Annotated in this window: 41 protein-coding genes (1 of these 41 cut by a window edge); 10 read left to right on the forward strand and 31 right to left on the reverse strand. The window is 46.6% G+C overall.

Annotated features, from left to right (window positions below; genetic code table 11):
• The 5 genes from OM416_RS27100 to OM416_RS27120 all read right to left on the reverse strand — a co-directional run.
• Positions 1-221 carry the start of a DEAD/DEAH box helicase family protein gene (locus OM416_RS27100; protein WP_264934675.1) on the reverse strand. It extends 2,206 nt beyond the left edge of the window, so the window shows 221 of its 2,427 coding nt (coding positions 1-221); its start codon is at positions 219-221; its stop codon lies beyond the left edge, outside the window.
• A 408-nt stretch (positions 222-629) separates the two neighbouring features.
• Positions 630-959: a hypothetical protein gene (locus OM416_RS27105; RefSeq protein WP_264934677.1), complete on the reverse strand. Its 330-nt coding sequence runs from the start codon at positions 957-959 to the stop codon at positions 630-632.
• Positions 960-962: 3 nt separating this feature from the next.
• Positions 963-2,087: a WXG100 family type VII secretion target gene (locus OM416_RS27110; RefSeq protein ID WP_264934679.1), complete on the reverse strand. Its 1,125-nt coding sequence runs from the start codon at positions 2,085-2,087 to the stop codon at positions 963-965.
• A gap of 167 nt (positions 2,088-2,254) precedes the next feature.
• Complete coding sequence (locus OM416_RS27115) at positions 2,255-2,635, reverse strand: hypothetical protein (protein WP_264934681.1); 381 nt, start codon at positions 2,633-2,635, stop codon at positions 2,255-2,257.
• A gap of 239 nt (positions 2,636-2,874) precedes the next feature.
• Positions 2,875-3,780 carry an ATP-grasp domain-containing protein gene (locus OM416_RS27120; protein WP_264934683.1) on the reverse strand — a complete coding sequence of 302 codons (906 nt, stop codon included), beginning with the start codon at positions 3,778-3,780 and terminating at the stop codon, positions 2,875-2,877.
• A gap of 144 nt (positions 3,781-3,924) precedes the next feature.
• Here OM416_RS27120 and OM416_RS27125 point away from each other — a divergent pair, with 144 nt between their 5' ends.
• Positions 3,925-4,311, forward strand: coding sequence for a VOC family protein (locus OM416_RS27125; protein WP_264934686.1), 387 nt, complete (start codon positions 3,925-3,927; stop codon positions 4,309-4,311).
• A 113-nt stretch (positions 4,312-4,424) separates the two neighbouring features.
• Here the strand turns inward: OM416_RS27125 and OM416_RS27130 are convergent, their stop codons facing one another.
• A complete protein-coding gene (locus OM416_RS27130) occupies positions 4,425-4,907 on the reverse strand; it encodes a DUF4362 domain-containing protein (protein WP_264934688.1) in 483 nt (160 codons plus the stop codon).
• Between the two features lie 194 nt (positions 4,908-5,101).
• Here OM416_RS27130 and OM416_RS27135 point away from each other — a divergent pair, with 194 nt between their 5' ends.
• On the forward strand, positions 5,102-6,655 hold the full coding sequence (locus tag OM416_RS27135) for a stalk domain-containing protein (RefSeq protein WP_264934702.1): 1,554 nt from the start codon (positions 5,102-5,104) through the stop codon (positions 6,653-6,655).
• A gap of 177 nt (positions 6,656-6,832) precedes the next feature.
• Here OM416_RS27135 and OM416_RS27140 read toward each other — a convergent pair whose 3' ends face one another.
• From OM416_RS27140 to OM416_RS27205, 14 genes are all read right to left on the reverse strand, one after another.
• Positions 6,833-10,315 carry a glycoside hydrolase family 2 TIM barrel-domain containing protein gene (locus OM416_RS27140; protein ID WP_264934705.1) on the reverse strand — a complete coding sequence of 1,161 codons (3,483 nt, stop codon included), beginning with the start codon at positions 10,313-10,315 and terminating at the stop codon, positions 6,833-6,835.
• Between the two features lie 312 nt (positions 10,316-10,627).
• Positions 10,628-12,475 carry an IucA/IucC family protein gene (locus OM416_RS27145; RefSeq protein ID WP_264934707.1) on the reverse strand — a complete coding sequence of 616 codons (1,848 nt, stop codon included), beginning with the start codon at positions 12,473-12,475 and terminating at the stop codon, positions 10,628-10,630.
• Positions 12,435-13,748: a type III PLP-dependent enzyme gene (locus tag OM416_RS27150; protein ID WP_264934709.1), complete on the reverse strand. Its 1,314-nt coding sequence runs from the start codon at positions 13,746-13,748 to the stop codon at positions 12,435-12,437. Before OM416_RS27150 ends, OM416_RS27145 begins: the two co-directional genes overlap by 41 nt.
• The gene (locus OM416_RS27155) at positions 13,745-14,521 is read right to left on the reverse strand and encodes an HpcH/HpaI aldolase family protein (protein WP_264934711.1); all 777 of its coding nucleotides are present in this window, start codon (positions 14,519-14,521) and stop codon (positions 13,745-13,747) included. Before OM416_RS27155 ends, OM416_RS27150 begins: the two co-directional genes overlap by 4 nt.
• Positions 14,518-16,353, reverse strand: a complete 1,836-nt coding sequence (locus tag OM416_RS27160; RefSeq protein WP_264934713.1) for an IucA/IucC family protein — start codon at positions 16,351-16,353, stop codon at positions 14,518-14,520. Before OM416_RS27160 ends, OM416_RS27155 begins: the two co-directional genes overlap by 4 nt.
• The gene (locus OM416_RS27165; RefSeq protein ID WP_264934787.1) at positions 16,328-18,115 is read right to left on the reverse strand and encodes an IucA/IucC family protein; all 1,788 of its coding nucleotides are present in this window, start codon (positions 18,113-18,115) and stop codon (positions 16,328-16,330) included. Before OM416_RS27165 ends, OM416_RS27160 begins: the two co-directional genes overlap by 26 nt.
• A complete protein-coding gene (locus OM416_RS27170; RefSeq protein WP_264934715.1) occupies positions 18,093-19,508 on the reverse strand; it encodes an MFS transporter in 1,416 nt (471 codons plus the stop codon). The genes OM416_RS27165 and OM416_RS27170 overlap by 23 nt, the downstream gene beginning before the upstream one ends.
• Positions 19,509-19,519: 11 nt before the next feature.
• Complete coding sequence (locus tag OM416_RS27175; protein ID WP_264934719.1) at positions 19,520-20,875, reverse strand: diaminobutyrate--2-oxoglutarate transaminase; 1,356 nt, start codon at positions 20,873-20,875, stop codon at positions 19,520-19,522.
• 68 nt (positions 20,876-20,943) lie between these two features.
• Positions 20,944-21,969, reverse strand: a complete 1,026-nt coding sequence (locus OM416_RS27180) for a hypothetical protein (RefSeq protein WP_264934722.1) — start codon at positions 21,967-21,969, stop codon at positions 20,944-20,946.
• Positions 21,970-22,542: 573 nt separating this feature from the next.
• Positions 22,543-23,364 (reverse strand): ABC transporter ATP-binding protein, encoded by an 822-nt coding sequence (locus tag OM416_RS27185; protein WP_264934724.1) that lies wholly within the window; start codon positions 23,362-23,364, stop codon positions 22,543-22,545.
• Positions 23,365-23,377: 13 nt separating this feature from the next.
• Positions 23,378-24,421 (reverse strand): FecCD family ABC transporter permease, encoded by a 1,044-nt coding sequence (locus OM416_RS27190; RefSeq protein ID WP_264934726.1) that lies wholly within the window; start codon positions 24,419-24,421, stop codon positions 23,378-23,380.
• Positions 24,418-25,431 (reverse strand): FecCD family ABC transporter permease, encoded by a 1,014-nt coding sequence (locus OM416_RS27195; RefSeq protein ID WP_264934728.1) that lies wholly within the window; start codon positions 25,429-25,431, stop codon positions 24,418-24,420. The genes OM416_RS27190 and OM416_RS27195 overlap by 4 nt, the downstream gene beginning before the upstream one ends.
• Positions 25,432-25,528: 97 nt before the next feature.
• A complete protein-coding gene (locus OM416_RS27200) occupies positions 25,529-26,542 on the reverse strand; it encodes an ABC transporter substrate-binding protein (protein WP_264934730.1) in 1,014 nt (337 codons plus the stop codon).
• 341 nt (positions 26,543-26,883) lie between these two features.
• Positions 26,884-28,983: a family 16 glycoside hydrolase gene (locus tag OM416_RS27205; RefSeq protein ID WP_264934732.1), complete on the reverse strand. Its 2,100-nt coding sequence runs from the start codon at positions 28,981-28,983 to the stop codon at positions 26,884-26,886.
• A 389-nt stretch (positions 28,984-29,372) separates the two neighbouring features.
• Between OM416_RS27205 and OM416_RS27210 the strand changes: the two genes are divergently transcribed.
• Entirely contained in the window at positions 29,373-29,954 is a 582-nt protein-coding gene (locus tag OM416_RS27210; protein ID WP_264934734.1) for a hypothetical protein, read from the forward strand.
• Positions 29,955-30,308: 354 nt separating this feature from the next.
• On the opposite strand, the gene OM416_RS27215 is transcribed toward OM416_RS27210, so the two are convergent.
• Entirely contained in the window at positions 30,309-31,067 is a 759-nt protein-coding gene (locus tag OM416_RS27215; protein ID WP_264934736.1) for an SDR family oxidoreductase, read from the reverse strand.
• Between the two features lie 192 nt (positions 31,068-31,259).
• Between OM416_RS27215 and OM416_RS27220 the strand changes: the two genes are divergently transcribed.
• Together OM416_RS27220 and OM416_RS27225 are read left to right on the forward strand one after the other, a co-directional pair.
• On the forward strand, positions 31,260-31,853 hold the full coding sequence (locus OM416_RS27220) for a TetR/AcrR family transcriptional regulator (protein WP_264934738.1): 594 nt from the start codon (positions 31,260-31,262) through the stop codon (positions 31,851-31,853).
• A gap of 144 nt (positions 31,854-31,997) precedes the next feature.
• Positions 31,998-32,618, forward strand: a complete 621-nt coding sequence (locus OM416_RS27225) for a hypothetical protein (RefSeq protein WP_264934740.1) — start codon at positions 31,998-32,000, stop codon at positions 32,616-32,618.
• 126 nt (positions 32,619-32,744) lie between these two features.
• Here OM416_RS27225 and OM416_RS27230 read toward each other — a convergent pair whose 3' ends face one another.
• The 5 genes from OM416_RS27230 to OM416_RS27250 form a co-directional block, all read right to left on the reverse strand.
• Complete coding sequence (locus OM416_RS27230) at positions 32,745-33,884, reverse strand: toxic anion resistance protein (protein ID WP_264934743.1); 1,140 nt, start codon at positions 33,882-33,884, stop codon at positions 32,745-32,747.
• 19 nt (positions 33,885-33,903) lie between these two features.
• Positions 33,904-35,592, reverse strand: a complete 1,689-nt coding sequence (locus tag OM416_RS27235) for a vWA domain-containing protein (protein WP_264934745.1) — start codon at positions 35,590-35,592, stop codon at positions 33,904-33,906.
• 12 nt (positions 35,593-35,604) lie between these two features.
• Complete coding sequence (locus tag OM416_RS27240) at positions 35,605-36,336, reverse strand: hypothetical protein (protein WP_319951937.1); 732 nt, start codon at positions 36,334-36,336, stop codon at positions 35,605-35,607.
• Between the two features lie 754 nt (positions 36,337-37,090).
• Complete coding sequence (locus OM416_RS27245; protein ID WP_264934750.1) at positions 37,091-37,657, reverse strand: Uma2 family endonuclease; 567 nt, start codon at positions 37,655-37,657, stop codon at positions 37,091-37,093.
• 130 nt (positions 37,658-37,787) lie between these two features.
• Positions 37,788-40,109, reverse strand: coding sequence for a glycoside hydrolase family 127 protein (locus tag OM416_RS27250; protein WP_264934752.1), 2,322 nt, complete (start codon positions 40,107-40,109; stop codon positions 37,788-37,790).
• 371 nt (positions 40,110-40,480) lie between these two features.
• On the opposite strand from OM416_RS27250, the gene OM416_RS27255 reads away from it, so the two are divergent.
• Positions 40,481-41,245, forward strand: a complete 765-nt coding sequence (locus OM416_RS27255) for a helix-turn-helix transcriptional regulator (protein ID WP_264934754.1) — start codon at positions 40,481-40,483, stop codon at positions 41,243-41,245.
• Between the two features lie 129 nt (positions 41,246-41,374).
• Positions 41,375-41,887: a GNAT family N-acetyltransferase gene (locus tag OM416_RS27260; RefSeq protein ID WP_264934756.1), complete on the forward strand. Its 513-nt coding sequence runs from the start codon at positions 41,375-41,377 to the stop codon at positions 41,885-41,887.
• 134 nt (positions 41,888-42,021) lie between these two features.
• Here the strand turns inward: OM416_RS27260 and OM416_RS27265 are convergent, their stop codons facing one another.
• On the reverse strand, positions 42,022-43,065 hold the full coding sequence (locus tag OM416_RS27265; protein WP_264934758.1) for a 2,3-butanediol dehydrogenase: 1,044 nt from the start codon (positions 43,063-43,065) through the stop codon (positions 42,022-42,024).
• Positions 43,066-43,181: 116 nt separating this feature from the next.
• Between OM416_RS27265 and OM416_RS27270 the strand changes: the two genes are divergently transcribed.
• Entirely contained in the window at positions 43,182-44,093 is a 912-nt protein-coding gene (locus OM416_RS27270) for a LysR family transcriptional regulator (RefSeq protein ID WP_264934761.1), read from the forward strand.
• 164 nt (positions 44,094-44,257) lie between these two features.
• Here OM416_RS27270 and OM416_RS27275 read toward each other — a convergent pair whose 3' ends face one another.
• The 4 genes from OM416_RS27275 to OM416_RS27290 form a co-directional block, all read right to left on the reverse strand.
• Positions 44,258-46,012 carry a methyl-accepting chemotaxis protein gene (locus OM416_RS27275; RefSeq protein ID WP_264934763.1) on the reverse strand — a complete coding sequence of 585 codons (1,755 nt, stop codon included), beginning with the start codon at positions 46,010-46,012 and terminating at the stop codon, positions 44,258-44,260.
• Between the two features lie 297 nt (positions 46,013-46,309).
• Positions 46,310-47,662 (reverse strand): amino acid permease, encoded by a 1,353-nt coding sequence (locus OM416_RS27280; RefSeq protein WP_264934765.1) that lies wholly within the window; start codon positions 47,660-47,662, stop codon positions 46,310-46,312.
• Between the two features lie 137 nt (positions 47,663-47,799).
• Complete coding sequence (locus OM416_RS27285) at positions 47,800-48,081, reverse strand: hypothetical protein (protein ID WP_264934768.1); 282 nt, start codon at positions 48,079-48,081, stop codon at positions 47,800-47,802.
• A gap of 157 nt (positions 48,082-48,238) precedes the next feature.
• Positions 48,239-48,694, reverse strand: a complete 456-nt coding sequence (locus tag OM416_RS27290) for a GNAT family N-acetyltransferase (protein WP_264934769.1) — start codon at positions 48,692-48,694, stop codon at positions 48,239-48,241.
• A gap of 255 nt (positions 48,695-48,949) precedes the next feature.
• Here OM416_RS27290 and OM416_RS27295 point away from each other — a divergent pair, with 255 nt between their 5' ends.
• Together OM416_RS27295 and OM416_RS27300 are read left to right on the forward strand one after the other, a co-directional pair.
• The gene (locus tag OM416_RS27295; RefSeq protein WP_264934771.1) at positions 48,950-49,525 is read left to right on the forward strand and encodes a GNAT family N-acetyltransferase; all 576 of its coding nucleotides are present in this window, start codon (positions 48,950-48,952) and stop codon (positions 49,523-49,525) included.
• Complete coding sequence (locus OM416_RS27300) at positions 49,522-49,869, forward strand: DUF1801 domain-containing protein (RefSeq protein ID WP_264934773.1); 348 nt, start codon at positions 49,522-49,524, stop codon at positions 49,867-49,869. Before OM416_RS27295 ends, OM416_RS27300 begins: the two co-directional genes overlap by 4 nt.
• Positions 49,870-49,986 lie beyond the last annotated feature (117 nt).

Below are 49,986 nucleotides of genomic sequence, written 5' to 3' on the forward strand. Positions count from 1 at the left end.
ACCTCACACAGTGCCCGTAAGCCCTCCGGCTGTGTGATATACAGATAGTCTCCCGCAAGCATCCGTACTTCTGCACCACGCTCCGCCGCCCGCTTTAAGTGCGGGGCCAGCAGTCTCACCCCGGACTGCATAATAAAGGACGTCATAATATAAATCCCGGATGCATGCTGCATCCGGGCAATCATTAAAGTTGTAATAGAGCTGGCTGGCTTGTTCTCCATCCTCAACCATCTCATTTGTTATTTTCTCATTCTCCAGTATACGGTTAAATAAAATATCATTATTAATGATTGCACTCTTCATATCAACCATATCTTGTCGTAAATCCATCGTTAGATACTGTTCATACATTCTTTTTTCTTTATAAAAGCTATAGGTTAGAACAAGCAATAATGCTAAGCCAATGCAGCATCCAATCATTACAAATCGTTTCTTTAAAATCATAGCATTCTGTTCTCCTAAGATTTTATAGTAAGAAGCACCTCTACGTTTGTCTGGTAGAAGTGCTTTTATGCATTATTTATCTGTAATTCAGTTGTGAGGTTTCGTTTAGAGGCTTTTGGGATCGATGTAGCACTACTCCTTTTCCCACTCTCATAATCCGTCGTAACTCCTAAAATATAAATGCTCTACCCTATAAAAACAATTGCGTCCTGTCTTTGAAATGCAAGTGGCAACTTTTCTCGAAGTCCATCTATTCTTTCGACTATTCTATCCCTTTGTTCATCTTCTAAATTCTTTACAGCCCATTCCTTTACCAGAAGTAGTTCCTCAATAATCATCGGCACATCTTCCCCTTCTATATCAACACCAGTTGAGAAGAGATCTATCCATCTTAAATCTAGTACTTCAACAGCGGGTTCCCAGCAATCCTTAAAAAAAGATTCTGTTGCAATTGGAACAAAAAAACTCTTTTCAAAATCATTTTGTGGTTCAAGTATTACAGCACTGATAGACATTCCTTAATCCCCTCCGAATTTTGCGCTAAATTTGTACTCCGGAAACTCATTTTTTAATTTCTTTATGCTGTTATTGACAGATTGTCTCAATTCAGTTGTATCACCGTCTAATCTAAAAATGAATTCTTTTATTCCCTTTATATCTTCTAGAGTGGGTATTTCTTGTGAACCATTAACAGTTGTCCTTGTTGAAGTAGCGTTCTCTAAAGCGAAAATACGATTACTTGTTTTAGTAAAGATCTGTTTGTCTGCGAATTCTTGTGGGGTCTGTGCTGGTAATCCAGTTTTAGGATTAACCTTATTAAGCCCTTGAGCAGACTTATCTTCGTAAAATATACCTTTATTCAGATCAATCTCATCGAATTCCCCTAGGGACTCACCTCTTTGATTAATAATTTCAACCTCTTTTGAACTATTAATTTTGCTGCCTTTACTTGGCTCTACATTAGCTTTCACTGGCTTCCCTCCACCAGATCCACCCGACCCAATGTCGTCCTTCGAACGAAACGCCTTGCCAAACAAAACATACGCCAAAGCCTGACCTGTCATCGCTCCACCGTAATACCCTGCACCACTCTCATCGATCTGTTTCTTCTGCTCTTCTACAAATTTCTCTATATCAGATCTCGCCGTTCCAGTACCCCAAGCAGTATCCCATGCAAACTGAACTCCACGCCCAACGTCTACAACTTTGCCCACTGTCATGGCATATGCCACACTGCTTAATGTACTGAACGGGTTATCAAAGAAAGCTTCTGTCGTCTGACCCAATCCCGTTATTGTTTCTCCTATGGATTTATCAAGCAACCCTACAGCGAAATTTCGCTTTAGCTCCTCTGGAATATACAGTGCAACCTCGCCTGAACCGTCCGTTGTTCTGAAGTTCCTCGCGATAAACGTAAACTCATTCTGGATCTTGTCCAACAGCCCGAGTGTAGTTGGGAACACTTCTTTCACTTGCATAAAATCCCAGAAGAAACGCTCTCCTGTCACACCCGACCATTCGGATTGCAACATATAGATGGATTTCTCCAGTTCTCTAACGATTCGATCGAGTTCCAATTTCTTCTGCTGAACCAATCGAGCTTTCTCGTCCAACACATCGGGTTGTAGCTGAATACGTTGCATACCATCTTCACCGCCAACCTGACCATAGTAGTTATACCTAAATTTTAACAAGTGAAGAGTTTGATTGGAATCAAACGGAGGATTCATTTTCTCGTTAAAGATTCAGTAGTCAGGAAACATTCATTAGCCAGATATTTTGCATATTCGTGCATGTTATTCATGAAGTCTTACTTCTGTTTAAAATACTGAACGATCTCTTCCGGTTCCTGGGTTTCCAATGTGATGTGGCCTTTCTCGAACAGGATCATGTACGGATATGATTTTAGACCGAAAATCTTCTCATAATTAAACTTATTATCATCACGCACATTATAAAAATTCACACTGGTAATTGGGCCTTCTGATCTCAAATTTTCGTTATTCACTTCATTTAATTGCGTCTGTAAATCAACAATAAATGGCCGCTCCGAAAGACGGTCGGTAAATACAATGAGTGATGCATCATTTCTCTGATTTTGCGTTAGATATTCAATGGCTTTCTCTCTATTGTTCTGACCACAACCTGTCAATACGAGTATCAACACACACAATATCAAGAACAGCTTCATTAAATCCTCCTCCAAAATATGATATAATTGGATATTAAGATGGTTTGAATTTCATCAGATAAGCTTTCTCTCTCTGAAAGGAGCACACAATGAACAAAAAGAGTATCATCTTCGCTATCATTATCGGTCTTTTTATTTTAGTGCTTCCGTTCATATTTTTTATTTTTCGGTAATTATGAATTAAGAATCCACACTACACGTATCGAATATCCCATTTGAACTTAACTCTTCTTAGTTGTTTACACTAATGCTCTCTTCAATTGCTCATAAAACGTCAACGGATCCGCATAATCCGGTAATCCCGCCACCTGGCCGTCACCGAGTTCAAGAACAATCCAAGAGCCGCCTTCCACCTTGGCAAAATCCATCGTGAAGAAACGGCTTCGAATCGTTTGTGCAATGTCCAGAAATAAAGTGAGTGCATCTCTAAACGCTTCGTCCTGACCTTCATCCCAATAGTTAGAGATGTATGCAGGCTTACCGTCAAACATAAACACCCGCATCTCTCGGGATAACGGCATACCACTCTGTTCATGGTAGGACTGAAACTCCAACTGAACATACTCCCTGAACACAAGCCCTACATTCAACTCTTCACCTTGTAGCCTCACAAAGTTATGCACAACCTGCTTCACATGCTCCTCATCCGCAGCATCTGGGATGTAACAGGCTTCCTTCCACTCATGTTTACGAGATTTCACATAATCCTTAACGATAATTGGCTGATTACCAAACTGGCGAGTGGCCTCCTTAACGGCATCTGGTGAAGCCTGAATCACTGACATGGGAACCCAGACCGAGTGCGGTGTATACCCTTTAATTACGTCATATGACTCGGGCAGGTAATGGCAATGCTTGTATTGCTCTGGTGTATTAATGAGATATAGATTTTTCGATGCCAGCGCCTTATATAGTAGCCCGTACGCTTCCGGTGTCAGCATCCAGCCCCGGTACAGTACATCCTCCCGTTCTGTTGCGTGCTTCAGTCGTCTCACAGCGTGTTCCGGACGCTTGTTAACTATTAGTTCTTCCAGATGAACCAGTCCCACCTCAAAGCCAAGTTCCTTGGCACATACATACTCCTGTTCATAACTTTCATCTACCTTCTTCTCATCCAGCGGCGAACTACTAAAAATAATTTTCATATGTACCTCCCTTATTCATCCTGCTTAATTGTGTTTCTCATACGTTGTCGATCTAACTGAGCTCTAAGGTATAATAAATGACATACTACTATATACACCCTCATTCTACAGGAACAATTGATCCAATTCGAAGGAGGCTTATCCATGCAAATAGAACGACTTGATCATCTCGTGTTAACCGTAGAGAATCTGGAAGCAACCCTTTCATTTTATACCAACATATTAGGTATGAAGGTAGTCGAATTCGGCCAAGGCCGAAAAGCATTACAGTTTGGACAGCAGAAGATCAATTTGCATGAACGGGGCAAAGAGTTCGAACCGAAAGCTCATACCCCTACGCCGGGTTCGGCAGATCTTTGTTTTCTGGTCAGCACACCCTTGGAAGAAATGATTCTCCATCTCTCACAACATCATACGAAGATCGAAGAAGGTCCAGTGGAACGTACCGGTGCGCTGGGTCCCATTCGTTCGGTGTATGTACGTGATCCTGACGGAAACCTGCTTGAGCTGTCCAATGCTTTGTACAGTTAATCACGTGATTTTTCACCTTTATATGGTCGCAAAAAAAACCTGCAAAGCCTCGGCTTCGCAGGTTTTTTGGATTTATGAAATTCATTAAGAGTTTGCATCTGGATGCATCTCATTTAACGCTTAGGGATAGAAAAGGGGTTCTCTTCCTTCTCACAACCAGTTAACACGTAAAAAATACGTCCTTGCTCACTCTTCATCATGCCGATCCCTTTGCAGGTGTCGTTCGCCCTTCCCTGTGTGGAGCCATAGAGATCTCTTGAGTCATCGTAAGTGAATTGAATGGCTGTACCATCATAGATCAGTTCATGGATAATGGGCCCACCTTCAATGGTATACTTCGTTACGCGAACCTGAGCCTGATGCTTTTCCTTCACATTTTTCATAAATGTGTTCCACTTATCCCCGTTCAGTATGCCTCCGTGAAGCACAACCACATCCCCGCTTTGCTCCGCTTGCTCTGGATTATGGGGATCAATAATTTCTGGGAATGATTTCGTCATTACTGGAAAATCCACTTTCTGATCATTTGCCTCACATGCTGTTAACGCTGTTAACACTATTAAAACTAACAAAACCGTAAGCAGCACTCTCTTCATCCAATCACCTCATCTTTATGACGCTAAAGACTACGTGCAGGTTACCTAATTTCTGTTAAGAAGACTGCAATTACACTCAGCCCTCTTCAATATAAAGGAAATTTTATCATTTGTATGTAACTTCATCCCTTCATAGAGCGTTTAGAAAGAAATGCAACATTCATACCCAACTCATCCGAAAAAGAGGCGATATCATGCAATCGGTAAACTCATCCGATCACATAGTAGAAGAAAAACGCTCCACTTCACGCTTGAATAATCGATCCAAAGGTAAGCGCAAAACGGCCCATCGATTCGCTATTGCAATGGCTACAACATTAGTTGCGTCAAGCCTGCTGATGGAGCTAACAGCTGTGCCAATGACTCACGCAGCTACTAATGCCCAACCTTCGGCCAGTAACATCTCTGTTCAACCGACTGCATCAAACAGTTTAGAGAAGAAAATTTACTATACCGCTGTACAGGGTGCTTATTATTACACAGTCGCTTTGAGAAGTGATGGTTCCGTATGGGCCTGGGGACGTAATCTCTGGGGAGAACTTGGTGTGAGCGAGGATGTTCGATATCGTCATACATTTAGTCCGATTCGTATCCCCAAACTATCTAATGTAACAGTTATTTCATCCTCCGGTGGTGGGAACAACGCAGCCATTCAAGCAGATGGAACCATTTGGGAGTGGGGTAACGGCAACATGCCACGTCGAGTGCCTGATATTACCTCTGCCACGAATGTTAGCATAGGGGCTTTTTCAACCATCGCCCTTCTCCAGGACGGAACTGTTCGGTCTTGGCAAAATCCGCCTCAAGCCGTAGACCTGGAACAGACACGTAAGCTACAGACGATCAGTGGACTAAAAGATATCATCCAAGTTGAATCCGCTGGCCTACACGGCTATGCTCTGAAGAAAGATGGCTCCGTATGGACATGGAACGAACCAGACGAACCTGGTAAAGCGCCTTCCAAACCAACCAAGTTAAAGGGGTTGAACAACATATCTTCGATCACCGGTGCAGATGCATCCCTACTTGCACTGGATAAGAAGGGAAAGGCTTGGCAGCTAGACCTAGAGGGCAAAGTCACCCCCTTTCATCACGAGCTCAAAGTGAAGAAGATGGATGCCAATTCAAGTTATACGTTGTTACTTACTACTACTGGTGAGGTGTATAGCTATGGAAGGACAGTGACCGGCAAAGAAGGAAAAGTACACCATTTGTCTGGCATTACCGATGTTTCAGCGGGATATCACCATAGTCTTGCATTATCCTCCGAGGGGACTGTATGGGGCTGGGGAAGTGATAAGTATCAGGAAGCGGGCGCACCTGCAACATCTTCTGGAGGCATGGTCTACAAACCGGTTCAGGCCAAGCTTGGAATGGATGTTTACCTAAACGGTGAGCTATTCCAGTCGATGTATCCCGCGGTGGAAACGCCCAAGACCGTACAGTTGCCAATCAAAGCAATCGCAGCAGCACTCGGAGCAAAATTTGAGGTTCATAAGGCGGAAGGTAGCCTGAGTTACTATACGTTAAAATATAACAATCGAACAATTACGATCAACCCTAACGAAGCACATTATCAAATAACTTCCATGGATGCGTCTGGAGAGCAACTCATAGAGCTATCTGAACCCATCAATAACTACTCAGGAGCAACCACTGTACCTTTTGAAGTATTGCGTGGTTTGGGTTTGAACGTGTCCTGGGATCCAGAGAAAGCCAGGCTATCCATTGACGATGTGGACAAGTAAAAGTCAGGGCTCTAAACGAATACTTTTACACCATCTAAATCCCCTAAAATATAAAAAATCCTCTTCAAGTAAACGTCCTGTTCTTTACGAACATCGTTATTTGAAGAGGATTAATCTGTTTAACCACACACCGCTCAACGGAGCGATGGAGGATAATATTTTATTCCAAGTATCTTCCTATTTTTCGAATCGGAACCAGCCGAAGTCAAACTGACTGCCTGGCAGGAAGATAAAGCTTACTTTCTGCTCACCTTTCACCTGCTCAAGCTCAAACACCCGCTCCTCATATCCACCCGACTGTGTGAACTCAACCAACTGGTTGCTCTGTCCGTCCGCACCTGCAAAACGAATATGAATGGTATTCTTATCAATCGGCGAATGACCGTAGATCACGAGCTTCGACGTGCCTTCTGCCGTAAAGTCCATATTTTCAAACTCCAGTGATACATTGTTTCCGATACCTTCAACACGATCACCTTCAATTTTAAACGTATCTCCATAGAGATGATCACAGGATGCAGCGGCATTCTGTTCAAAGGCACGACTTTGACGCTCAAAGGAGAAACCTTTAATATGAATCTTCTGCTTCAGTACAAAGCAGATCGATGTAATCCCGCTAAGGCGTTTGGACAGATGATATGTCTCTTCCTGGTACACATTCCAAATGGACTCTTTGTCATATACCACATCCGCGATCATCGTACTTCCCTCTTCATCCGGCATACCTTCCCAGATCTGAATGAAGTAATCCTCAGTGGATAACGTAAAGATTGGAATGGTAATCGTATCGGAGCCATATGGTCCGAAGTCAATATTACGGAAGCCTACATGTGTCTCTCCATCGCGACTTGTCGCTACCCCACGTTCGTTTCCGTTACCAACCTCACCTTTGGTGTAATCGTACAGTCCGCCCGTGATGAAGCCGTATGGATCTTTGTAGGCTGTACCGAGACCATCCGCCTTGAACTCCAGCTGGGAGATGAGTTTCGTTTTATCCGTACCATTGGTACTGGTTGCGCGAAGTCGGAACTCGCCGTCACCTATAGCCGATACCTTTACCGCATGTTGATGCTCAACACTATCGCCCGCTTCCGCTTGAACAGCTTCCACTTTGGCAATGTTGGACTCGATTCCAGCATCATTTACAACAGCCCACTCGATGTCGCGATAGGAAGTGTTCTCTGGATACAGTTTGGCGGTTACAATTAACTCCGGGTTGGACGGATCGAGCAACTGTCCTGCAGTACTGATGATCTCGATTTTCCGCAAAGGAATCTCCTGAGCATTCCCCGTAAACACCGGACGTTCTTTATTGTTCATGAAGACAGGTTGTACTTCTTTCTCATCATTAAGTTCAGCCGCCACAACTAGAGATTCGAACTCAGCCATAGCCCCTTCCAACCCTTCGGAAGAAACTTCAATCCGAATCCTTCCAGGTTCATTTGTCGCTCCGATGATCGCCATCAGTTTGCCGCTGAACAGTCTTCTGCTCAAACCTTTGTATGGATCATAGTCCGTGCTATCCCCGTTATCCAGACCCAGCAATCGTCCTGCACCAGTCACCTGAACTTGCACGCGGTTGTTCGCATTGTGTACCGTATTCCCCGCTTCATCTTCCACATCAATTTCTACAAAAATGAGGTCTGTACCACTGGCTTGCAACTGCTCCCGATCCGCTTGCAGACGAATCTTCTTCGCATCCGTATAGGATCTTTGCACATCGGTTGCAATGATCTGACCGTTCTCATCGTAAGCGATCGCTTTCAGCTCGCCCTCTTCATAAGGCACTTTCCACCAGCCAGACAGCTGTGTTCCATTGGCATGATCGATATCGTACGTGCCAATGGTTTTACCGTTAAGTTGCAGCTCAATCTTCGGCGCGTTGCTGCACACGCGTACATCAATGATCTGACCTGGGCTGAAATCCCAATAAGGGAACAGGTGAACCATCGGACTTTTCTTATAATCCGTCCAAGCCGCTTGGTAAATGAAATAAGAGTCTTTCGGGAACGTTGCTGTATCCAGCTGTCCAAAATACGAATTCTTCGTATGATACGGTGTCGGCTCTCCAATATAATCGAATCCAGTCCACAGGAATTGACCCAATGAGTAAGGACGATCCCGCTCTGCCAAAATGCAGTATTCTGCCGACTTCGCGCCCCAACTGGTCGTACTGTTACCCAAAGCCGAGCATTGCTCATCATCATCTGCCAGAATCGGCTGTTCGAACGGGAAGTGATAAATGCCACGACTCTGTACTACAGAAGACGTCTCACTACCATAGATGATCCAGTCCGGATGCTCTTCATGATGTTTGTCGTAATATTTTTCCGCGTAGTTGTAGCCTGCCAGCTTCACGATATCCGCGCATTTTTGTGCATTTTCCCAAGGCATGTAGTTGGAACCAATCGTCACGCCAGCATTGCCTTTCGGATCAAATTCCAGCACATAATCCATCAGCATTCGAGTTACTTCCTGTCCACGCTCATCCGCATGGGTGTCGTAAATTTCGTTCCCGATACTCCACATGATCAGGCTGGGATGGTTACGGTCGCGCTTCACCCAACTCTTCACATCCGTATGCACCCACTCCGGGAAAAATCTCGCATAGTCGTATGGCGTTTTGGCACGTTCCCACATATCAAAGGCTTCAGACACCACCAGCATACCCATCTCATCAGCAAGTTCCATGAACTCTTTGGCAGGCATATTATGCGCGGTACGGATGGCATTAACGCCCATTTCTTTGAGCAAAACAAATCTTCTACGCAATGCCGTCAGGTTAAACGCAGCTCCCAGTGCCCCGAGATCGTGGTGTTCGCACACACCATTCATCTTCGTGTGGACTCCATTCAGATAGAAACCTTCACTAGGATCCAGCTTAACGTCCTTAAATCCAATACGTTGGGTTACGGTTTCAATGATCTCCTCACTCTGATCATCCGTGATTAGTCTCAGTTCGGTGACCAGTTCATACAGATGCGGTGCATCCGGGCTCCACAGGTTTGGATTCTCCATACTGATCTGTTGGCTATCTGTCGATGCGGACGCATTCTCACCTGCTGAAGTCGTAACATTCGCTTGGGTGGATGCCACTACCTGACCTTCATACAAGATCGTATGCACCAGTTTTGCTTGCTGATTCTGTTCCAGGTTCAGCTCCGTATCCAATTCCACCTGCCAGCCATCCGTCTGTTGCTTGATGGATACATAAGTCCCATCCGTAACAATATGGTTGCGGTCTCTCGTCTTCAGCCACACATGGCGATAGATTCCGGCACCGGAATACCATCTGCTGTTCGGGCTCTGATGCACCACTTTGACCACAATCTCATTGTCGCCTTCCACCAGTGCATTCGTGATCTCATGTTCAAAAGCAGAATAGCCATACTTCCACTCTCCAACCAGCTGCCCGTTCACATACACCGAAGAGTCCATGTATACGCCATCAAAACAAAGCAAAAGCTGCTGCTCATCCTTCGTATAATGGAACGTCTTGCTGTACCATCCAATGCTGTCTTCATACAGTTCAAGCGTATTATATATCAGCCAATCATGGGGAAGCTCCACAGGTTCATACACCAGACCCGCAGGTTCCGTAACATCCAGCTTGCTTTTCGCAAATTGCCATCCATCATTAAAAAGCCTCTTCTGATTCATGGTAGATTCTCACTTTCTTCAAGTAAATTATGATTACGGTTTCAACAGTAGATGTCGCTTTTTCCGAAAACCTTTTCGGTAATACACAAGTATGACTATAACACATAACCCGATTATACCATCAGTCTCTTTCCTGTACCTTCATTTCATAAGATTTTTTAGCCAGATTAATGAACGTTTTATCCCTCCAAGCATTCAACTCTCAATGATAACAAGCCAAAAAGGCAACCCGTCAAACGGGTCACCTTCTATATCTATCCTTTAGCACGCCACTTCTTCTCTATACACTCCTACACCAATACTACTCAACCTCTATCTCTTGTAAAAAGGGTTCCACCCTTTGCCTTTGCCCGATGGCATCGCGCCAGGCACCCCATCCGCTTCAAGCAGCGGACGGACAACTAACTTCACGGGCCACTCCCTGCTCTCGAATATCGCATGAGCGAGCGCGACCCGGTCGGATTCGGGAAGCTGCACATGTTGCAGCGCTTCCTTCCAAGCCTGCTCCGTGATCTCCCATAACTTCGTTTCCGGGATGTGATACACTTCGCTCAAAGCCTCCATGATCGCAGCCAGATTCACCTGCGTCCCCAGCGACTGCACATAGAAGATCAGCTTCTGGATCGTCTCGTTATACAAGCTGTTCGAGTAGCCAGGGCGAATATGATAAGCAGGGTCGGCGATCCCATGCTCATCCAGATAAGGCTGATGCAGACGCACGGAATCATGATCGCGGAACAAAAGACCTTTTACCTTATTATCCTTTAACACCAGACAACAGTTCTGACCATGAATCTCAGGTACAACACCCACCTTGAACAGACGCATCACGATATCATAGAACATCGTAGCTATACTGGTATAAAAGTCGAGAACATCCGCGCTGCTCAAATCATCCCCCAGAATGTCCTTTAATAGATGGTTACCTTCCAGATTCACACCCAGTGCAGCCATTGGAATGACTTTGTAGGCTTCATTAAGCAATTCAGCGGGATACACACGAATCTGTGCAGCCAGATGCCGGGGATGATCATCGAACAGTCCCATGGATTCTGGCATGAAACCCCACCAGTTCTGCTCTTCGCACATGAACACCTTATCCTTCAAAGTCTCGTCACACGCAACGGCCTGTCGTAGCATCCGTTCCCCAGCAAGACCATTCAGCAGCTTGACTACCGGAAGATAGCGAGCAGCCCCCAGTGACAGCACACTAACGGGTAGCTTGAGCATCCGAGTGGACTCGGTTGATGGAGCCATCGAGCGCAGAGAGGATGTTGCCTGTACGTCGCCCACTTCTACGTCCAATACGACAATGCTGCCTTCTTCGATCTCCCCAGTGAAACGGGGCAGAATCACATGCTGCAATTGCCACGGATGTACAGGCATCGGCAGATATTCTTCCAGCGTGATCCCTTTTCGGGCAAACTCGGCTTCCACCACTCCGCGCTGAACATCGTCTAACACGTCCAAAATGGACAGTCCATCTTCACAACCTTGCTGCACCGCATTCAGCCGTATAGCCACCCAACGCAGCGAAATCGCCTTTCCGAATTCCGCTGCATACCTTGTTACATCTTCTGCGCTGAATCCTACTTTGGCTTTGGACGATGGGTGAAACGGACGATCCCGCAATGCAGCAACGCGCTCCCCCTTGATAAACCACTCATAAGCAGACGCCGGGACGTTGGCGGACAGATACTGGACTTGTTCCCAGCCCAGAGCATACTGCTCCACAGCAATGCCCAGACTAGCAAGAAACTCTGCCACCCCAGGTTGCGCATAAGCCTCATTCGACAAAGCCTTCTGTAACACGGCACGTCCAACCTCTGCCGGAGAATCGAGAAGAACCCAACTTCCATCTGCTTTCTCCTCGTAGATCGGTGAACCCTGAACCCATTGGGTCCCCTGTCTTACTCCTGCTTCAACCAGACACAGTACACCTTGAGTGTGCAATCTATAGCGAGAAGCTACATTCTGATTGGTCTCTTCGCTGTCATATTCCTTGAACAATCGACGGAAAGGTGCAGATGCCACGGCAAAATCAATGAACGAATATCCTTCCAGTGGAAGCAATTGCTCCGACAAGAATGAATTCATCAGATCCGCCATAATCCGGCGTTCAGCGGCTTGCAGACTGGAACGCTTCATCAGTGTTGACATGATCATTGTCCTCCGTTAGATAATGGAATGCCGGGTGCGGATGCCCCAGAAAATCATGATGCGAGATGGTCCAGCAATAAGCTCCAGACTTTTCAAATACAACAATGTCTCCTACCCGTAGCAGCGCTACCTCCGCATCAGAATGCATGCGATCCTTGGGTGTGCATAGCTCACCTACAATATGAACACGACGATCTCTTACCTCCGGACGGACAAACGAATGCTTCCAACGATCCGTCGTCATAATCTGAAACGGATGGTTATGTCCCCATGAAGCAGGCAGACGATTGTGGTGCGTACCTCCCCTTAACACGGCAAAATACTGATCATGAGAGGTTTTGATATCCGTAACCTCTGCGGCATAATACCCGTAGTCTGCTACCAGCAGTCGACCCGATTCAAAATACAGCTGACCTCCGCGTGAAACAAGGCGCTGTCTGGCTTCACTTTGCTCCAGCAGGAAAGTGAACAAGGGCCAGTCGAATCCGGGGCTGCCATCATACGTGACACCGAATCCACCTCCTGCATTCACCACTTCCACAGGTAGATCATACTTGTGCTGCCACTGCTCCACCTTTTGCAAATACAGCTCGATCATCTCAGCATGCAGCCTGGCGTCCATATTGTTAGATAAGGAGTGAAAGTGGAACCCGCTTAACCGAACCACATCGGCGCCTTCCACACGAATGAGTTCTACGGCTTCTTCCACCGCCTCTTCATCGATTCCAAAAGGACTCGGCCCACCGCCCATGACAATCTTCGTCCGAGGTAACGTACTGCTTCGCAGATTGATTCGGAGCAGAATGCGAACCTCCTGCGCTTGCTCCTGTTGTTGTTTGTGTTTCGGCTCATTTTCTTGCACCTGCTCATGCTCCATCTCTCGCTCTTTCGCAATCGCAATGATGCGCCGCAGCTCCAGCAGACTCTCCACATGGATGTAGCTCACGCCATTCTCGAGGGCTAGCCGCAGTTCGCTCTCTTTCTTACCCGGACCTCCGAACAGAATTGGAACCTCTCGGCTTACAGCTCTAACCTTGAGCAACTCTCCAATTGAAGCCACTTCAAAGCCCTTCACCAATGGAAGCAACGCCTCAATGATTTGCGGATCTGGATTCGCCTTGATGGCATAGAACAATTCTGTGTTTCCGGGCATGCTGCCCAGCATCTGACCTACCTGTTCCCGAATGCCGGCCAGATCGTAGACATACGCACATACCGGGTCTTCCAATCCGCGTTGTAGTTCATCAATCACCTGCCATACACTAGGTTTCATATCTGCCCACCCGCATTCCTGTAGTCATTCCGTTTTTGGGCATACGCCCGAAACGCCGTATTCCGATCATCACCCAGCACGTATATATGTACTCCCCGCTCAGCCCAGAGCGACATGTCTTCCACGCCTCTCGTGACCGTAGCATAAGGTACTTCGCACTGTAGCGCAGTAGCATGCAATTCATCCAGCGCGCGTCTCACATCCGGGTGTTCGGTCTGCCATGGCACGCCGAGAGATTGCGACAGATCCGCCGCCCCTTCCAATACAAAACTCACCTGAGGGTGAGACAGAATCTGTGCACTTTGCCGCACGCCCTCCGCACTTTCGATCATGGGGACAACCATCACCTGCTGGTTCGCTTCCCCAATATATCCCGTGAGCGGATATTTACCGAATACACCGGGACGACCGCTATTCAAGCTCCGCATGCCAACCGGATGATAGTAGGCGTGACGAACCGCTTCCTCCACCTGCTCTAGTTGCTCGACATGTGGAATGACGATGCCTTGGGCGCCACAGTCCAGCACCTTAAGAATCTCCGCTCGCTCCACCTTCGAGATACGAACCAGCGGGGTTAGACCCACCAGTTCCGCCGCACGAACCAACTCTTCCACCGATTCCATCGATGTTGCGGCATGTTCCAGATCAATAATGACAAAGTCATATTCGGCATGGCCGATCATCTCGATGATGACCGGGTGTGGTATGGATACAAAAAGGCCATAGACTGGCTGTTTGCGTGCAATCTTTTCCTTCAGCGTGTTAATCCTCATTCGACGATTTCCTTTAATTCGGGCGTTCCTTTGGATTCAAGTGCATCCTTCGATACCTTGAGTGGATTACTCGCCTTGCGGAAATATAACTCTCCATCCCCATACAGACGACGCTTGGTCATCTCTTCGATTAGTGCATCTTCGGCAAAAAGGTCAAATGCAACAAACCGCTCTGCGTATTGCGGGTGCTGCTTCTGATAATCTACAATCACACCTGCGCACAGTTGCCAGAATGCTTCCTCTGCCAAACCAAACTTCTCCAAAGCCAGCGCAATATCCGTCATGCAGATAAAAAAGAACGCATCATACGTATAGTCCCGGACTTCCGACACATCTCCGGCATAGATGAAGGAATACCGATTGAACTTGCGGTGGGTTTCCGGCTCGGGGTTCAGCTTCGGAGCCCGTTCCGGGTGTAATAATTGATCCGGTACGTAGCGAACACCATCATGCAGATCCTTGATAATGATTCGTTTCGGCAGATCATCTTCCAGTACCAAAATGATATTCTGAGCATGAGATTCCAGCGCAATCCCGTGTGCATAGAGCAAATGAATAATCGGCAGCGTAACCGTGCGAACAAGGGCCTCGCTCCACTTTTCCACACCATGTCGTTCTACAGCATCCTGGATAAATGGAACACCATCTGGCTGCACCAACATCAGCGCATTCAGCGGCCATGCGGTCTCGCCTTCCTTTAGATGAACCGATACATTCTCCCGCCAGATCGCACCGAGTGTACCGTAGGCCCGTCCATACTGGGTTGCAGGCAACTGCTCATAACGGAACGACAGTCCCATGATTTCTTTCAAAATGCCAAACTGCGCCTGCTGCAACAGCTCATCTTCACGAACAAGTTCACCCAGCCAATCGCTGATCAGCGGCGCGTTCTGGGTCGTATGCTGTGCCAGAATACGTGTGCTCGACGTGTTGGTAATGCTGAGGGAAAGCTTGATGTAAGGAGATTCCGGGTTCACTCTGTTCGACAGCGAACGGATCGACTGCTGCGCACGATAGGGCGAAGACGATGGTCCGAGATATACGATGTCCCCATCCATCAGTTGACGGGCATATACCGATTCCAACTGGTGCTCCCACTGCCATGGATGAACAGGAATGAAGACATATCGCTCACCAATGACTGCGCCTTCTTTCCCATCGCACTCCAGCATCTGATGGAATCGCTGTACGTCCTCTACGGTCAGATGCTGCCCCACCAATTCTTCAGAGGTATACCCCGCGGATACAGCGGTCTGAGCAAATTCTTTTTTCACAGCAACCCAGACTAATGAAACCTCCGAGTTAAATTCAGGGCCATAAGCCAGATTGTCTTTCAAAGAAAATCCCAACCTCGACTTGTAGCTCGGGTGGTACAGATGACCGTCGGTCATGTGACTTTCAAGCGCATCATAATGCCGATCCTCACTCGGAATATTCAAGGGTAATATGGTCCGGCACTGACTGTCCTTTGCCATCGTTTCGAGCAGTTCCTGGATAAAAGCCGTCACATTCGCACCCTTCAAAGCGTTCAGCACGATTTCCTCCAGAAACAGATCCAAATCGGTACAGTTGACGCCTTCCCTTTGAATCGAACCCTTCTTTACCTTCACCCGACCAAATGAAAACTTTCGCTCCGCTTCACACGTGTACGCCACAGGATTCCCTGACGATGTAAGTCCCTCCGTTCGCCATTCGCTCCCACTTACATGACTGTCCAGAATGCCTTCGAACCACATCGCCTCCATCGTCTGCCGCATGATTCGTTCCTGTACATCCACGTATACTGCTTCTGTCCTGCCGCCTGCTTCAGCCTTGTATCCCACGACTCCCACGCACTTCACTCCCTATTCGTTTCATTACATTGCTCACCGGCACGTAAGCCGGGGTCTGGCTGATCCCTCTTAGACAACTCACCAAATTTTGTTTGGCCAGAAACGCATCCGTCGTCAGCAGATGTTGCACATATGCATTGCCCGTTCGTTCCAGTTCATCCACAAGTACCTCACGTACCTGCCTCCAGAAATGCTCCTCCGGGACGTTCACATCTCGCGCGATGGCATGAATCAGAGACCCCAGATGATTGACGATAAAATAGTACGATGTCCGCGCCCAAGCTTTCTCTCGCGAATAAAATAGTAAATCGGACGTTGCACGATCCTGCTCAAGTATAAGTTCCTCATCCACACTGACCCCTTCCAGATCGCGGACGATAAAATCAACAGGCATCCCATCCTCCAAGGTCACAAGGGTATTCTGCAAATGAGCTTCAAAATGTATGCCTTTCTCACCCGCCGCCCGTACAATCGGCAGCAGAGAACATTGCAGATATCGATCCAGCCAGCGCTCAGCTATGTCACAGTCTCCGCCCAGCAATGTCATCAGTCGCGACCGCATCCCAGGAAGCGGTGCCTCAACCAGACTGGATAAAACATACGTATTCGCAGGATCGAACTCAATGGGCCGATAAGCTATCGTAAATAAACTGGTTAACTCTTCATCATCAAAGGCACATGTGGCTACGCCTGTCTCATACGCAATATGTGTGTTCGGTTCAGCACCGAAACAGTCATGCTGGCTGACGTACTTAGAGGCATCCAGTGTTCTGCGCATCTGCTCGGCACTGTTGGTGCGAATCATGTTCGTGATCTGCATGCTCAGTGATAGCTTGATATTGCAGTTCCATGCCGGAATATAAACCGTACGGACCGAAGAAGTCGGATAGACGATGGGCCCCGCACTGCCAAGCAGAATTAATTTTTCATCTCGAATATAGTGCTGTACTTCGGACAGCTGTGATATGTACGCGTATTGCCATGGATGGACAGGCAGAAGCCCATACATACCACTCTTTTCTTTTAAAATCGGCTCCACATGGCTCCGCAGGAGATCATGCAAATCCATTACCGCCTCGTCATCCACCCATTCCTGCACATAGACATCCTGCCTCACGGCGATATAACAGAGTTGAAACGATGTCCGTAGCTCCGGACTGTACTTCTGTACATCCTGCTCGCTAAAGCCTTTGGAGTTCTTCGGAAACGGATGGAACGGATGACCATACAACAGTGACTGTTCCGATGTCCGATAGTCGTGGATGTCCAGACCGGCTGCTTGTTCGATGTACAACGTGAGGTTAACCACACTGTTATCTACCTTTTGTGCAAAATCTCTGGCATACGCCAGCTCTACGCGATTCGTATTCTCACCCAATGGATGTACAATATCCACCTCGAGTGAGCTCTTCCTTTTCATCTCACTCTTCAGCATTCCATGTAGATCCGAACTCGCTCCCTGTGCCCGATCTCCACCTAGCTCACATGTGATCCAGCGAACCAGGTCGCGATAATGCACCGCTTCCCCGCCAGATTTCATACTGAGGTATTCATGCTCCCCCATGGCAGAGTAATAGGCCAGTTGTCCCGTCACCGTCACCCCGCTGGCTTGAAAAGCAACAGCGTACGTCAGCGTATTCGGATGGATCCGAATATCGCTTTCCTTCTCTAACGCAAGCTCACGGATGTAACAGTTCAGCAACAGCTTGCACGAATGTTCATGGGCCTGCTGCTCAGCCTCAGACCGGAGCTTGTTTTCCATCTCGAACAATGATGCCAACCTTCTTTCGGGTTATAAGTAAGACCAGGGGAAGTGTAAGCAGTATGGCGCAGCCTAGTCCGATACAGATCTCTTTGAGCGCTCCCCATTTGGCCATCTCCATGGACGTTCCTGCCCCGGCAAGCCATTGCCAACGCATGTCGTAATACAGGGTCATGCCCATCACCGCAAACGAAGAAGCCAGACGCTCAATCGTGGTTGATAACACCGACCCTTCGTGCATGTCTTCGTCCGGTAAGGCTTGCAGACCAATCGCAGAGATGCTCATACCTGACAGGCCAACGCCTATTCCCCGGCACGCCATGAGCATCCCGATGATCCAGATCGATGCTCCCATGGGCAGAACTGCAAACGACAAGATCGATATCGATACCAGCAGCGTGCCCCATGCGATAAAATGCCTGGACCGACCGCGATCCAGCAAACTGCCGCCAATCCACATGAACAGACTTGTACAGATCGACAAGGGAATGAACAGCGCACCGGACAAGGCTGGCGACAGGTGGAAGACATCCTGGAACAACAACGGCAAGGCAAAGATCACGCCAAACATGACACAATCCTGAATGGTCGAGATCAGCACGGTCAGTGGAAAGACGGCATTACGCCGCAGCAACTGGTACCGGATCAGCGGTTCCTTGCGACCGTTCTCTGTCTGGACAAAACGAATGAGTAACACTACACCCAGCGCAATCAGCAGCCAAGGTACCCATACTTCCACGACAGGACTTGCGTACAACTGCACCCCCAGACTAAGGGCGCCTACCGCACAGATTAGCAGCATGACACTGAATGGATGCCATTTTTTCCTGCGGGCAGGGATATAGGTTTGAATGACTCGGCCGCACCCGATAAAAGAAAACACAGCCAGCGGCACATTGAGCCAGAACAGCATTTCAAGCCTTCCGTACTGAATGATAAAACCACCCAGCGTTGGACCAGCAGCCGGAGCCAGCATAAGCAGCAAGCCCCACGCTCCGGTAATTCGCCCCCTTACCTCCGGTCCGTATACATCAAACAGCAGCACAAGCGATAACGGAATCATCAGCCCGGCGGCAACCCCATGCATGAAACGGACCAGCAAGAGCACTTCGATGGAGTGATAAAACAACGCACCTGCCACCGAGAACACTCCATAGATGGTGATGCCCAACATATACGTCTGTTTACGGCCCAGTCGGTCCACGATCAGGGAAGCCAGCGGCATCGTTAACGTCATGGCGAGCATGTACAATGCGATGATCCATCCGCCTGCTGTCGTAGAGATCTGATAGTATTGCACAAAATAAGGCAGCAGCAGGTTAAATGCACTGTTGGTCAGCACCAGCGAAAAAGCACCGATCAGAATCGCGAGTAATACTGCATGCCTCTTCATCAGGGACAGCTTCAGCATGCGGCCGTTGCTAAGGCAATCGCTTCAGCTACCGATTTCTCAAAGATCGCCAGGATCGCGTTCGATTCTTGTTCCGTAATATTCAGCGGCGGCAGAAAACGAACAACAGCGGAATGACGCCCGCCCAGTTCTACAATTAATCCATTCTTGAAACATTCACGCTGAATAGACTCAGCTAGCGCACCGTTAGGCAGATAATGTCCCAGACGATCCTTGCGTCCTGTTGGATCAACCACTTCAACGCCAATCATGAGCCCTCTGCCCCGCACATCACCAATCTCTGCATACCGCTCCTTCAATGCATTCAGTTGATTCATGAACTGCTCACTGCGCAGCTGCACGTTTTGTAGAATATCCTGTTCCCGGATATAGCGAAGTGTGGCAAGCCCCGCAGCCATGGCTAGCTGATTGCCACGGAACGTACCTGTGTGTGCACCAGGCTGCCATTGGTCCAGCTCTTCTTTGTAGATGACAACAGACATCGGCAGACTACCGCCAACCGCTTTGGAGCAGATGATTACATCGGGAATGATTCCGGCATGTTCAAATGAAAACATTCGCCCTGTCCGTCCGATGCCTGTCTGCACTTCATCGATGATGAGAGGAATGCTTCGCTCTGCTGTGATTCGGCGTAACTCCTTGAGCCATTCGATATCCGCTGGAATCGCTCCGCCCTCTCCCTGCACCGTCTCCACAATGACCCCGCAGGGTGCCGCAATACCGCTCTCACAATCATCAAGCAAATTCTCGATATACTGTGCGCTTAATTGGGCCGTCATGCCTTCACCAACACCAAATGGGCAACGGTATTCATAAGGAAACGGCAGGAAATGCACATCCGGCAGCAGGCTTTGCAGATGCTGTTTCTTACTCAGATTGCCACTCATCGACATCGTCGCTTGTGTTGAACCGTGATAACCACCTTGAAAGGCAAGAATGGACTTGCCACCTGTGGCATGTTTGACCAGCTTAATGGCTGCTTCTACGGCATCCGCTCCGGTTGGACCACAGAACTGAATCTTGGCTTTATCTCGCATCTCTTCCGGAAGGATGGAGAATATTTCTTGCATATATGAAAGCTTCAGCGGCGTTGCCAAATCCAGTGTATGTAGCGGAATCTGCTGATCCAGAACATCGCGAATGGCGTTGACCACCGTGTCATGATTATGTCCCAGCGCCAATGTTCCTGCACCAGCCAGGCAGTCGTAGAATACGCGGCCTTCCGTATCGGTAATCTTCACCCCATGGGCTTTACTAATGACAAGCGGGAAATGTCTGGGGTACGATCTTGCATTGGATTCCTTCTCATTTTGCATCTTCAGATATTCCGTCTGCACCTCTACTGACATAGCCCTCTAACGCTCCTTATAATCGATTCAGGCTGAACCTGCTGCCTGTGATTCTTGTTCTACATCTTTTATCCGTTGTTATACGTCTTATATTCGAGTTGCTCCTGACAAAGGTATTCCAGGTATAGCCGAACTACATCACGAGTTGTTCCACCATGGGGAAAGACGTGGTGTGTCATATCTGGCAAGGCGTTCACTTCCAGGATGCCTCCCTGGTCTCTGGAGATCGGCGTGCGGATATCACGACAACGAACATCGACTCCAGCGACATCAATCTGAAGAGTTTTGGCAGCTTGAATGATCATTCGGGCATTCTCGGGATGAATGATTTCGGTACAATCCTTGTAGAATTCACTGATTTTTCCGGCGGCTGAGTTACGGAGATCGTATAGCTCGATTTCTTTTCCGGCATCAGGTACTTCATCCAGTGTTGTCCCTTGTGCTCGTATTACCTCCAGTAATCGTTCCGTTTCTGCATCAACCTGGGGAAAAGCTTCATACTCCCCAATGTGCGTCATCTCGATTCGCTCCTGATTCATCTGCTTGATTAACGCCCGAACGGTTGAAGTCCCGTTTCCCTCGACATAGACAGGTCGATACTCATTCACAGCCGCCACTTCACCGTTAATAATCAGCACTCTGTAATCGATTCCAGTCACATATTTCTGCAACATAATGCTACTGCCGTGGACACCCGCAAGACGAATGGCTGCCTTCAGTTCATCTGCGGTACGCACATCCAACGTCACTCCCATGCTACTGCTTGCATCCAGCGGTTTCACCACAATGGAACCATGAGTATTTAGAAAATCTGTTGCTTCGCTTCCCATCTCCGGGATCACGATAAATGACGGTACAGGCATGCCCTGTTCATGCAGCAACTTATTGCATGCCTGCTTGTTCTTCGCGAGCAAACCAGCAATTAACGGCAGACGATGAGATCTGGTTTTGTTAATGATGATCTGCTTGTCCCCTACAGACAGCTTCAGAAAATCTTCACATCCCTCAAGAAGTGGCTCACAGGCGATGCCCATTTCTCTCGCTTTGCTTATAATGAGTCGGTTTTGCAGATTATGAATCCCTTTCGGAAACACTGAAAATCCTCCTCGATCGAATGAAAGTACTCGCTCATATATAAGTTGAGTTAAAGATTATTTACGCTGACACTACAATGACAGAACAACCTTCCAATCGCTGTTATCCCCAGATTTTTTCATTCCCTTTTCTCAAGGGAAAAATCCGGGGATAGCATATGCTTTCGATGCCAGCTTTTTTTCAGAAAGCTTTTAGCTTCGCTTTTTCAGGTTTTTTCTGTCCTCTCCGTTACGTGAAAATGATTAGTTCAACTTATATAGCTCATACGTTCATCAATTTTTATTGTAATTTACTATTGATAATGATTATCAATATCATACAAAATCTATTTTATGGCAATTCGAGCTATATTGTCAATAATAAACTTTTAAGGAAAAATAAGATGTAATTTGATAGAGGTTTGAGTCGATGTAGGTATGCTTTTATCGAATAATAGGCACAACAAACTGGGCAAGCCTGGGATATGGTTTTACCAATGGCTTGCCTAATTTGTTATCTGTATGCTCGTGCAATGTAGTTCGTGTGGATGGTTGAATCATTATTGAAGTAATCAAAAGCGGACTTTTTGATCCTCAAGCCAGTTGTGTATAACGCTGTTCCCCATTCAGCTTCCTCCCTCTTCCATGTGGGATGCAAGTTGGTGTGCCGAACAGCGGATCGACCGCAATCTCACACTCCATCTGGAAAACCTTACGGACCATCTCTTGTGTAACGATATCCTCCGGTTTACCTTCCGCGTAGATGGACTTGTTGTGAACAGCCACAATGTGATGTGCATACCGACATGCCAGATTCAGATCATGAAGCACCATGACAATGGTACGCCCTTCCCGTTCGTTCAACTCGAACAACAGATCAAGGATATCAATTTGATGTGTCATATCCAGATAGGTTGTAGGTTCATCCAGCAACAGCGTTTCGGTTCCCTGCGCGAGGGTCATCGCAATCCAGGCACGCTGTCGCTGTCCACCGGACAATGCATCCACAGGCCGATCGGCGAGTTCCGTCAGATGTGTAGACTCCAGTGCCAGCTTGACCATACGCTCATCCTCTCGGGACCATTGCTTCAGCCACGTTTGATGTGGATAACGCCCTTGCTTGACCAGCTGATTCACTGTCAATCCTTCTGGAGCGGTCGGACCCTGCGGCAGGATGGACATGCGCCTTGAAATCTCCTTGGTCGGCAGCTTGGCAATCTCTTCGCCATCCAGCAGCACGGAACCTGAACTGGATTTCAGCAAACGGGCCATCGTGCGCAGCAGCGTGGATTTGCCACAGCCGTTGCTACCAATCAGGACGGTGATCTGTCCCTTGGGAATGGTCAGGTTTAAATTTTCAATAATGGGATCTACTCCATAGGAGATAGTAAGCTCCTTGGCTTCCAGAATACTCACGGCTCTCTCCTCCTCAAAACTGATTTCGATTCTTGAACAACAGATACAGGAAAAATGGTGCGCCTACGCCTGCGGTGAATACCCCTGCGGGAACATCAAGCGGTAGAAAGGCTGTGCGAGCAATCAAATCTGCCACGAATACGAGCAAAGCCCCGACCAGACCGGACACAAATAGCATACTGCCGAACATCCGTCCAACCAGTTTTCGAGCAATATGTGGAGCGATCAGACCTACAAAACCAATGGTTCCGGCAACTGCAACGGCGATTCCCGCCAGTAGTACACTGCATAACAACAACGCTGAACGATGCCGTTGGACAGTCACACCCAGCCCTGTGGCCAGATCATCTCCGAACTCCTGTGCATTCAGACTGCGGGCGAACCAGATCGCCAGAGGAACAACAATAATGATAACCGGGAGAATGGTTCGGACATCGGTCCATGATGCTCCGTATATACTTCCTGTCAGCCAGATATAAGCTTGACCTGCCGTGTAGAACGGACTCAGGATCAGCATAAAGGTCGTTCCGGCTCCGGTAATGGCCGATACTCCAATCCCGATCAGCACCAGGCGGATCGGACTGACTCCTTTTTTCCAGGCAAGTACGTAGATGATCAAAGCCGTCACAAGCGCACCAACGATGGCGAACAGTGGTAACAGCTTGATGCTCACCGCACCGCCCAGCAATGTAACAAAACCTACAGCCGCAACAGCTGCACCGCCAGTGATACCAATGACATCCGGTGATGCCAGCGGGTTACGGATAATGCCTTGCAGGAGCGCACCTGACATCCCGAGGGCTGCACCTACGAGCAAAGATAATAACACTCGTGGCAGTCTCAGGGTCAGCACGACGAAATCATGCTCGCCTGCATTCAGACCGAATATCGTTCTGAGCACATCCAGCGGAGATACAAAGTCACTGCCCACACTGGTACCGACAACCCCTGCCACTAGGAACAAGAGGATACATATGCCGATAACAGCCAGTGATTTTCGTTCCAATTGCACCGAGATGGTGTCTTTTTTGTTGCGGAAAGTCAACATCTTCCTCATATCTTCGTCACCCCCTTGCGGGCAATGTGCACGAAGAAAGGTCCGCCAATGAGTGCAGTCATGACACCAAGTGGAACTTCCTGCGGCATGATTACCAGTCTTGCAACCACATCCGCAGACAGCAGCAGAATCGCTCCCCCTACAATAGAGTAGGGAACAAGCCAGCGGTAATCGTTGCCTACCAGTGCACGCATGATATGCGGGACAATCAGACCTACGAGACCGATCGAACCAGCTACGGCAACGGAACCACCCGCGAGCAATACGGTAACAATACCCATGAGCACCTTGACCAGAAGTACATTCTGTCCCATGCCTTTGGCGATATCGTCACCCGTCAGCAGCAGATTGATGGCTCTGCCCATGAACAGAGAGACAATAGCTGCACCTGTCATGTACGGCAACACAGGATATAACATATCCAACGTTCGACCACTTACTGAACCGGCAAGCCAGAACAATACATCCTGCAATCCGGTTCCATCCAGCACCAGAATAGCCTGTGTGAACGAGGCAAACAATGCTGAGATTGCCGTGCCCGCCAGTACTATTTTGATCGGTGTCAGGCCATCACGACCGAGAGAGCCCAGCGCATATACAATCGCCGCGGCAACCGCAGCTCCCGCAAAGCCAAACCACATCATGGTGGTGAGAGAGGATACGGACAATACAACGATGGCAATGACAATAAAAAAGATCGCACCTGCGTTGATCCCGAACACACTCGGTGATGCAAGCGGATTACGTGTTAATGCCTGCATCAGTCCCCCTGCCACCGCCAAACTTGCACCAACGACAGCGGCAATAATTGTACGTGGCAGCCGCTCCGTCAGGAGCACTACATGTTCCACCGAGCTCTCGTCATAGAATTGCAGCGCATCCCATGCCATCTGAAACGTGATATGCGTGCGTCCCAGAATCATGCTGGCTAGGCAAGCAAGTAGAAGCAATATGAATAAACCAGCCAGTCCACAGACTTTGGCACTTGCCTTCGTAAAAAGGGGAAACATATTCTCACTCTTTCATCTGTAAAATGACAAAAGACCTGCCTGCCCATACACTTCGTTAACGAATGTCCTGGTGCATGGCAGGTCCTGCTCCTGTTAATTAGTTCAGGTTGAACTGCTTATATAGATCGTCCAGCATCATGTTGGCCGATGTGTATCCACCTGCCATGTTCCAGGCCACTTCATCGACCTGAATCAGTTGGTTGTTCTTGACTGCATCAAGATTTTTCCAAAGAGGACTGCTGGTCCAATCATCATAATTTTTCTGAATCGCATCAGTTTCGGTGCCAGAATTGAAGTTAAAGATCATGTCCGCATTCATATCCGGAATGTTCTCTTTGGAAGTCAATTCAACGCCCCATGTGTCTGCATCATGTCCAGCAGGTCTGGTGAACCCAAGTTCATTCAGAATCTTACCTGCGTATCCCATATAGAAAATACGAACCTGATCGGCTCTAAAGTTCGTAATGGTTGCTTCAATCGGCAGACGGTCACCCATTTTCGCCTTGAAATCAGCTACACGAGCATCCCAATCGGACAATAGCTTGTCTGATTGCTCAACCATATTCATTGCTTCACCAGTCGTCTTCACGGTTTCTTTCCAGTCAAACAACGTTTCCGTCACTACCGTTGGTGCGATCTGGGACAATTGCTCATAGATTTCTTCATGTCTGATTTTGGTAGCAATGATCAAGTCCGGCTTCAACTTGTTGATCTCTTCCAGATTAGGCTGGGATTCTTGTCCCACTTGTGTTACTCCATCCAGATCTGCTCTCAGATATTCATATACGGGTTGCTGAACCCAGGATTCAACAACACCTGTCGGTTTCACACCAAGTGCAACAACAACATCATTGGCACCCTGGAACAAGGTTACAATTTTTTGCGGGGTTCCCTTAATTGTGGTTTCCCCCATAGCATGTTTGACCACTCTTGCTTGATCTTCTGTTGTACTGCCCGTTGTACCGCTTTCATTATTACTTTCATTACTACTTGCCGCCGAGCTGGATGTATTCGTTGTCTCAGCACTTCCACCTGAAGCACAACCAGCAAGCAGTGAAATCATCAGAATAAGTGCTGCATAAATATATAACTTTTTCTTTACTTTAAACATGTAACCCGACTCCCCTTTTCTCTGTAAATGATATTGAATCTCATTATCAATTGTATTGTAATGGAGATGAATCCAATATACAAGCATTTTATTTGGAAAAAGTTATCAGGTCATGTCGAACTTTGTCGGGTCTAAAAACAGCTTTAAACAAGGGTATTTTGACTTCATACATATAATATAAGTCAATATAATCCTCATTACGTAAATACATATATGTAATTTTTTTGTTACTCTCTTTCGACTAAATAAAAACACCTCACCGTAAATTCCTCTACGGCAAGGCGTTTTAACTTTTGCATATTTATTCATAATTACTCATAAAAACCGAATGAACAATCCGTTTAATTATAGCCGGTTGTCAGCCACTGAACGGGCGTCCATACAAGCTGCCCCGCACCGGCACCACCGCTAGCATTCAGTTTCGTCTGCAAGTCAGCCGGGTCAACTGCTTCGTAATTATAAGGCAAGGATGCAAATCCGTTCCAAGCGAATGATTTCTCAACTGCCGGGCCTGGTGAAAGTGGGCTTTTGGCATCCTTACTTCCCCCTCGATAACTTGCTCCATTCCATACGTATATCGTATCGATTGCCTTGATTTTTCCCGTGTAATTACTCTTGGACGCACTCACCTGATTGTTTCTCAGCGGGTCCTGAACGCCAATAATGACGGATTTCTCCAACAAAACAGCGCCATCCTCTGTAGAGATTGCTCCATTACTGGTGATTCCAAAATGATATCCTTTAGCTGAGATCGCTTTGGACATACTCGATGTAATCTTCTTTTTGATCTCCCAAGTATCGGCATTATCCATAACAATATTGTACACATGTACATTACCTCCACGTACACGCGGCATGCGATCCTGAATATCTTTATAATAATTGTGATGCAGGGTCACTTCCAGATCAGCATTATCACTGGCGAACTCTGTCGCCCCAATCAGATGTCCTTTCTTCTGACTGGATGCGATGGCAATAATCTGTTCCTTACTCATACCAACCGCACTGCTTCGCAGGTAAGCATACATTGGATGAGCCGACATATTCGCTTCGAGGGCATCCACCTGTTGAGTCACCCAGCTGTTCGGACCTTGATCGTCTCCTACAAAAGAAGACCATGAAATCGTCACCCCACGGCTACCTTTTTTCACATCGACAAGGCCATCATAGGCTTTGTGGAAAGTCGCATGGTCAATCCAGACGTTGCTGCTATTCTCTACGGTAATGTAATCCCAATCGTTCTTGTCATAATTGCCCTTGGTAGCTTCGTCCCACTCCCATAGTTCATCAAATGCCAGGTTACGAATAATGATATTGTTGCTCCGCTTGAATGTAAACGCGGCATGTTTGATCGTTGCTCCATTAGCCGAGAAAATCGTCAGACCATCAAAGTTATCAATACTCACTCTGCTGACACCCGTCTTCATCAGTACAGGATGTGTCAGGGCGTTATTATGGGCGCTAAAAGGAGCCGTTTTGGCTGAAGCCGGAATTTCATTCCAGCCCAAGTCCAGATCATTCATGATCTCAACCACTTTGGTTTTGGAACCTTTCTTCAAAGCCACAGCCAGATCACTGGCGGTATATACCCGCATATAACGTGAATCGGTATCCTCGATGATACCTCCACCGGTCGTATTTGCTGCGGCAAATCCAGTCACATTGTATGCAGCCATTTCCGGTGTCTGATCGGGAACTTCTGGCTCTGGTGTAGAATCGGTAGGTGGTGTTTCTGTGGACGGATCAGTCGGTGGTACTTCGGTTGAAGGATCCGTTGGCGGAGTCTCCGGCGTTGGATCGGTTGGCGTTTCTGTTACCGGATCTCCGATATTCGAAATGGTTACATTATCGTACATGACAATGGACTTCAACGTTACCAGCCCTGCACTCCCCTTAGTGATATCGGTATCTGTAGCAGACAGCTCCAACACACCATTCACGTACATGTTAATGGATGGGCCGTTCATTTCAAGTTTGACGTTATACCATGTATCCACTGCCAGCTTATAATCCAATTTCGTGGCAAGTGTTGTGGTTGATCCATTGACTTTTTTGCGAATTTCAAGTTTTCCGCCACCACTGTTATACAACGAAGCTGCATAGTAGTTGTTCGCATCCGTATATCTGCCCGCTACGTAAGTTCGAGTCGATCCATTAAAATCAACCACTTTCACATCCGCTGCAACGGCGTAATCACTCCATTCCAGGTCCCCTGCCGAACTTCTACCCTCGCTCTTGCCCGATTGGTAATATACTGCGTTCCCCTGATCTTGAACGACAGACCAGCTACCACCTGTAGACGTCCACTGCGTACTCCCATTCTCAAAAGTATCCTGGGACCATTCACTCGCCTGAGCGGGATGAATCAGCCCAAGCGAGAGCACAAGACTTATGCTTAGCGCCAGGACCATCATTTTGGTAAAACGTTTGTTTCTACTCATGAACTATTCCTCCAATATGTATGAATCAACTCCAATGCTATTTATCGGGCATACCGCTACAAACGGAAATAGGTTTAAAGTATTAATTAATAAACCCAAAGTAAAGTATACTTTTGCATATATATCCTTTCTGAAAATATTCTGAAAGAACCAACTTCATTCAAATCACCCGAACAAATGTACACGTTTAAACATAGCCGTATCTCTTTGTACCTAGTTACAATAACCGCTGCCACTACAGCTCTATACGACGCTGCACCAATATGCAACAGCATGAAACGATATGAAAAAACTATATTACTGTAAATGGATACCTGTAATTTCTTGTCGCACTATGTTAGATTATCCATTGGAATAATATCACATATATAGATAGGGGAAATTGTAACGTGAAAAAGTCTTGGGTTCTATCCATTATTATGAGTTTTGTTTTGCTTGGTGGGGTATTCGCACCTGCAGGGTCCTATGCCGCTGCTGCGGATGACTCAACCACTACATATTCGGAAGACGAATACTATGAAGAAATTGATACGTCAGAACAAGAACCGATCCCTACAGTCGAAGAAGAAGATTTCCTGGGCTACCTTGATCAGTTGGAGAGCGCAGCGGTATATGAGGAGAAAGCCTTCAATGCTTTGGGAGGTGGATTTTACATTACATCCTCCAATCGCAAGTCCGTTTTTCTGAAACTGACCAACACAGCGATTCCTAACTACACCAAATATGTATCCAAGCTGAAGCTGATTAAACCGCAAAATACAGAGCTGCAAAAAATCCATGCCAACTTGATCAAAGGTAGCTACACACAGCTGGAAGGATTCCAACTTGCTAAAAAATCTGTCTCCAAAACAACGGTAAACAGCGCTGTCCTGAAACAAGCCAATGCTAAAATTGCTGCCGGCAAGAAAAATATCGAGAAGTATCAAAAAGAATTTGCTGCATACGCCAATAAACTTGGATTTGATTTTTAAAAAACAGTAACTGCATGTATGCGGTTTTTGCTGAGTTAATTCGTATAATAGCCGTATAATCAAAAGGCTATGCTACCGAAAGGTACAACCTCGTGAACAAATGAGGTTGTGCCTTTTTTTGCGTTTATGGCCGCATTGATCTGAATTTCATCGTCTGACGAGGAGTGATTCACTTGATTCTTGAAGCTACTCAACATTGCTCCAAAAATAATTGACTCTTGGGAGTAGCACCAACAGTCAACGATTATCCCACAGGTTCAGGGCATCGCAAAAAAAGGAAGCCGCATATGCTCATGCGGCTTCCTGACTGTACACACTATTTCCGTAATCCATGCTTGACTGCACTTCAATGGATTAATAAGAACTCCAGCCAGCATCTGCTGTAACGACGGTTCCATTCACGAAGCTGGACTCGTCCGATCCGAGGAACAGAGCCACCTTGGCAATCTCTTCGCTCGTTCCGATGCGTGGATTGATTGCCATGCCCAGCTGTTGCCGCCCTGCACCGAAATGGCTAATGCCTGCCATGGATGCACTAATATTAGTCGCCACAGCTCCTGGAGCGATAGCGTTACAACGAATGCCTTGCTCAGCATACATATACCCTGTATTTTTGGTAAATCCTACGACCGCATGTTTGGAAGCCGTGTAGGCTGCTCCTGCACGTCCACCGTGTAATCCACCTGCCGAAGCAATGTTCACGATAACACCTTTTTGTTTTTCCAGGAAGATCGGCAATACTTTACGCGTTGTCCGCATCACACTGGTTGTGTTCACAGCAAACAATCTCTCCCACTTCTCATCAGTTACATCTGCTGCCGGCTCCATGCCATCCATAATGCCCGCATTGTTAATCAGAATATCTACTGTTCCGTATGTGCTCACCGTCGTATCGATCAGGTTTTGCACATCTTCTTCTTTGGCTACATTGGCCAGAACGACAATTGCTTCTCCGCCCTGTGCCTTAATATCATTAACTACCGCTTGTGCAGATTCTTCGTTAATATCCGATACCACGACTTTCGCGCCTTCTTGAGCATACAACGTGGCAATTGCTTTCCCCATACCTGAACCAGCACCTGTAACAACTGCAACTTTATCTTGAAGTTTCATTCCATATATCCTCCTTTGTGTATTCGTTTACAATAAGTTAACAAACAAATGTTCATTAACTCCTATCCTTAGTATAATAAGTCATAGCGTTTCACTTCAATCAGTAAAAGCTTGTCCAGTTGTACGTTAAACAACACTAATAAGCCTTTTTGTTCTTTAACTAATAAAGTGAACTCGCGAGGAGGAAAATAGATGTCTGAAACTCTGAATTCGATGGACCGAAGAATTAAAAAATCAAAAGCTGCACTGAAAAATGCACTCATCCATTTGATGCAAAAACATCCCTTTAAAGAAATATCGATTACGGATATTGTGCAGCGAGCTGACCTGAATCGGGGAACTTTCTACAGACATTATCAGTACAAGGAAGACCTGTTCAACGAAATCATCAATGATGTGATTCAGGATTTGGTGACTTCTTTTCGCAAACCTTATCAGGATAAGGAAGAGTTCGAGGTCAATCTGATGCCATCTTCCGCAATTACCATATTTGAGCATGTGCATCAGCACGCACAATTTTATACGCTAGTTGTGAAATCCGAAGCTTCTTCCAACTTCCAGCGCATGATATGTGATGTCCTTCGGGATCTTGCCTTACAGGATCTGAACCATATCTTCCCTCCGCACATCAACCATGAAATATTGGCAAGTTACCAATCTCATGCGATATTCGGCATGATTATGGAGTGGATTCGTCAGGAATTCAAGCACAGCCCCGCCTACATGGCCGAGGAATTATTTAAGATTATTCATTACAAGCCTGACAATGTCGTGTTGAGAGACTGAAATTTTGAATCGCCTTACTTCCCTATAGTAGGGTGATTGAGAGTAATTTTAAGAAAGCTTCACCATCAAAATTATGTAAATACATTCCTGTAATTTCTGGTATTGATATGATAAATTATGCATTGGAATACAAACAAAAGGAGGATGACAATACATTTGAAGAAGTCGTGGATTATATCATTGATTACCAGTTTTTTTTTGCTTGGCGGGGTGCTTCTCGCTCCAGCCACTTCTGCCAATGCAGCCAAAGTAGCAACCTCTACATATTCAGATCAGAGTTATAGTGAAGATGATTATTTGCACGAAGAACTTATGGACGAGTTAGAATTAGATGAGGCAGAACTTACCGCAGACCAGCAGGAGCTTGTCGATTATGTTAACCAGATACTAGCTCTGAAAACTTATTTAGCCAAAGCTTCTACCGCTATGGAAAGCATCGGCTCCCAAGCAAATTCACCGAATCGTAAGTCCATATATCTTAAACTTACAAATACGGTAATCCCCAATTATACGAAATTGGTATCCAAACTGAAGCAGATTAAGCCTGCCAATCCGAAACTCAAGAAAATTCATGCCACATTTGTCAAAGGAAACTACAATCAGCTCGAAGGGCTCTTGTTGTACAAGCAGGCAGTATCCAAGACCAAAGTGAATCAAACGATACTGAAACAGGCTAATACCAAAATAAAAACCGCTATCGATCTCATGGAGCAATCCGAGCAGCAGCTACGCGCTTATGCAAACAGTTTGGGTTACGATTTTTAGTATCTATCTTCATAAAAAGCCCAAAAAGCGACCATTCCCATGCTTAATGAGGAATGGTCGCTTTTCTAATTATAAAATAAGATAACAATCTATTACGTAAAAATTTTATTTCTCTCTCTCTTCTGATTACAGCCCCAACTTCTGCCCTTTTTCCAACCGCTGAATCTGCTGCTCTCCGGTATCGGCAAGTACACGGAACTGCGAGATAGTCTCCCTCATTCTCGGCAAAGCCTCCTGCTTATAAAGACTGATTGAATCGAGCGCAGACAACACATCGGTGAACGCCTGTTTCATCGTATCCACGGAGATGCTGGCTTCATATGCCTGCTTCTGGATGGCAATCCCCTGATCCTTAAGCATCTTGGATGTTCCGGCAATCAGATCGTTGGTTGTCTGGTTCAGCAACTCGATCTTTTGTAATACAATCTTCTGATTATACAAAGCACTTGCTACCGTAACGGCAATTTTCAATGCCGAGATCGTTACATTCTTCGCACGGTCCACGCCTCGGATTAGTTCCTTATTATTGCGGATGACTACTTCAATCGCCATAATGCCCTGCTGATTAACGACCAGCATCTGCTGCAGATCCATGACCCGCTGACGGAGTGGGAACAGCACTTCTTCCGTAATAAATCGGACTTTCTCAGGGTCCTCATTCCGGACCTTAGCCGCTTCAATCTGCGCGTCGATGGACTCATCCATGAGCACGCCAAGCTGGATTTCCTTTTGTAATCGTTTGGTGAGTTCCCGCAAGTTCTGCTGTTCAATCTCCAGCGTTGTATTATCGTTACGCAGGGTGGATCTGCCTTTATCCAAAGAGGTTACGATGTCAGCGATGACTGCGTCAGCCTTCTGGTATTTCAGGAAATAGGCACGAAGCGGATTAAACAATTTACCGAGGAAACCGGTCTTGGCAAAGTCGACCACGCTCGGGTCGAGATCCTTTAGTTGCATATGCAGCTCAGTCAAGCCTTTGGCGACCTGACCGCCCTCGTCTCCCGTCTTGGACAGATGTCCAACGGAGACTTGAAGCAAGGCGTTTTTCTCAGAAGAGGATCTCATCGTGTTCATGCCAAAGCCGTCAATGGATTGCAAAATCTCTTTGCGCTTCTCCAAGGATTCGAGATCCAGTGTCATGATCATCTCTACGTTGGCATTTGCCACTTGTTGAAGCTCCGCGACCTCGGCGGGCACAGGTTTTACCTCTTCTTCGATCACCTTCTGAATTTCCTTCTGGCTCGGTATTTCCATTGAAAATGACATCTACAGTTCCCCCTTTAGATTACATCTGTACGTTAAACAGGTTACCGATTTTGTACACGACATCGTCGGTATCGGCATTGATGCTTGCAGCCTCGTTAATGCTGGAGATGCTCTCCAAAGCCTTGATGTCCGCGTTGTACCCAATCGTATAGATTGGTACTTTGTATGTCTCGACCAAATCCCGGATATCCTTCAGGGTATGACCTTCGTTGGTCTCGCCATCACTCAGGACAAAGATCAGCGGCTTCACGTTTGGATCAGCAGCCATATAATCTTCAAGCATCTTCATCGCCACCACGATCCCATCAAAGGTTGCTGTACCGCCGCCAGCTTGCAGACTATCGACTGTTCCGACAAACATGGACTGCTGGTTCGTATCATACTTGGCAATCGGCAGATTCACGGTTACCCCGCTGGAGTAAGAGACCAGTCCAATACTGTTGTCTGTGCCCAGATACTTCTGACCTTTGCGCAAGGACTCCTTCAGTCGGTTAAGTGGTTCGCCGTCCATACTTCCGGATACGTCCGTCACGAACACGGCGGCGATGGGTTTACTGCCGTTCTTCTTCTCTTTCCATACTTTCTGTGCAGACAGCAACGTGCCGCCATCCACGGTAGCCAGTTCGGATTTGTAATCCTGCAATCCATTGAAACCGAATTCTTCTGCCGATTGTTGGTACTTCGCTTGGGTTACGAATTCCGCGAACTTCTGGATGATCTCCTGTTTGTTCTGTGGCAGTTGACCGAGTGCATACAGCGGGCTGTCATGTCTCACGCCAAATGGTGTAAAGACGTAACCACTCTTCAGATCGGCGGTATTCACATACGTCTGATATTCGAGTACAAAGGCATCCAGTCTGCCTGACTTGGCAGCTTCCCGCATCTGAATCGTTGTTGACGCCGTAAACGGTACATTCGTCTGGAATTTCTCAAATCCCTCAATAGCCTTCTCCCCAAGTGGGTTGGCGCTGTCATACGTGTTTAGTGCCGTCACCAGAAAATTTAGTCCTGTGGAGCTGGCAAATGGATCGGTATATCCCATCGCGAGTTCATTGTTGGCAATCGCTTCGGTTACGGTTTTTACATTAACGGAGCCGTACGTATCAACGAGTGCGTCATACTTGGCTTTGGAAATAACGATACCCGGAACGTTCCCGACCAGCCGCTCGGACACCATCTCGGTCTTCACCCCACTTGCCTCAACCATCTCGCCCCATAGTTCGTTAGAAGGTGTGAATGCTTCCGGCATATACTTACCAGACTTGATATAATCGGTAGCCGTACCGGAGGCTATGTTACGGATTTTGACCGATACCTGTTTGCCTCCAACGGTAATATTTGCTTTGTTGAACTCCTCGCCCACCTCGGTTAACCAGCCGTCTACCCCGCTGCCCGACTTCTCTGTGGAAGAGAAGATTTCGACGTAATCATTTGTTGTATTCTCTACAGCGATCGGAAATTTTGAGATATCCGGCAGTGATTCCGCCACGTCAACGGGATCGAGATCAATCTGTCCTTTAACCGGTTCCGCCGTCGCCGGCGCAATGTCCGCGTACAGTTTGCCCAGTTCCTTTCCTGCATTCTCTGTGCTGACCTGTGTGGTCGTCTTGCCAAAGTTCGATGTTAGTGTAATCCCTGCATAGACCAGACCGAATACAAGTACCAGCATTACAATCGATATAAAAAAAAACTTACCCTTCTTGGCCATACGAGCAACCCCTCACTGTCTGTATAATTTGGTGTGCTTGATTAACTGATCAATCTCCTGCATACAAGGCATCTGTTCAATATCTCCGGCTTCAAAGCTGTCGAGGCGTGAAATCTCGAGTAACAACTGATCGAGCTTGAGCAGAATTTCCTCATTGGTGTGGAGTGCATTTTTCACATAAGACAGATAATCGTTGTATACCTTGGTTTTTTCCTGAAAAAGTTTCTGGGGAATGCTTTCGGATTTGGATTTCATCATGTTGGCATAGTCGGCTTCATCGAATACATTCAACCGGTTCAGTACACTGCGGATATTCAGGTATAACAGCTTCTCCACTTCCAGCGTGACCGAAGCGAATTTTTTGTAGCTCAGTTCCCCGGGATCAAACCGCTGATGAAGCACATTCAGAAGTGTTTCTTTCTTCTTTTTCATCCGACTAAGTTGAGACAGCCCCAGCGTAATATCTTCTTCGATCACTTTGATGCGTCTATAAAAAGATAGTGCTTCCACATAATCTTCATGTGTTTCGATATGCTTCACGGGCAGGACTACGGGCTGTCTGAACAGCCAAGCGTAACTGCCATATAAGAGTGCCATTGCACTGCCGAACAGAAGGGTAACGGATAGCGCAGTTGTGAATGCCCCTCCCCCGAAATTCAGCCCGATAAAGCCGGGTGAGAATGCCAGAACATTCACAGCCACAATACCGAGGATTAATCCCAACAATTTTATGTACTTGATCATGTTCAATCATCCGACCTCCTTTCATGTTATATATTGGTGCTTCATGTCGTAATTTTCCTAATCAACTTATTCTTATTGTACATGATGTTAACGCTCTCAGGTGGATAACATTGGATATTTGGATACTCCTAATATACGTGGTTTGGGCTTATCCCATTTCATATTTTCAGGGACAACGTGGAACTTGGCAGGAAATTTTGTGGTCAATCCATAAAAAGTGAGTTTTACAAGACAGCAGATTGTGGAGAAGAAATGTTATCAGGTAATACGTGGAAAATAGCTATGCGTGTCATTTTTTATATAAGACTTGTCTGAAAAAGGAGCAAAACAAAAAGAACGAATCGGAGATCATCCGGTTTCGTCCTTTATACGTTGGTTCATCATTTTTGATATTCTTATTGATAATTTTGCTGCTCCAGTGATCCGGTGAGCCGATGCCCAACGATACAAAAAGGTGCATCTTCTACGCTGCGCAGTAATTTCCACAATAGTGTATTCTACGGCTAACGAACTGAGGTGACGCTATTTGGTGTATTTCAGCTCATCTGAAAATGTAACGAACCTGAGACACGTTATGTTCGCGTATTAGGTGTAAAAACGTTGTTTATCGCCTATTTCGAATGAAATAGCGTCGCTGAGATTCGTTACATTTCCCAACTCACCTAAATTCCCTATATAAGGTGTATGTGGTTCGTTAGAATAAAAAATGGCCGGCATATTTCCCCCTCTGTAGCAGACAGGTTGACGCTTCGCACTACCTGAACTTGAACAGCGAATCCATCGGGATTACCAGTTCGGGATATATAACCGATTGAATCATTTGCTGCTCTGTATATAGATGACGGGTCTGGTAACTGCCATCTTCCAGCGTGTACACATGGACGGTTTGATTGCCGGGGTCAACAATCCAGTATTCGTTCACACCATATTTCTGATACAAGTTAAATTTTTCGTTAAAATCCTTTAATGCAGTCGAAGGAGATAACACCTCGATAATTAAAGAAGGTGCACCGTGGCAGCCACTTTTAGATATCTGGTCTTTGGAGCACACCACCGATAGATCAGGTTGTACAATTTGATCTGGTACGTCGTATTGTTCATTTTCGCTAAAATATACGTCGAATGGGGCAACAAACACGAAACATTTTCGATTCTGAAAAAAAGTCCGCAAGGAGAAGTGTAGCTCACCCACAATAAACTGGTGCAATGAAGTGGGTGCTGGAGACATATTAAAAGCTTTGCCGTTAATCAATTCCCAAGCGCCCTCCCAAGTTAACCAATCCTGAAAGTTATAAGTACCTTTATTATCGGGCTTTGCCACACTTCTAACCTCCTCTTTTACCTAGGACGTGTCTCAAAATCTGCTTCCTTCGGAGTTTTCAGACACGCCCTAATCAATAATTATTTTCATTATAACATTGTGTTTGGGCCTTTTCATATCATGCCCCTTATTACGAAAAGATGGATTCCGGTTTGCTTCGCGTGGTGCGTACCTCTACCACTTTTCCGGCACAACCATTGTCGCCCTTCGCCTGAAACGACACAGTTATGCTGTCTTTTCCTGATGTAGCAATCTCAGGAATATCATAGATCACATAGAACACTTCGCCGATTTTGTTCATATGAATTCGCTGCTCTCCGATGACGGTTCCATCCACGGTAATGCTGAATTGTCTGTCGTATAATGTGCCTTCCCGTTCAAACGGGGAATGATCTCCGCCCCAATAGGCCACGCATAGGTAATTGGCTGCGGCTCGATCCACTGCCAGCTGATAACTGAAGTAAGCTCCACGGACGCCAAAAGCCTCTCGCCACATATGCAGCTTGTTACGGCCATCCGTGGTAGAACCATTATGATGCTCCCCACGGCAATTGCTATCTAGTTGATGTCCAATCTCATCCTGCTGACCATCCGCTTGAACCCTATCGATCGTGATATCGTTCAACTCTTTCTCCAACGCATCACCTTCGTCGTTAAACGGCCAATACACCGTATAGAACTCATGATGCACATCATAGAACGGAATCAGCTTCACGGCTTCGCCGGTGGAAGTGACATCTTTGCTAAGTTCAAATGTTAACGTATCTGCATCCACAACCTTGATCCACTCTCGTACATCCTCCTGCTCCGTCCAGATCACAGGTACAGGTGCTGTCTTGGGATTCAGCGCTGTTTCGTCCACAATCGTATCCTCGGGAAGCCCCTCGCTCCCTAGAGCACCGGCAAGTACGATTGGCCCGTACAAGAATGCCACCTTATGGGCATCATCTCTGGAGGTGTACTGGCGGAGTGACATCGGCAGTGTGATTGTGATGACATCGCCCGCTGTCCATGTGCGGTCGATGGAAAGATAGCCGGGTTCCATCCGTGTATACGGATGTTCCGTATCCCCGTTAACTGTTGCCGTCATTGGCTGTTGCAGCCATGAGGGCACACGTAATCTTAGATGAGCCGAGGCGTTGCCTCCGGTGATCGTCAGGGTCACCTTTTCCGAATAAGGAAAGTCAGTTTCAAGCTTCAGGGATATTCCCTGAGACGTCCAATCCAATTGGGAAGCGATATACAGGTTGACGTACAGGTCCTGTTCATCCTCGAAATAGATGGCCTCGGCATATTTGCCCGGGTTCTCCATGCCTGATCCTGTGCAGCACCACCAGGCGGTGTCGTGAGTACCGTAGATTTTGTAGTGGCCTTGCAGCGTTGACGCAAAATACGTCTTGTTCCCCGTATCCGGGTCCTGCGTGCCGAGGATGTGATTATAGATGGCGTTTTCATAATAGTCCATATAGGCGCTATCGGGATTCCAGGCGAAGAGTTGCTTCGTTAGATGTAACATGTTGTGGGTGCAACAGCTCTCTCCTGTTTTGATGCCAAGACTCTCCATGCCCTTCGCTTCGTAATGCTCCGAAATACTCGTCGCACCAAATACGTAGGAACGATGATGCACCGTGGTGTTCCAGAAAAACTCTGCCGCTGTCCGATAACTCTCATGGGTATGGTCCTGATTGTAGATTTCGGCTGCACCGATCACTTTGGGAATCTGCGTATTGGCGTGTTTGCCTTGAAGATCGTCCTGCTTGTGCTCCAAGGGTCTCAGGATCAATTGATGGGTGAACTTGTTAGCGATCTCAAGATATAGGGCTTTGCCCGTGATCCCATACAAATGTGCAAATACTTCATTCATGCCCCCATGTTCACTTTGAAGCATCGTCTGCATCTGTTCTTTTGTCATCGGAAGCAAACCTTCTACCGCCCAGTCTGCAAATCGAGTAACCACCTCAAGCGCCTGTCCGTTGCCAGTCAGTTTATAGGCGTCAATCAAGCCACGATAGATTTTGTGCACACTGTACCAGGGAACCCAGTATTCACCGATGTTGAATCCACCGATATATTGGGCGCGGAATGCGATGTGGAACGCTTCTTCGGACAAACCGCCGATATACCCACTTCCCGTGGTCTGTTGGATTCTCGCCAGTTCGGTGACAGCATAATCCAGCGTTTCTTTTAACGTAATATTCCAGGTGGCCTGATACGTTACGGCCAGGGCAGACAGATAATGTCCGAGGGAGTGCCCGCTGATGGTGCGTGCCTCCCACCCGGCATAACGTTCCTTTTTGACAGGTAAACCATGAGCTTCGAAGCACGGAGCCAGAAATCGATCGATATCCAGCGACAACAGATACCGTTCTCCAACCTCTTGTGATGTTTGGAACACACCATTTAGCAAATCTACATGCTCCGGTCCCAGAAATCCTTTTTTCGTATCAATCATTACACTCACTCCTTCTCGGGATGTAATATATAAGTTGAACTAAAGATTATTTACACTGACACTACGATGACAGAATAACCTTCCAATCGCTGTTATCCCCAGATTTTTTGAATCCTTTTCCGAAGGGGAAAATCCGGGGATAAAGGCGAACGCTCCGCTTTTTCAGGTTTTTTCTGTCCTCTCCGTTATCATGTAAATGATTAGTTCAACTTATATAGATATCCATTCATTCTTGAGGGGTAAAATCCGTTTTATTAGCTACATGACTAATACTCATCAATCCATTTTAAAGCTTGAATATCCTCATATTATCAAATAAAATACAATTACATCAGACTCATAATCCAAGAAAAGGTGGATAAATCCGTCCTATGCAAAAGCCACTGGAACATTACCTGTGCGGCAAGTTCATATCCGCAGGCAACTGGAGCCACATGAGACGCAGCATGCCTGTTCACGAGATTATTTTGATGCTGGAAGGTGAGATGTACATCGCGGAAGACGAGGAACAATATGTGGTTCGTGCCAACGATTTGTTGTTTCTGCGTGCTGGTCACACCCACTATGGCTACCGGATTAGTGACGCCCCCGTCAGCTTTTACTGGGTTCACTATGATGCCGTGCAGGCAGAATTCAGTCGCTTTAGGACACATGCCACCATTCAGGTGCCTTCCATGGCCAATCAGTTATTCAAGCAGTTGCTGCACGTGTCATCCTTCTCACCAGAGGAAGCCGACGCTGCTTTGTTGCTATTGTTCAAGGAGCTGGAGCGCAATATAGAGACGGATTATCGCCCGCATAATGCGATTGTGGACCATATCTGCAAGTGGGTCGATATTCATCTGCATACAAACATCACGGTGAGTCAGATTGCAGAAAATTTTAATTTTAACAAAGACTATATCTCCAAAATGGTGAAACGTGAGAAAGGTACCGGACTCAAAACCTATATCCTCACAGAACGAATTCGCCGGGCGAAACAGTTGTTGCTGAACACCAATGCCAGTGTAAAAGAAATTGCCGGACAGTGCGGCTTCACCGACTACAAGCTGTTCCTGCGCATGTTCAAGCAATACGAAGGCAATACGCCAACCGAATATCGCAATCATCTGTATTCCACACAGCTCAATCGCTAATGTGCTTTGATCTATAGAAATGACTGAGTTAACTATAGAAAATTTGAATGAATCGAATTGAATTCGTTATGGTAAAATGCAAGAAAACTCTATTTCACACTTAACCTATAAGAGAAGAGGAAATAAAAGATGACAACGGCTGCTGTTACGATTCATCCTGCCACAGAAACAGACCATCCAGAGATTGTAGATATTCTTGTTGCAAGTTACGCCGAGTATCGAGAGACATTTGAACAAAATGAACGCTGGGAGGCCTACCTAAAAGACATTCGAGAGTCTGTGGTTAATCCGTACCTGACACAATTATGGATCGCCAAGATTGATGATCAGATTGTCGGTACAGTTCAATTATTCGAAACAGCGCACAAGGCATATCCAAACTTTGAATTGCCGATCGATTATCCGTTTATTCGCTTGTTGGGTGTCGATCCAAAATGGAGAGGCCACGGGATCGCCAGAGAATTGCTCCAGCAATGCGTGGAATCTGCCAAAGAGATGGGCAAAAATACGGTGTATTTATATACGGGTGGTCAGATGGTCAACGCCATCCGTTTGTATGAGCGTTTTGGATTTACAGAGGATGAGGAATTCAGCTCCGTAAGTAGCGGGGGCAAGGCGATCTGTTACCGTTATGATTCCTAGTGGAGGGTAACAGTAACCCACGGTCAGCGAGCTGAGAATGAAACGTAAAAAAGACCGTTCATCATGATGAACGGTCTTTTTTACTATGATAAATGATCAATCAGCATTTGAAATGATACTTCGCTATTGATTTTTTACCCGCCAATTTCGACCAAAATCTTCGCATGGCTCTTGTCGCTCATCAACAGCTCAAGTCCTTCCTGTACGATATCGTCCAGTTTGATTTTCTTGGTGATGACCTGTTTCACATCGAGAGATCCTTCCGCAATCAATGAGATTACTTCTGGGAAAATGTGACGATATGCCAGGGTTGCTGTCAGATTCGCTTCTTTGACCAGAAGATCGAAGAAGTTCACTTGAAGCGGATTCGGAATCGCTGCGATGACAACGACTTCTCCACCTTTTTTGACAACCGCAATAGCGCTGTCCATCGTTGGCTGCACACCAGCTGCTTCATAGGCCACATCGATGCCACCCGATTGTTGCAAAATCACTTCGGTTGCATTGACTTTGGCACTGTTCACTGGAATGGCTCCCAGCTTGGCTGCCAGATCGAGACGTTCCTCAAATACATCAACTGCATAGATTTCAGAAGCTCCTGCCGCTTTGGCAGACAGTATGGTCAATAGTCCAATTGGACCTGCTCCGTATACCGCTACCTTGTTCCCCACTTTCAGCTTGCTGTGACGAACCGCGTGAAAGGCTACTGCTGTAGGCTCTACGAGCGCTCCTTCTTCGAAAGATACGTTATCCGGTATGGGATGAACCATGTATGCTTCAACAACAACATACTCTGCAAAGCCACCATCACCATTCAGTCCAACGAATCCAAATTGAGTACATTGGTTGTAACGACCCTGGATACAGTACTCACATTTTCCACAATGGTACAACGGCTCCACCACAACACGGTCACCTACACTGATACCGCTTACATCACTCCCCAATTCACTCACGGTTCCTGCAAATTCATGACCCAGCGTCAACGGTGCTTTTTGTCCTGAGAGCGGATGATTCTCGCCTTCTTGAATCCCCACACCATGATGATAAGCATGCAAGTCACTGCCGCAGATACCCGCATATTCCACTTTGATTTTGACCTGACCCGCTTGAGCGACCGGAACCTCCCGCTCTTCTACACGAACGTCTTTATGGGCGTACCATACTGCTGCTTTCATGAAGCTCATCCCCTTTATATGATTGTCTATATATTATATCTCTGTTCATGTATTATTCATATTTATAGATACTAATGTTAACATTAGTTATATTAATGCTAAACGGAGATGAAATCATGAATCTGGAACAGCTCGAATATGTCGTTGAAATTGCGAAGACGCAATCATTCTCCGCCGCCTCGGAGCATCTACATGTCACACAATCGGCAATTAGCCAATCGGTTCACCGTTTGGAGAAAGAACTGGGCTTGATCCTGTTTGAACGCTCGCGGCAGGGAACTCATCCCACGCCCGAAGGCAAACAATTCATTGCCAAGGCACTGGACATTTTACAGCGGATTGATGAATTGAAATCCCTGAACGCAGAAGCCTCCTCTCTTACGGGAGAGCTTCATGTGGCTACTTTTCCAAGTGTCATGCCCTATCTTGTTCAATCTGCTGCGGATATGAAGCATGAGCACCCCCAACTCAACATCTCCATTGAAGAGAAAGGGTCCATGGAAATTATCGAGGATATTCGCAACAACAAAACCCATCTGGGCTTTATCGCGATCTATGCCAAACAATTGCGGGAATTCGATGGACTTCACTTCAGTCCCATGTACTCGGGCAAGCTGGTCGTCGGTACGCATCACCTGTCTGAACTTGCCAAGTACAGCCGTGTTACACCGAATCAATTAAAAGAACACAAGCTGGCACTCTATCGAGACGGTTTCATCGAAGACTTTATCCAGGAATTCACCTATGATCACGGACCTCTGTCCATTCTGTTCAAAACAAATAATTCAGAAGCCATCAATATGGTATTAAGAAACGATATTGCCGCCACGATTGGTCATGACTTTTCCTTTCACCAAAATCAATTATGGAAAGAAAGTCTGGTGAAGATGGTTGAGATCGCTGGAATTGATCAACCGAAAATGCAAATCGGCTTCGTGCAGACAGAATCCAAGGAGTGCGCCGTTGCCGCAGAACGATTTGCCCGACGCTTCAGACAGGCAATTGAGCTGGATCATTTAATGGTATGAACGCACAAAAAAAGTGCTCCACCCTTTGAAGGAAGTTTGGGATGAACACCAACTCCTCTAAGAGCGGAACACTTTTTTTGCTTTGTATGGTTACACTGGTTACGCAACAAACCAGACTCTTTTCTAACTATCGCTTGCTTTACTATTACTACATTTTACTCAAGTTATACTTTCACTTTTCGCACGGCTTCGCTCATCTCGTTGGTCTGCTGCTCCAGCATCGTGGAGGTCTGCGCTACCCTGTTGAACATGGACGATTGTTCACGCATCAAGCGATAGATTTCATCCGAATGATCTGACACCCCGGCTGAAATCTGGGAGATCGTATTGACCGAGGCTGCGGCCTCTTCCGATCCTGCCGAGATTTCCTCTGCCGCCGCGGAAACTTCCTGAATGCGACGGGTCACCAGTTGGAACGCATCAACCACATGGGCAAATGCTTGTTCGGCGTCTGCGGTAATCGTAACACCTTGCCCAATCTCCGTTGCGGTAACGCCCATCCGTGAGCCGATCTGCTGTGATTCTTGTTGAATGCGAAGCAGCAGATTCGAGATCAGTTCCATGGATGTGCTTGAGGCCTCAGCAAGCTTCCGAACTTCGTCCGCCACAACGGCAAAACCTTTGCCATGTTTTCCTGCATGCGCTGCCTCAATGGATGCATTAAGCGCAAGCAGCTTCGTCTGACTCGCAAAATCACGAACCGTGTGTAGCGCACCACCTATTTCCTCGGAGTAGTTGTTCAGCACCTGAACCATCACTACAACTTCACCTGAGACATTCGAGATGCTCTCCATCTGTGTTTTCATCAGTGACATGCTCTGTTTACCCGACTCCGCCGTAGCAAGCGCACTTGTTGCCGCATCCGATACCACCATCGAGGATTCGGATATATCCGTTATGCCTTTTGCGATCTCTTCCATCGCATGCGCGCTATCGCTCGCACCCTGCTTCTGCGTATGTGCACCCTGTCTAATCTGTTCGACAGACTGATCAACCGTCTTGCTCATCTCAAGCATCTCTTCGGTACTGCGATTAAATTCCTTGGTTGATTCCGATAAAATATCTGTGGTTACTGCTACCCCTTCAACCATGTTACTTACAATTTTATTCAAGTTTCCGGACATATGTATCATCGCTTGGTATGTGGTTCCAATCTCATCTTCGCTCCGCAAACGATACGACGTCAAAATTTGATTCGCTTCTGCAAGCTCACCCTGTGCCATTTTTTCCACACTCGCCTTCAGCGGTTGAAGTGGTCGCAGTCCCCTTACGATAAACCACATGACAACAGCAATGCCTATAAGTGTAATTAGTAACAATAAGGCATAGAAGGGAATACTCGATTTCATTATATCTGACTCAATACTTCCGATCACCGATACCGCCGTATCAATACCAATCACACCTGTTACAGCCCCATTACTATCCAGCATCGGAGCGTAAGAGGAAATATAGTCGCCGTACTCCTCATTGTTAATAATCGAAGAACTGGCTGTTTGCCCCTGCAACAGCTTCTGAATAGCATCCTGTGGCACATCCGTTACTTCATTAATCGGTGAGGCTTTATCTGCATCCTTCATGCCGTCCACCATAATAAGTGGCGTACCTTTGTCATCTATTTTGACGAAATACACATACATTGCACCAATACTTACGCGAAAGTCATCCAGTTCATCACGAATCTTCAAGAATTCGTCATTCTCCTTGGGGTCCTTGGCAAACTCGACATAAGATGCGGTATCCAGCTGATTCACATAACTCTGAGCAATCTGGATATTGTAACTCGAAATGGCCTCCTGCGCAGCTAGCTTCATATTGGCCACCTGTAACAGCATGCTTCCAACGGCGATAATCGTAATGACCAGTGTAACTACTGCAACAATGCGTACAACCAAACGTTTTCTAAAAAAACCGATCATCCGCTCCTCTTCCTCTCCCGTGAACCCAAGCCTTTTTGACTAGGCGTTACCCAAAAAACGCATGCTTGAAGCACTAAGTATGGGAAAATAGTAAACGAATATGTCGATTTAGGCAAGAAAATATTGGGTTTACATAAAAACGCTATCATGGCTGTGGTAGCTTTGTTCATTAGAGTTGCATTTAGGCTTAATTTCTTAGGATTTGTTTACGTTCCTTGCAGCGAAAAAATGATAGAAAAAAACACCCCGACGCGAGCGCCGAGATGTTGTGGTGTTTTACATGTGAATGTCACAATACTAAACTGTTCGTCCATTTGTCTTCCTGAATCGAATCAGGGACCAGATCATCAGCAACGCGAGTACGGCAAGACAGATACTAATACTGAACCGATTACCTTCATCGAATACAAACATCACCGCAATCACACTAAGACATAATACAACGACTCCGGTAATGTAAGGGAATCCCCAAACTTTGAAGGTCGGTTGCACCGGATATTTCTTCCGCAGTTTCAACTGCGATGAGGCAATACAGATCCACACAAGAATTACCACAAACCCAGGCACTGCGAGCAATACGCGGAACAGTTGATCCTGCGCGAACAGGCCAAGCAAGGAACCTCCAAGCAGGACGACCGAGCACACCAGAAGTGTGTTAACTGGGCTGCCGTTGCGATTTGTCTGTGACAATGCCTTTGGAGCTTCCCCGCCCACTGCCATGGAGTGCATCATCCGGGATGCACCGTAGATCCCTGAATTCGCAGCAGATAGAACCGCCGTCACCAAAATAAAGTTCATAATGTGTGCCGCTCCCGGCAGTCCCGTAGATGCGAGTACCTGTACAAACGGACTGCTCTCCGGCCCGATCTCATTCCAGGGGATGAGTCCACAGATGATGAGAATCGGCAAGGTGAAGAACAGAATAATTCTGAGCATGAAATTGCCCACAATCTTAGGCATAACCTTTTCTGCATTTTCCGTCTCGGTCAGGGTCAGACCAATCAACTCCGATCCCCCATAGGAGAACATGACCACAAGCAGTGCCGAGAAGATCGAAGACCATCCGTTCGGGAAGAACCCACCTGCTTGCGTGTAATTTTGTAGATAAGGGGTGTTATCACTTGGAATAATGCCAAAGATCAATCCTGCGCCCAGGAAGATAAAAATAATGATCATGGCAATTTTGATCCCAGCTAGCCAAAACTCAAATTCCCCGAACACACCCACACTGAGCAGATTAACCAGTATAATGAACGCCGCACAAGCCAGACTCAGCATCCACAGCGGTACTTCACTGAACCAATACTGCAAAAAGCTCCCGGCGGCAATCACCTCAATGACACACACCGATAACCATAGAAAGCAGTACATCCATCCCATAACAAAGGAAACTCTGCTACCGAATGCTTCCTGCACGAAGTCTTTCATATTTTTGTTCTTGTACACCGTAGCCATTTCCGCCATCGCGGCCATAACGACCAGCAGCAATAATCCGGCAAAAATGTACGTGACGATCACGCCCGGACCAGCGAGTCCAATCGTCTCTGCACTGCCTTTGAAAATTCCGGTCCCTATGACACCACCCATAGCCATAAAACTGATGTGTCTTGGTTTAAGCTTCTTCTGTAGTGTTCCTTCTGTCTGAGCCAATTCAAGTCCTCCTGATGTAAAAAACGTCTGTAATGCTGTCTTGTTTCATAGACATAATGTCCAGTATACCCTATTGTCCATCAATCAGCCCAGAAGTTCCTTATGGCCAATTCATCCCAAACGTATAGGGACACAACCTATGTTTTATACCCCACAATGGCACGGAGCAATCTGTATACAATCCAGGTGAGCACACTGTACGCTGCGCCATAGATAAACCAAGCGCCTATGTTACTCCCCAATGTTGAAAGATCACTCGCGATATACAACAACGGCAGCATAAAAGATAGAATCAGCGTTCCCCAAAGTCTAATCCACTTAGCGAAATAACTGCCTATTCCAAGCACCACAGCAATGATGGGACATAATATTAAGACGGCAAACAGCGGATTCATATGATCAAACCACCAGTAAATCATGCACGACTACCTCCACCCTTTTCATAGCATGGTCCATGTTGTGTCTTTGAGTTTATTGTACTCTTTTTCCAAATTTCAATATGTATGATATGTTGCAAAATTAAAAAACCAGCGTCCTGTAAAAAAAACAGAATACTGGTTTCTCATATGGATCAATTTAAATTGTTTTCGTCATAAATGCGCTATTCGGGTCCAATATATAATCTGCGAATGGTTCGCAATATTCGAATCCGAAATCTTCATACAACTTCCGTGCCGGAATAAATGAGTCCATTGAGCCCGTCTCCAGACTGACTCGCTTATAACCGCGTTCTACAGCAACGTCCATAATATGAGCCAAAATTTTTCTTGCTACGCCTTTTCTCAAGTGAGCCGAAGCCGTGCGCATTGATTTCAATTCGGCATGTTCCGAATTAAGTTCTTTGATAGCCCCGCAACCGAGCAAGTCGTCCCCTTCCCATGCACACCAGAAAGTAATTTCGGGCTTCTTGAGTCCATCCAGATTCAACGCATGAATACTCTCTGGAGGTGAATCCGCTGCCATCCCTTGCAAGTGCTCTGCAATTAATGCCTTAACTTGTATTCCACTCAAATCATCCACTTTGATCTCCAAAACGTATCACTCCTGCTGACATTTTTATTGTATCTGTCATTGATTGTATATCGATTATTTCATATTACTACTGTGTCAGGTTTTGTGACAAGAGGCTGTTTATATCCACTGAAATAACCTATTGTGATTCACCTGTAATTTCCATTATGATGAGGCTATCATATGCCAAAGGGGCGAGGTCTATTGCGAAATATACATAGAGTTAAACGTGGAACTAAGGTGAAGCAAGCTTAACTTATTTTAAAGGAGACCCCTATGACACTAACAACGGACAACCTGTTTTATAGCAAACGATTAAAGATGACGCCACCACGTCCTGAAGACGTGCAGACGATGCTGCAATGGAACGAAGACCCGGAGTACCTTCGGAATGTAGATACCGACATTGCCATTCCCTATTCGGAGAAACAGTTGGAGGATGAGGGAGAAACGAAGAATAAGGAAGTGTACTTCAGACTGCGCACGCATGAAGAGGATACGCTGATCGGTTTTGTCGTCATTCATAGCATTGAATGGAACAACCGCTGCGGACAGCTTGCCATTGGCATCGGACTTGCCCAACATCGCAACAAGGGATATGGTACGGAAGCGTTGAATCTTATTTTACGATATGCGTTCCATGAGATGAATCTGGACCGGGTTGGCCTCGATGTCATCGCCTACAATGCCAAAGCAATCCGTTCCTATGAGAAGGTGGGTTTTCAGTTGGAAGGTAGGGCGCGCTCAGCTGTATATCGTGATGGTAAGCGTTACGACCGCTTAATGATGGGAATCCTAAAACAAGAATGGGAAACACACAATCAGATCCATACGGAGGGTGAACAACGATGACCAAGAATGCAGAAGTCACTGAGTTTATTGAACAGATTCAGATTCCCTGGCAAGTAGAAGTCGCTGGACAACTGCGCCAGTTAGTGCATGATACCATCCCTGACGTACAGGAACGCGTGCAATACAAGAAACCTCATTTTTTGAAAAACGGAAAGTACGCTGCGGTCATCTCGCCATCCAAACAGGCCGTATCCTTCACCATCTTCCATGCAACCGGACTTGATCTACCCGATGGAATATTCGAAGGCCCGGAAGAGCGTAAAACGATCAAGCTCAAGGAAAAAGATACGCCGGACTATGAGTGGCTGGCGGGACTGCTGAAGCAGGCATCTGCGGAATTGTAGACGAATTTAGTGAAGAGGCTAGGCGCATACGAAGCAATAGTAACTTAGGTGGTAATGTGTGGAACGTATGGTGTGTACGGGATGAGTTAGGTTTGAGCGCAGTGCTAACGAATCGGA

This window comes from Paenibacillus sp. LS1 (assembly GCF_026013365.1).
Lineage (GTDB): Bacteria > Bacillota > Bacilli > Paenibacillales > Paenibacillaceae > Paenibacillus.

Excerpts from the sequence above, each read along its gene's own strand:
- OM416_RS27105 (WP_264934677.1), bottom strand. The coding sequence starts at position 959 with ATGTCTATCAGTGCTGTAATACTTGAACCACAAAATGATTTTGAAAAG.
- OM416_RS27110 (WP_264934679.1), bottom strand. The coding sequence starts at position 2,087 with ATGCAACGTATTCAGCTACAACCCGATGTGTTGGACGAGAAAGCTCGA.
- OM416_RS27115 (WP_264934681.1), bottom strand. The coding sequence starts at position 2,635 with ATGAAGCTGTTCTTGATATTGTGTGTGTTGATACTCGTATTGACAGGT.
- OM416_RS27120 (WP_264934683.1), bottom strand. The coding sequence starts at position 3,780 with ATGAAAATTATTTTTAGTAGTTCGCCGCTGGATGAGAAGAAGGTAGAT.
- OM416_RS27125 (WP_264934686.1), top strand. The coding sequence starts at position 3,925 with ATGCAAATAGAACGACTTGATCATCTCGTGTTAACCGTAGAGAATCTG.
- OM416_RS27130 (WP_264934688.1), bottom strand. The coding sequence starts at position 4,907 with ATGAAGAGAGTGCTGCTTACGGTTTTGTTAGTTTTAATAGTGTTAACA.
- OM416_RS27135 (WP_264934702.1), top strand. The coding sequence starts at position 5,102 with ATGCAATCGGTAAACTCATCCGATCACATAGTAGAAGAAAAACGCTCC.
- OM416_RS27140 (WP_264934705.1), bottom strand. The coding sequence starts at position 10,315 with ATGAATCAGAAGAGGCTTTTTAATGATGGATGGCAATTTGCGAAAAGC.
- OM416_RS27145 (WP_264934707.1), bottom strand. The coding sequence starts at position 12,475 with ATGTCAACACTGATGAAGCGTTCCAGTCTGCAAGCCGCTGAACGCCGG.
- OM416_RS27150 (WP_264934709.1), bottom strand. The coding sequence starts at position 13,748 with ATGAAACCTAGTGTATGGCAGGTGATTGATGAACTACAACGCGGATTG.
- OM416_RS27155 (WP_264934711.1), bottom strand. The coding sequence starts at position 14,521 with ATGAGGATTAACACGCTGAAGGAAAAGATTGCACGCAAACAGCCAGTC.
- OM416_RS27165 (WP_264934787.1), bottom strand. The coding sequence starts at position 18,115 with ATGGAAAACAAGCTCCGGTCTGAGGCTGAGCAGCAGGCCCATGAACAT.
- OM416_RS27170 (WP_264934715.1), bottom strand. The coding sequence starts at position 19,508 with ATGAAGAGGCATGCAGTATTACTCGCGATTCTGATCGGTGCTTTTTCG.
- OM416_RS27175 (WP_264934719.1), bottom strand. The coding sequence starts at position 20,875 with ATGTCAGTAGAGGTGCAGACGGAATATCTGAAGATGCAAAATGAGAAG.
- OM416_RS27190 (WP_264934726.1), bottom strand. The coding sequence starts at position 24,421 with ATGAGGAAGATGTTGACTTTCCGCAACAAAAAAGACACCATCTCGGTG.
- OM416_RS27195 (WP_264934728.1), bottom strand. The coding sequence starts at position 25,431 with ATGTTTCCCCTTTTTACGAAGGCAAGTGCCAAAGTCTGTGGACTGGCT.
- OM416_RS27200 (WP_264934730.1), bottom strand. The coding sequence starts at position 26,542 with ATGTTTAAAGTAAAGAAAAAGTTATATATTTATGCAGCACTTATTCTG.
- OM416_RS27205 (WP_264934732.1), bottom strand. The coding sequence starts at position 28,983 with ATGAGTAGAAACAAACGTTTTACCAAAATGATGGTCCTGGCGCTAAGC.
- OM416_RS27215 (WP_264934736.1), bottom strand. The coding sequence starts at position 31,067 with ATGAAACTTCAAGATAAAGTTGCAGTTGTTACAGGTGCTGGTTCAGGT.
- OM416_RS27220 (WP_264934738.1), top strand. The coding sequence starts at position 31,260 with ATGTCTGAAACTCTGAATTCGATGGACCGAAGAATTAAAAAATCAAAA.
- OM416_RS27225 (WP_264934740.1), top strand. The coding sequence starts at position 31,998 with ATGACAATACATTTGAAGAAGTCGTGGATTATATCATTGATTACCAGT.
- OM416_RS27230 (WP_264934743.1), bottom strand. The coding sequence starts at position 33,884 with ATGTCATTTTCAATGGAAATACCGAGCCAGAAGGAAATTCAGAAGGTG.
- OM416_RS27235 (WP_264934745.1), bottom strand. The coding sequence starts at position 35,592 with ATGGCCAAGAAGGGTAAGTTTTTTTTTATATCGATTGTAATGCTGGTA.
- OM416_RS27240 (WP_319951937.1), bottom strand. The coding sequence starts at position 36,336 with ATGATCAAGTACATAAAATTGTTGGGATTAATCCTCGGTATTGTGGCT.
- OM416_RS27250 (WP_264934752.1), bottom strand. The coding sequence starts at position 40,109 with ATGATTGATACGAAAAAAGGATTTCTGGGACCGGAGCATGTAGATTTG.
- OM416_RS27255 (WP_264934754.1), top strand. The coding sequence starts at position 40,481 with ATGCAAAAGCCACTGGAACATTACCTGTGCGGCAAGTTCATATCCGCA.
- OM416_RS27260 (WP_264934756.1), top strand. The coding sequence starts at position 41,375 with ATGACAACGGCTGCTGTTACGATTCATCCTGCCACAGAAACAGACCAT.
- OM416_RS27265 (WP_264934758.1), bottom strand. The coding sequence starts at position 43,065 with ATGAAAGCAGCAGTATGGTACGCCCATAAAGACGTTCGTGTAGAAGAG.
- OM416_RS27270 (WP_264934761.1), top strand. The coding sequence starts at position 43,182 with ATGAATCTGGAACAGCTCGAATATGTCGTTGAAATTGCGAAGACGCAA.
- OM416_RS27275 (WP_264934763.1), bottom strand. The coding sequence starts at position 46,012 with ATGATCGGTTTTTTTAGAAAACGTTTGGTTGTACGCATTGTTGCAGTA.
- OM416_RS27285 (WP_264934768.1), bottom strand. The coding sequence starts at position 48,081 with ATGATTTACTGGTGGTTTGATCATATGAATCCGCTGTTTGCCGTCTTA.
- OM416_RS27295 (WP_264934771.1), top strand. The coding sequence starts at position 48,950 with ATGACACTAACAACGGACAACCTGTTTTATAGCAAACGATTAAAGATG.
- OM416_RS27300 (WP_264934773.1), top strand. The coding sequence starts at position 49,522 with ATGACCAAGAATGCAGAAGTCACTGAGTTTATTGAACAGATTCAGATT.